The organism is Pseudomonas retamae, from assembly GCF_043496865.1.
Classification (GTDB): domain Bacteria; phylum Pseudomonadota; class Gammaproteobacteria; order Pseudomonadales; family Pseudomonadaceae; genus Aquipseudomonas; species Aquipseudomonas retamae.
In genome coordinates this window covers 284,698-334,527 of record NZ_JBIEIL010000008.1, presented here as the reverse complement: position 1 = coordinate 334,527, position 49,830 = coordinate 284,698, and the positions used below count along the sequence as shown (strand labels likewise).

Annotated in this window: 40 protein-coding genes (1 of these 40 only partly in view); 26 read left to right on the top strand and 14 right to left on the bottom strand. The window is 60.8% G+C overall.

The genetic code is table 11. From position 1 onward, the window contains the following. Positions 1 to 72, bottom strand: a 72-nt coding sequence (locus ACGSLL_RS18020; protein ID WP_394503822.1) for a hypothetical protein, incomplete at its 3' end; no start/stop codon positions are given. A gap of 390 nt (positions 73 to 462) precedes the next feature. On the opposite strand from ACGSLL_RS18020, the gene ACGSLL_RS18015 reads away from it, so the two are divergent. The 5 genes from ACGSLL_RS18015 to ACGSLL_RS17995 all read left to right on the top strand — a co-directional run bounded on the left by ACGSLL_RS18015 (position 463) and on the right by ACGSLL_RS17995 (position 5,919). Continuing rightward, positions 463 to 1,902: an aminotransferase-like domain-containing protein gene (locus ACGSLL_RS18015; protein WP_394507381.1), complete on the top strand. Its 1,440-nt coding sequence runs from the start codon at positions 463 to 465 to the stop codon at positions 1,900 to 1,902. A 77-nt stretch (positions 1,903 to 1,979) separates the two neighbouring features. Continuing rightward, positions 1,980 to 2,453: a translation initiation factor 2 gene (locus ACGSLL_RS18010; protein WP_394507380.1), complete on the top strand. Its 474-nt coding sequence runs from the start codon at positions 1,980 to 1,982 to the stop codon at positions 2,451 to 2,453. A gap of 164 nt (positions 2,454 to 2,617) precedes the next feature. Beyond that, positions 2,618 to 2,872, top strand: a complete 255-nt coding sequence (locus tag ACGSLL_RS18005) for a YkgJ family cysteine cluster protein (protein ID WP_332767389.1) — start codon at positions 2,618 to 2,620, stop codon at positions 2,870 to 2,872. Between the two features lie 40 nt (positions 2,873 to 2,912). After that, positions 2,913 to 3,518: an START domain-containing protein gene (locus tag ACGSLL_RS18000; protein WP_394507379.1), complete on the top strand. Its 606-nt coding sequence runs from the start codon at positions 2,913 to 2,915 to the stop codon at positions 3,516 to 3,518. 307 nt (positions 3,519 to 3,825) lie between these two features. Further along, positions 3,826 to 5,919: an LTA synthase family protein gene (locus ACGSLL_RS17995; protein ID WP_394507378.1), complete on the top strand. Its 2,094-nt coding sequence runs from the start codon at positions 3,826 to 3,828 to the stop codon at positions 5,917 to 5,919. 69 nt (positions 5,920 to 5,988) lie between these two features. Here ACGSLL_RS17995 and ACGSLL_RS17990 read toward each other — a convergent pair whose 3' ends face one another. Further along, complete coding sequence (locus ACGSLL_RS17990) at positions 5,989 to 6,147, bottom strand: DUF3309 family protein (protein WP_172833327.1); 159 nt, start codon at positions 6,145 to 6,147, stop codon at positions 5,989 to 5,991. Between the two features lie 299 nt (positions 6,148 to 6,446). On the opposite strand from ACGSLL_RS17990, the gene ACGSLL_RS17985 reads away from it, so the two are divergent. The 3 genes from ACGSLL_RS17985 to csrA all read left to right on the top strand — a co-directional run bounded on the left by ACGSLL_RS17985 (position 6,447) and on the right by csrA (position 7,979). After that, positions 6,447 to 7,262 carry an SDR family oxidoreductase gene (locus ACGSLL_RS17985; RefSeq protein ID WP_394507377.1) on the top strand — a complete coding sequence of 272 codons (816 nt, stop codon included), beginning with the start codon at positions 6,447 to 6,449 and terminating at the stop codon, positions 7,260 to 7,262. Positions 7,263 to 7,325: 63 nt separating this feature from the next. Continuing rightward, a complete protein-coding gene (locus tag ACGSLL_RS17980; RefSeq protein ID WP_008088571.1) occupies positions 7,326 to 7,658 on the top strand; it encodes a YnfA family protein in 333 nt (110 codons plus the stop codon). Positions 7,659 to 7,793: 135 nt separating this feature from the next. Further along, positions 7,794 to 7,979, top strand: coding sequence for a carbon storage regulator CsrA (gene csrA / locus ACGSLL_RS17975; RefSeq protein ID WP_090285114.1), 186 nt, complete (start codon positions 7,794 to 7,796; stop codon positions 7,977 to 7,979). 3 nt (positions 7,980 to 7,982) lie between these two features. Here the strand turns inward: csrA and ACGSLL_RS17970 are convergent, their stop codons facing one another. The 4 genes from ACGSLL_RS17970 to ACGSLL_RS17955 form a co-directional block, all read right to left on the bottom strand. After that, positions 7,983 to 8,210 carry a YheU family protein gene (locus ACGSLL_RS17970; protein ID WP_003199186.1) on the bottom strand — a complete coding sequence of 76 codons (228 nt, stop codon included), beginning with the start codon at positions 8,208 to 8,210 and terminating at the stop codon, positions 7,983 to 7,985. 170 nt (positions 8,211 to 8,380) lie between these two features. Next, complete coding sequence (locus ACGSLL_RS17965; protein ID WP_090285110.1) at positions 8,381 to 9,571, bottom strand: osmoprotectant NAGGN system M42 family peptidase; 1,191 nt, start codon at positions 9,569 to 9,571, stop codon at positions 8,381 to 8,383. A 162-nt stretch (positions 9,572 to 9,733) separates the two neighbouring features. Then, the gene (ngg, locus tag ACGSLL_RS17960; RefSeq protein WP_394507376.1) at positions 9,734 to 11,479 is read right to left on the bottom strand and encodes an N-acetylglutaminylglutamine synthetase; all 1,746 of its coding nucleotides are present in this window, start codon (positions 11,477 to 11,479) and stop codon (positions 9,734 to 9,736) included. Between the two features lie 3 nt (positions 11,480 to 11,482). Then, positions 11,483 to 13,255 (bottom strand): N-acetylglutaminylglutamine amidotransferase, encoded by a 1,773-nt coding sequence (locus ACGSLL_RS17955; RefSeq protein WP_394507375.1) that lies wholly within the window; start codon positions 13,253 to 13,255, stop codon positions 11,483 to 11,485. Positions 13,256 to 13,498: 243 nt separating this feature from the next. Here ACGSLL_RS17955 and ACGSLL_RS17950 point away from each other — a divergent pair, with 243 nt between their 5' ends. Continuing rightward, positions 13,499 to 18,328 carry an NEL-type E3 ubiquitin ligase domain-containing protein gene (locus tag ACGSLL_RS17950; RefSeq protein ID WP_394507374.1) on the top strand — a complete coding sequence of 1,610 codons (4,830 nt, stop codon included), beginning with the start codon at positions 13,499 to 13,501 and terminating at the stop codon, positions 18,326 to 18,328. Positions 18,329 to 18,331: 3 nt separating this feature from the next. Here the strand turns inward: ACGSLL_RS17950 and mnmC are convergent, their stop codons facing one another. Beyond that, positions 18,332 to 20,311, bottom strand: a complete 1,980-nt coding sequence (gene mnmC, locus ACGSLL_RS17945; protein ID WP_394507373.1) for a bifunctional tRNA (5-methylaminomethyl-2-thiouridine)(34)-methyltransferase MnmD/FAD-dependent 5-carboxymethylaminomethyl-2-thiouridine(34) oxidoreductase MnmC — start codon at positions 20,309 to 20,311, stop codon at positions 18,332 to 18,334. A 173-nt stretch (positions 20,312 to 20,484) separates the two neighbouring features. On the opposite strand from mnmC, the gene pap reads away from it, so the two are divergent. Beyond that, positions 20,485 to 21,999 (top strand): polyphosphate:AMP phosphotransferase, encoded by a 1,515-nt coding sequence (gene pap / locus ACGSLL_RS17940; RefSeq protein WP_394507372.1) that lies wholly within the window; start codon positions 20,485 to 20,487, stop codon positions 21,997 to 21,999. A gap of 103 nt (positions 22,000 to 22,102) precedes the next feature. Continuing rightward, positions 22,103 to 23,287, top strand: coding sequence for a thiolase family protein (locus ACGSLL_RS17935; RefSeq protein ID WP_394507371.1), 1,185 nt, complete (start codon positions 22,103 to 22,105; stop codon positions 23,285 to 23,287). Positions 23,288 to 23,415: 128 nt separating this feature from the next. Here ACGSLL_RS17935 and ACGSLL_RS17930 read toward each other — a convergent pair whose 3' ends face one another. Further along, complete coding sequence (locus ACGSLL_RS17930; RefSeq protein WP_394507370.1) at positions 23,416 to 23,610, bottom strand: DUF6316 family protein; 195 nt, start codon at positions 23,608 to 23,610, stop codon at positions 23,416 to 23,418. A gap of 209 nt (positions 23,611 to 23,819) precedes the next feature. Here ACGSLL_RS17930 and ACGSLL_RS17925 point away from each other — a divergent pair, with 209 nt between their 5' ends. Beyond that, a complete protein-coding gene (locus tag ACGSLL_RS17925) occupies positions 23,820 to 24,779 on the top strand; it encodes a DMT family transporter (protein WP_394507369.1) in 960 nt (319 codons plus the stop codon). A gap of 107 nt (positions 24,780 to 24,886) precedes the next feature. Here ACGSLL_RS17925 and ACGSLL_RS17920 read toward each other — a convergent pair whose 3' ends face one another. Then, entirely contained in the window at positions 24,887 to 26,281 is a 1,395-nt protein-coding gene (locus ACGSLL_RS17920) for a class II fumarate hydratase (RefSeq protein ID WP_093099498.1), read from the bottom strand. Between the two features lie 192 nt (positions 26,282 to 26,473). On the opposite strand from ACGSLL_RS17920, the gene ACGSLL_RS17915 reads away from it, so the two are divergent. From ACGSLL_RS17915 to ACGSLL_RS17885, 7 genes are all read left to right on the top strand, one after another. Next, positions 26,474 to 26,989 carry a DUF2059 domain-containing protein gene (locus tag ACGSLL_RS17915; protein WP_090285089.1) on the top strand — a complete coding sequence of 172 codons (516 nt, stop codon included), beginning with the start codon at positions 26,474 to 26,476 and terminating at the stop codon, positions 26,987 to 26,989. A gap of 12 nt (positions 26,990 to 27,001) precedes the next feature. Further along, the gene (locus ACGSLL_RS17910; RefSeq protein WP_325719577.1) at positions 27,002 to 27,301 is read left to right on the top strand and encodes a BolA family protein; all 300 of its coding nucleotides are present in this window, start codon (positions 27,002 to 27,004) and stop codon (positions 27,299 to 27,301) included. 101 nt (positions 27,302 to 27,402) lie between these two features. Then, positions 27,403 to 28,344, top strand: a complete 942-nt coding sequence (gene trhO / locus ACGSLL_RS17905) for an oxygen-dependent tRNA uridine(34) hydroxylase TrhO (RefSeq protein ID WP_394507368.1) — start codon at positions 27,403 to 27,405, stop codon at positions 28,342 to 28,344. 35 nt (positions 28,345 to 28,379) lie between these two features. Then, positions 28,380 to 28,982, top strand: coding sequence for a DsbA family protein (locus tag ACGSLL_RS17900; RefSeq protein ID WP_394507386.1), 603 nt, complete (start codon positions 28,380 to 28,382; stop codon positions 28,980 to 28,982). Then, positions 28,975 to 30,801: an ABC transporter ATP-binding protein gene (locus ACGSLL_RS17895; protein WP_394507367.1), complete on the top strand. Its 1,827-nt coding sequence runs from the start codon at positions 28,975 to 28,977 to the stop codon at positions 30,799 to 30,801. Before ACGSLL_RS17900 ends, ACGSLL_RS17895 begins: the two co-directional genes overlap by 8 nt. Before the next feature lie 201 nt (positions 30,802 to 31,002). After that, entirely contained in the window at positions 31,003 to 33,462 is a 2,460-nt protein-coding gene (locus ACGSLL_RS17890; protein ID WP_394507366.1) for an EAL domain-containing protein, read from the top strand. A gap of 79 nt (positions 33,463 to 33,541) precedes the next feature. Then, entirely contained in the window at positions 33,542 to 34,303 is a 762-nt protein-coding gene (locus ACGSLL_RS17885) for a TenA family transcriptional regulator (protein WP_394507365.1), read from the top strand. A gap of 123 nt (positions 34,304 to 34,426) precedes the next feature. Here the strand turns inward: ACGSLL_RS17885 and ACGSLL_RS17880 are convergent, their stop codons facing one another. From ACGSLL_RS17880 to ACGSLL_RS17860, 5 genes are all read right to left on the bottom strand, one after another. Next, positions 34,427 to 35,353 carry a GGDEF domain-containing protein gene (locus ACGSLL_RS17880; RefSeq protein ID WP_394507364.1) on the bottom strand — a complete coding sequence of 309 codons (927 nt, stop codon included), beginning with the start codon at positions 35,351 to 35,353 and terminating at the stop codon, positions 34,427 to 34,429. Between the two features lie 362 nt (positions 35,354 to 35,715). Continuing rightward, positions 35,716 to 36,456, bottom strand: a complete 741-nt coding sequence (locus tag ACGSLL_RS17875; RefSeq protein WP_394507363.1) for a YciK family oxidoreductase — start codon at positions 36,454 to 36,456, stop codon at positions 35,716 to 35,718. A gap of 73 nt (positions 36,457 to 36,529) precedes the next feature. Further along, entirely contained in the window at positions 36,530 to 37,201 is a 672-nt protein-coding gene (gene mupP, locus ACGSLL_RS17870) for an N-acetylmuramic acid 6-phosphate phosphatase MupP (protein WP_394507362.1), read from the bottom strand. 2 nt (positions 37,202 to 37,203) lie between these two features. After that, entirely contained in the window at positions 37,204 to 37,902 is a 699-nt protein-coding gene (ubiG, locus tag ACGSLL_RS17865; protein WP_394507361.1) for a bifunctional 2-polyprenyl-6-hydroxyphenol methylase/3-demethylubiquinol 3-O-methyltransferase UbiG, read from the bottom strand. 58 nt (positions 37,903 to 37,960) lie between these two features. Continuing rightward, entirely contained in the window at positions 37,961 to 39,295 is a 1,335-nt protein-coding gene (locus ACGSLL_RS17860) for a TRZ/ATZ family hydrolase (protein ID WP_394507360.1), read from the bottom strand. A 108-nt stretch (positions 39,296 to 39,403) separates the two neighbouring features. Here ACGSLL_RS17860 and mtnA point away from each other — a divergent pair, with 108 nt between their 5' ends. The 7 genes from mtnA to cmk form a co-directional block, all read left to right on the top strand. Then, on the top strand, positions 39,404 to 40,480 hold the full coding sequence (gene mtnA / locus ACGSLL_RS17855; protein WP_394507359.1) for an S-methyl-5-thioribose-1-phosphate isomerase: 1,077 nt from the start codon (positions 39,404 to 39,406) through the stop codon (positions 40,478 to 40,480). A 372-nt stretch (positions 40,481 to 40,852) separates the two neighbouring features. After that, complete coding sequence (gene gyrA, locus ACGSLL_RS17850) at positions 40,853 to 43,627, top strand: DNA gyrase subunit A (RefSeq protein ID WP_394507358.1); 2,775 nt, start codon at positions 40,853 to 40,855, stop codon at positions 43,625 to 43,627. Positions 43,628 to 43,856: 229 nt separating this feature from the next. Beyond that, a complete protein-coding gene (gene serC, locus ACGSLL_RS17845) occupies positions 43,857 to 44,942 on the top strand; it encodes a 3-phosphoserine/phosphohydroxythreonine transaminase (protein ID WP_394507357.1) in 1,086 nt (361 codons plus the stop codon). Beyond that, on the top strand, positions 44,942 to 46,036 hold the full coding sequence (pheA, locus tag ACGSLL_RS17840) for a prephenate dehydratase (protein ID WP_016770924.1): 1,095 nt from the start codon (positions 44,942 to 44,944) through the stop codon (positions 46,034 to 46,036). The genes serC and pheA overlap by 1 nt, the downstream gene beginning before the upstream one ends. Before the next feature lie 12 nt (positions 46,037 to 46,048). Next, positions 46,049 to 47,161, top strand: a complete 1,113-nt coding sequence (hisC, locus tag ACGSLL_RS17835) for a histidinol-phosphate transaminase (protein WP_394507356.1) — start codon at positions 46,049 to 46,051, stop codon at positions 47,159 to 47,161. A gap of 28 nt (positions 47,162 to 47,189) precedes the next feature. Beyond that, positions 47,190 to 49,397: a bifunctional prephenate dehydrogenase/3-phosphoshikimate 1-carboxyvinyltransferase gene (locus ACGSLL_RS17830; protein ID WP_394507355.1), complete on the top strand. Its 2,208-nt coding sequence runs from the start codon at positions 47,190 to 47,192 to the stop codon at positions 49,395 to 49,397. Then, positions 49,394 to 49,830: the 5' portion of a (d)CMP kinase gene (cmk, locus tag ACGSLL_RS17825; protein WP_203418935.1), read on the top strand. 253 nt of this gene lie beyond the right edge of the window; only the first 437 of its 690 coding nucleotides appear in the window; it begins with the start codon at positions 49,394 to 49,396; its stop codon lies off the right edge, out of view. The genes ACGSLL_RS17830 and cmk overlap by 4 nt, the downstream gene beginning before the upstream one ends.

Genomic DNA, 49,830 nt, shown 5'->3' with positions numbered 1-49,830 from the left:
TCGAACGGCTGTCTCACCAATGTTCAAATCCTGGCAAACCTGCACAACGGTCAGCCCCTGATCCTTGATCATCTTCACGACTTGCAGCTTAAAACTGTCGTCGAATGCTCTGCGTTTTTTGGTCATGGATAACTCCTCGATAGATGTATTTTCCACCTATCGGGGTGTCCGGGGAAATTAGACCACTGCAGGCTTTGAACTTGAGTACGACTCGGTATTTAGGGTTGGCGTATCTCTTTCATCCACCCCGGTCAGTTCCCTCTCCCCCTGGGAGAGGGCTAGGGTGAGGGGCTTTTGATCTTGAGCCACGTTTCTCGACCCTTTCTCAAAAAAACAGCACAGTCCCCGCAGACACCGCACTGTATCGTCGACTAAAGTGACAACTGTCCCAGTACACTTCTAAACTGTTCCGGTATTGTTTCGCACAAGAATAAAATCGCCCGTGAAATCGAGTGCTGCGTCATGACCAATCTCTTGCTCTACCAACGTATTGCTCAACAACTGGCCGAGGATATTCGGCGTGGCGTTTATCAGCCGGGGGAGCGGGTGCCTTCGGTGCGCAAGATGAGTTCGCAGCTCAACGTCAGTCATGCGACGGTGTTGCAGGCTTACGCCAATCTTGAGGATCAGGGTTTGATCCGCGCGCGGCCGCAGTCGGGTTATTACGTGCATCAGACGCCGGCGCTGACGGCGCCGACGCCGGATATTGCGCGGGTTGAGCGGCCGGGGCTGGTGACGCGCAGCAGCATCATTCAGCAGGTATTGGTCGAGTCGCGTCGTGAAGGCGTGTTTCCGCTGGGGGCGGCGGTGCCGAGTGTCGATTATTTGCCGGTGCGTGCGCTGCATCAGCAGTTGGCCAAGGTCACCCGTTTCCATAGTCCGCGTGCCTTCAGTTACATGTTCAGCCCAGGTTTTGAACCGCTGCGCCGGCAGGTGGCGATTCGTATGCGTGATGCCGGGGTGGTGGTTGATCCATCCGAGGTGGTGATTACGCACGGTTGTGTCGATGCCCTGCAAATGTCGTTGCGGGTGTTGACCCGGCCGGGGGATTTGATCGCGGCTGAATCGCCGACGTATTACGGTCTGCTGCAACTGGCCGATCTGCTCGGCCTCAAGGTCATCGAAATTCCCAGCGACCCCGCCACTGGCATGAGCCTGGAAGCGCTGCAACTGGCGGCCAACCAGTGGTCGATCAAGGCGCTGGTGCTGACTACGCGCCTGAGCAATCCGCTGGGCGGCACCATGCCCGAAGAGCGGCAGAAGCAACTGCTGCGCCTGGCCTCGGATTTCGATATCCAGATCGTTGAAGACGATATTTATGGCGAGTTGATGTTCGAGCAGGGCAAGACCAAGGCGCTCAAGGCCTATGACCGCCTCGATCGGGTGATCTACTGTTCGAGTTTTTCCAAGACCCTGTCGCCGGGTGTGCGCATCGGCTGGATGATCGCTGGCAAGTTTCAGCAGGAAATCCAGCGTCTGCAGACCTTCAGCACGCATTCGGCTTGCAGTGTCACGCAGATGGCGATTGCTGCTTATCTGGAAAACGGTGGCTATGACCGGCATTTACGCTACATCCGCCAGGAATACCGGAAAAACCTCAGCGCCTTCCAGCTGGCGGTGCAGCAGCATTTCCCAGAAGGTACGCAAATGACCCGGCCCACGGGCGGTTTCATTCTTTGGGTGAGCTTGCCTGGGCGGGTCAATACGCAGGAATTGCATGTGCGCGCGTTGCAGCAGGGCATCAGTATCGCGCCGGGGCTGATCTTCAGTAATACCGAGCAATTCAACCACTGTATTCGCCTGAACTGCGGCATTCCGTGGAATCGCGAGGCGGAACGGGCGTTGATGACGCTGGGGCTGTTGGCGACGCAACTTTGCCAGGAAACCGCTGGCGGATTCTGAACGAGCGGCAGTTCAGGCTTGTCTTGTCGCGCGCAAAAAGCGAGCATGTGGCCCTCTGCCGTCAGTTCGTTGGGTCCATGAAAGCGATTGTTCCTGCCGCGTGGGTTTTGCTGGGTTTGTTGATGATCGGTCAGGCGCCGAGTGTCATGGCGGCTGCCACCCAGGAAAAACCGGCGGCGACCAGTACGAGCACGAAAACCGCGAAAACCGCAGCACCGGTCAAAAAAGCCCAGGCGAAAAAAGCCGCCACGGTGAAGAAGCGCCGCCCGGTAGCCTCGAAATCGAAACCTGCCAGCGAAGTTGCGAAAACCCGATTGCCGAAGGCGAAGCTCGACCTCAGCCTGCCCAAGGACATGGTCGAAGAGTTGAAGCCCAAGGGCACCGTGGAGTTGCCCAAGCGCGAGGCGATTCTGCCGCAGATGTTTGGCGAAAAGGACAGCGGCTTCCAACTCAACGGTCGCTTGCTCAGCAACGAAATGCAGTTGCAATTGCGCAATGACGAACGCCGCGAAGTTGAAGGCGCGGCGTTGGACTTCGAATTCAAACAGTAAATGACCCCTGCCTGTAACACACAGAACAGACGCTTGGTCGGAGACTGGTCAGTCACTTTCACTTATCGCTTAAAACCCGCTGCAGACAATTTGAAACAGCCGTTTTAGCGGTTACTCTGTTTCCCGTCTCTTTACACATCGCCCGTTGCGAGGATCTGTTCGTCATGAAATGCCGTGAAGGCTGTGGCGCTTGCTGCATTGCCCCTTCCATCAGTTCGCCGATTCCCGGCATGCCCGATGGTAAACCTGCCGGCGAACGTTGCGTGCAGCTGTCGGTCGATAACCTGTGCAACATTTTCGGCCGCCCGGAGCGTCCGCCAGTCTGTTCAGGCTTCGCTGCGGATGTCGAAGTCTGTGGCAGCAGCGCCGAAGAAGCGATCAGGCTGATCGGTTGGTGGGAGCAGATGACGGCGGCGTGATGTGTCAAGGCAACGGAACTTCAACAATAAGGAAAAGACTATGGGTTCGCTGCATCGTATCGCTGTGTTGTGTGGTTTGACCGCTGTGCTGGCCACCTCGGTTGCTCAGGCTGAGGACTGGAAAGTCGCCAAGAACGAGGACGGCATCAAGGTCTCGCTGAGCGAAATACCCGGCTCGGACTACAAGTCCTATCAGGGCGTCGCGCTGATGAAGACCACCATCGCCAAACTGCGCGCGCTGCAGGAAGACGTTGCGGGTGCCTGCGCCTGGATTCACGAATGCAAGACCCAGAAACTGCTCAAGCACGAAGGCGACCAGAGCTGGACCTACACTCAGTTCAACACACCGTGGCCGGTGACTCCGCGTGATTCGGTGTTGCGCATCACCACCGTCGAAGGCGCCGACGGCAGCCTGACCCGCAATCTCGAAGGCGTGCCGACTTATCTGCCGGAAGAAAAAGGTTTCGTGCGGGTGCAGCAGGTCAAGGGTTTCTGGAAGTTCGTACCCAAAGGCGATCAGGTTGAAGTGACCTATCAAGTGCACACCGAACCAGGCGGCAGCGTGCCGGCCATGGTTGCCAACAAGTTCGTGGTGGATGCGCCATTCAATACGCTCAAAGCCTTGAAACAACGCGCGGAGAAATAATTCGCGCACTTTGAAATAAACGCCCCGATTGATTCGGGGCGTTTCGTTTCCGGCTTTATTGTGTTTCCAGATATGCGTTGGACGAAATTTTCACAAAGTGTTCCCGACAATTCGCCCGCGCTGACGGCCCGCACTCATCGCTCTAAATGAAAGCATCTGGCGGTGCGGCAGTAATCAATAGCAATGGTGCGGGTGATCGTGCAACATTTGCGCACCGCGCACGCCCCGGGGTCTGGAATGACCAATAGAGGGCACGGCGCCGCTTTATTCTTTGCAACTTCAACTTTCCAATGGGTCCTAAAACGACATGGCAAACCCGGACGCCCTGAATCAGCAGCGATCTTCCAGTCGCCTGCTGCAACCGACCGTCAAATCGCATCTGGCCTACACGCTGCTTTGTGCGCTGGTCATGATGGTGATGTTTTCCGTGCTGCGCCTCGCGCTGCTGGTCTACAACCGCGAGATGATCCTCGACACCCCGGTCTCGACCTTCCTTGAAGCGTTCGTCAATGGTCTGCGTTTCGACCTGCGCCTGGTGGTCTACCTGTGCATTCCGCTGGTGCTGGCGCTGTTCAGTGCCCGGGCCATGGCCGCGCGCGGTTTCTTCCGCCTGTGGCTGACCATCGCCTCGAGCATCGCGCTGTTCCTCGGCCTGATGGAGATGGACTTCTACCGCGAGTTCCACCAGCGCCTCAACGGTCTGGTGTTCCAGTATGTGAAGGAAGACCCGAAAACCGTGATGAGCATGCTCTGGTACGGTTTTCCGGTGGTTCGCTACCTGCTGGCGTGGGTCATCGGCACGGTCATTCTGACCCTCGCGTTCAAAGGCGCCGACCGCGCCACGCGTCCGCGCGGTCCGTTCAGCGGCGGCAGTGTCAGCTCGCGTCAGGTCGCGCCGTGGTACACCCGTCTGGCGGTGTTCGTGGTCTGCCTGCTGATCTGTGTGGTGGCTGCTCGTGGCACCCTGCGTCAGGGCCCGCCAATGCGTTGGGGCGACGTGTACACCACCGATTCCAACTTCGCCAACCAGCTCGGCCTCAACGGCACGCTGTCGCTGATCGCTGCCGCCAAGGCGCGCATGGGCGAGGATCGCGACAACATCTGGAAAGCCACGTTGCCGCAGGAACAGGCGCAAAAAGTGGTGCGTGACATGCTGCTGATGCCGGACGACAAACTGGTCGACGCCGACATCGCTGCGGTGCGCCGTGACTACATGCCGCCGGCCGACAAGACCCTGCCGATCAAGAACGTCGTCGTGATCCTGATGGAAAGCATGGCCGGCCACTCGGTCGGTGCGCTGGGCGCGCCGGGCAATATCACGCCGTATCTGGACAAACTGTCGAAGGAAGGCCTGCTGTTCGACCGCTTCTTCTCCAACGGCACGCACACCCACCAGGGCATGTTCGCGACCATGGCCTGTTTCCCCAACCTGCCGGGTTTCGAGTACCTGATGCAGACCCCGGAAGGTAGCCACAAGTTGTCCGGCCTGCCGCAGTTGCTCAGTGCGCGTGACTACGACGATGTGTATGTCTACAACGGCGATTTCGCCTGGGACAACCAGTCGGGCTTCTTCAGCAACCAGGGCATGACCAACTTCGTCGGCCGTAACGACTTCGTCAACCCGGTGTTCTCCGACCCGACGTGGGGCGTGTCCGACCAGGACATGTTCGACCGTGGTCTGCAGGAGCTGAAGGCGCGGGAAAACGGCAAGCCGTTCTATGCGCTGCTGCAAACCCTGTCCAACCACACGCCATACGCCTTGCCGACGCCATTGCCGGTCGAGCGCGTGACTGACCGTGGCAGCCTCAACGAACACCTGACCGCCATGCGCTACTCCGACTGGGCGCTGGGCCAGTTCTTCGAGAAGGCGCGCAAGGAGAAGTACTTCAACGAAACCCTGTTCGTCATCGTCGGCGACCACGGCTTCGGCAACGAGCGCCAGATCACCGAAATGGACCTGGGCCGCTTCAACGTACCGATGCTGATGATCGCACCGGGCATCCAGCAGAAGTTCGGCACCCGTGACCATACCGTCGGTACGCAGATCGACATCGTGCCGACCATCATGGGCCGCCTCGGTGGCGAAGTGCGGCACCAGTGCTGGGGCCGTGACCTGCTCAACCTGCCGCAGGGCGATACCGGTTTCGGTGTGATCAAGCCGTCGGGCAGCGAGCAGACCACGGCGATTGTCACTGCAGACCAGATCCTGGTGTTGCCGCGCGACAAGGACATGGGGCCGAAAATCTGGCAATACGAGCTCGGTGCCAATCCGCACGCCGAAGTGGTGCCGAATGCACCGCGTACCGCCGAACTGAAACTCAAGCTGGAAGCGTTCCTGCAAACCGCGACCAAGAGCCTGCTGGATAACACCGCCGGGGTGATTCACGGCAAGCCGGACTGATTGCTGTTGAAAAACGCGTAATAAAAAAGAGGCCCTCAACAGGGCCTCTTTTTTTACAGCTTCAAATCGTCATATCTTGCCGAGTAGCAACAACACCAACAGCACGACCAGTACGACACCGATGATGCCCGACGGACCATAACCCCAACTTCTGGAGTGCGGGAAGACCGGCAGACCACCGATCAGCAACAGGATCAGGATGATGATAAGAATTGTGCCCATGTCGATTTCCTTGTTGGTAATGTCGAGAAGTCTTAATGTTCAAGGGCGACTGGATACCAAGTAATTCCAGCCGGCTTACAAGTTCCGACTTGTGCCAAGTGGAAAAAATTCCATGTTTTTTTAATGTATTTGGATTGCAGGCTTATTTCTTTTTTTCGCCCGGCTAGTTCAGAACTTACTCGACGTCGTTGAATCCAACGCGCCCCGGTTTGCCCTCACCATTCAGCAATCTGATGGAGCGTGGGTGATGGCCGATCGTTCGCTACACTCGGCGCATCTTTCCCGGAACAACAAGGCTGTCTGCTATGCAAAATCGCATGATGATCACTGGCGCGGGCTCGGGGCTGGGTCGCGAAATCGCGCTGCGCTGGGCGCGTGAGGGCTGGCAGCTGGCGCTGTCCGACGTCAGCGAGCCCGGCCTGCAGGAAACCCTGAAGCTAGTCCGCGAGGCCGGCGGTGACGGTTTCATCCAGCGCTGCGATGTGCGCGATTACAGCCAGCTCACGGCATTCGCCCAAGCGTGTGAAGAGAAGCTCGGCGGCATCGACATTATCGTCAACAACGCCGGCGTGGCGTCGGGCGGTTTCTTCAGCGAGTTGTCGCTGGAAGACTGGGACTGGCAGATCGCGATCAACCTCATGGGCGTGGTCAAGGGCTGCAAGGCGTTCCTGCCGCTGCTGGAGCAAAGCAAAGGCAAGATCATCAACATCGCCTCCATGGCGGCGCTGATGCAGGGGCCGGCCATGAGCAACTACAACGTGGCCAAGGCCGGTGTGGTGGCGCTTTCGGAAAGTCTGTTGATAGAGCTGGCGCAACAGGAAGTCGGTGTACACGTGGTTTGCCCGTCGTTCTTCCAGACCAACCTGCTCGATTCGTTCCGCGGGCCGACCCCGGCGATGAAGGCCCAAGTGGGCAAGTTGCTGGAAAGTTCGCCGATCAGCGCCGCGGATATCGCCGACTACATTTATCAGCAAGTGGCCGCCGGTGAATTCATGATCCTGCCCCACGAACAAGGGCGCATGGCCTGGGCGATCAAGCAAAAGAACCCGCAGTTGCTCTATAACGAAATGACCAGCATGGCCGAGAAAATGCGCGCCAAGGCCAAACAGAACAACGGCTGAACTTGCCCGCAGCAGACGGCGTCGTTAGGGTGGCCGCAATGGTCACCCTGTCGAGACGCATCGATGCTCAATTACTTATGGTTCTTCCTCGCGGCGCTGTTTGAGATCGCCGGCTGCTTCGCCTTCTTCATGTGGCTGCGCCAGGGCAAAAGTGCCCTGTGGGTGATTCCGGCGCTGTTGAGTCTGACGTTGTTCGCACTCCTGCTGACGCGCGTCGAAGCCAACTATGCCGGGCGCGCGTATGCCGCTTACGGCGGAATCTACATCGTCGCTTCGATTGGCTGGCTGATGGTGGTCGAGCGCGTGCGGCCACTGGGCTCTGACTGGATCGGCGTGGCGTTGTGCGTGATCGGCGCCAGTGTGATCCTGTTCGGGCCGCGGTTTTCAGCGGCTTAAGCTTGTTTTGCAGGAAACGTCTTACGGCTCTGAGCGCGCAAGGCTGTAAGGCAAAACTGATTTGCCTGCTGCGCATTGTGCAGCCGCCGCAAGCCGCGCATCTTCAGGGTTCGCTAACCCTGAAGGACCTATCTCATGCTTGTACTCAGCCGTGTCGTTGGTGAGTTGATTTCAATCGGTGACGACATTTCCCTGCGCGTTCTGTCGGTCAATGGCTCCAGCGTGCGCTTCGGCGTCGAAGCCCCGCAAAACGTGCATGTGCACCGATCAGAAGTCTACGACCGGATCAAGCGCAAGGAAGGCGTGCAAAAAGTTCGCTGAGCCTCAGTCGAACAAATGCTTGGGCACATCGTGCTTGAGCATCAACTGGCACTGTTCGCTTTCCGGGTCGAAGACAATCAACGCCTGGCCCTTGGTCAGCGCCTGGCGTACGCGCAGAACACGGGTTTCCAGCGGCGTGTCATCGCCATTGTCGGTACCGTCGCGGGTGACAAAATCCTCGATCAGGCGGGTGAGGGTGTCGACTTCAAGTTGGTCGTGGGGAATCAGCATGGGCACCTCGGCTAAATCAATGGCGCGATGCTACGGCGAATGGTGTTGGCCTGCCAGTTTTGTGTTGGCTGGGCAGGCCTCTTCGCGAGCAGGCTCGCTCCCACATGTAAAATGCGATCCCCTGTGGGAGCGAGCCTGCTCGCGAAGGCGGTTATCTGCTCACCGCAGGCTCAACTGTCGGAACGCTGCCCCACCAGACTGTCCACCGGCGGCACCCGCGTTTCGCTCTCCATCTGCGTGTCGTGTTCGATCTGATGACTGAAGCGGTCCAGCGAGGCATTGGCCGGGGCCGCGTCGCTGGCGAACACCGGCGGGCTCAGAATGTAGGCGCCGAGCAATCGGCTCAACGCCGCCAGACTGTCGATGTGCGTGCGCTCATAGCCGTGAGTCGCATCGCAGCCAAAGGCGAGCAGGGCAGTGCGGATGTCGTGCCCCGCCGTTACTGCCGAATGGGCGTCACTGAAGTAATAGCGGAACATGTCGCGGCGCACCGGCAACTCGTGTTCACCGGCCAGGCGCAACAAGTGCCGCGACAGGTGATAGTCATACGGCCCGCCGGAGTCCTGCATCGCCACACTGACCGCGTGTTCACTGGAATGCTGGCCGGGTGCGACCGGGGCGATGTCGATGCCGACGAACTCGCTGACGTCCCATGGCAATGCCGCCGCCGCGCCACTGCCGGTTTCTTCGGTGATGGTGAACAGCGGATGGCAATCGATCATCAATTCCTGGCCGCTGTCGATGATGGCCTTGAGGGCGGCAAGCAGTGCCGCGACGCCGGCCTTGTCATCCAGGTGACGCGCGCTGATATGGCCGCTCTCGGTGAATTCCGGCAGCGGATCGAACGCGACTACGTCACCGACGTTGATGCCCAGCGACTCGCAATCAGCCTTGGTCGTGCAGTACGCATCAAGACGCAGCTCGACATGGTCCCAACTGATCGGCATCTCGTCGACCTGGGTGTTGAACGCATGCCCGGACGCCATCAGCGGCAAGACACTGCCGCGAATCACGCCGCTGTCAGTGAACAGGCTGACGCGGCTGCCTTCAGCAAAGCGGCTCGACCAGCAGCCGACCGGGGCGAGGGTCAGGCGGCCGTTGTCCTTGACCGCGCGGACTGCGGCGCCAATGGTATCGAGGTGCGCCGAGACTGCGCGGTCGGGGCTGTTCTTCTTGCCCTTGAGCGTGGCGCGAATGGTTCCGCGCCGGGTCATTTCGAACGGGATGCCGAGCTCTTCCAGACGCTCGGCGACGTAGCGCACGATGGTGTCAGTAAAGCCGGTGGGGCTGGGAATGGCGAGCATTTCCAGCAGGACTTTTTGCAGGTAGTTCAGATCCGGTTCGGGGATTTGCAGGGTCATGGAAACTCCTGATGGGTTGAGCACACCGATGGTTTCGATGAGGGGGGATTTGCGGTGTCTGATGCGGCCCCTTCGCGAGCAGGCTCGCTCCCACATTGGAATGCGTTCCCCTGTGGGAGCTAGCCTGCTAGCGATAGCGGTGGTGCATTCAGCGCATCACTGTCAGACCGCCGACTGACTATGCGGAAACAACAGATCGACAAAGCGTTCCGCCGTCGGTTGCGGCTCGTGGTTGGCCAGGCCGGCGCGTTCGTTGGCTTCGATAAAAACGTACTCCGGCTGATCCGCCGCCGGCACCATCAGGTCGAGGCCGACCATCGGGATATCCAGCGCCCGCGCCGCCCGCACTGCTGCGTCGACCAGCGTCGGATGCAAAATCGCCGTGACGTCCTCCAGCGTGCCGCCGGTGTGCAGATTGGCGGTGCGACGCACGAACAGATGTTCGCCGGCCGGGAGAATGCTGTCGTAGTCGTAACCGGCCGCGTGCAAGGTGCGTTCGGTTTCGTGATCGACAGGGATTTTGCTTTCGCCGCCGGTTGCCGCTTGCCGACGTCGGCTCTGCGCCTCGATCAGCGCACCGATCGAATGCTGACCGTCACCGACCACTTCGGCAGGCTTGCGGATGGCCGCTGCAACCACTTCGAAACCGATCACCACAATGCGCAGATCGAGGCCTTCATGGAAGCTCTCGAGCAGCACGCGACTGTCGAATTGCCGCGCGGCTTCGATGGCCTGCTGCACGTCCTCGATCGTCTGCAGATCGACCGCCACGCCTTGGCCCTGTTCGCCGTCGAGCGGCTTGACCACCACCCGCTGGTGTTCGTCGAGAAAGGCCAGATTGTCGTCGGCATTGCCCGCCAGTTGCTGCGCGGGCAGATTCAGCCCGGCGGCTTTCAGCACTTTGTGGGTCAGGCTTTTGTCCTGACACAGGGTCATGCTGATCGCGCTGGTCAGGTCGCTCAACGATTCACGGCAGCGCACCCGGCGCGCGCCATGGCTGAGGGTGAACAGGCCCGCATCTGCATCATCGACCTGTACGTCGATGCCGCGTCGATGGGCTTCCTCGACAATGATTCGCGCGTACGGGTTGAACTGCGCCTCTGGCCCCGGACCGAGAAACAGCGGCTGGTTGATGCCGTTCTTGCGCTTGATGGCGAAGGTCGGCAGGTTGCGGAAACCGAGTTTGGCGTAGAGGTTTTTCGCCTGACGGTTGTCGTGCAACACCGACAGGTCGAGGTAGCTCAGACCGCGACTCATGAAGTGCTCGATCAAGTGCCGCACCAGCACTTCACCGACACCCGGACGCGAGCATTGCGGGTCCACCGCCAGGCACCACAGGCTGCTGCCGTTTTCCGGATCGTTGAAGGCGTTGTGATGATTGAGGCCCATGACGCTGCCGATCACCGCGCCGCTGTCTTCATCCTCCGCCAGCCAGTACACCGGGCCGCCCTGATGATGCGGGGTCAACAGTTCGGGATCGATCGGCAACATGCCGCGCGCCTGATACAAACGGTTGATGCCTTGCCAGTCCGCCTCGCTCTGCGCGCGCCGAATACGGAAGCCGCGAAACACGCGCGTGGATTGGCGGTAATCGCTGAACCACAGGCGCAGCGTGTCGGACGGATCAAGAAACAGCTGCGTCGGCTCGAGTCCGAGAATCTGCTGCGGCGCGGCGACGTACAAGGCAATGTCGCGCTCGCCCGGTTGTTCGTTGAGCAGTTCCTGCGCCAGCGACGCCGGGTCGGGGAAAGTATGGCCGATCAGCAACCGGCCCCAGCCGCAATGCACGGCAATCGGCGCGCAGGGCAGGGTGCTGCCGTCTTCGGCCAGTCGCGCTTGCAGACGTTCGTACGACGGCGCCTGACCACGTAGCAGGCGTTGGTTGATGGACGTGGCGTGGGGTTTCATCAATCAGATTCCTTGTTCACTGAGCCACAGGTTCAGCGCCGCCAGTTGCCACAGTTTCGAACCGCGCAATGGGGTCAACTGGCCTTGAGGGTCAGTCAGAAGCTTGTCGAGCATGCTCGGGTTGAACAGGCCGCGATCCTGACTCGGATCGAGCAGCAGTTCGCGCACCCAGTTGAGCGTGTCACCCTGCAGATGCTTGAGACCGGGCACCGGGAAATAGCCTTTCTTGCGGTCGATCACTTCACTTGGAATGACCCGCCGCGCGGCTTCCTTGAGCACCTGTTTGCCGCCGTCCGGCAGCTTGAACTGGCCCGGCACACGGGCCGACAGTTCGACCAGTCGATAGTCGAGAAACGGTGTACGCGCTTCCAGGCCCCAGGCCATGGTCATGTTGTCGACCCGCTTGACCGGGTCATCGACCAGCATCACCGTGCTGTCCAGGCGCAAGGCCTTGTCCACCGCCGCATCAGCGCCGGGCTGAGCGAAATGTTCTTTAACGAAGTCACCGGCGGCGTCATGGGCCGTCAGCCATTTCGGCTGCACGGTAGCGGCGTAATCGTCGTAGCTGCGGTCGAAAAACGCCGCGCGATAAGCTGCGTACGGATCGGCTGCACCGTCGACTTGCGGATACCAGTGATAACCAGCAAACAATTCGTCGGCACCCTGGCCGCTCTGCACCACCTTGCAATGCTTGGCCACTTCCCGCGACAGCAGGTAAAAGGCGATGCAGTCGTGGCTGACCATCGGCTCGCTCATCGCGCGGAACGCGGCGGGCAGTTGTTCGATGATTTCTTTTTCGTCGATGCGCAGTTGGTGGTGCTGAGTGCCGTAGTGTTTGGCGATCAGGTCGGAATACTGGAATTCGTCACCACGTTCGCCGCCAGCGTCCTGAAAACCGATGGAAAAGGTCGACAGGTTCTCGACGCCGACTTCACGCAACAGCCCGACCAGCATGCTCGAATCGACACCGCCGGAGAGCAGCACACCGACATCGACTGCGGCGCGTTGACGAATCGCAACGGCTTCGCGGGTGCTGTCGAGGACGCGGTCGACCCAGTCTTCCAGCTTGAGATTTTTCTCGTCTTCGTGCGGGCCGTAGGGCAGGGTCCACCAGGTTTTCTGCTCGGTGCTGCCGTCGGCTTCGACGCGCATCCAGCTCGCTGGCGGCAGCTTTTCGATACCGGCCAGCAGCGTGCGCGGCGCAGGCACCACGGCGTGGAAGTTCAGATAGTGATTGAGGGCCACCGGATCGAGAATCGGGTTGATGTCGCCGCCCTTGAGCAGCGCCGGCAGCGCCGATGCGAAACGCAGGCGCTGACCGGTGCGCGACAGATACAGCGGCTTGACGCCGAGACGGTCACGGGCGATGAACAGGCGCTGCGCGTCGCGCTCCCAGATGGCGAAGGCGAACATGCCGTTGAGCTTGGGCAGCAGCGCCTCGCCCCAGGCGTGATAACCCTTGAGCAGCACTTCAGTGTCACCGCCGGAATAAAACGCATAACCCAGCGCTTCGAGCTCGGCGCGCAGTTCCGGGAAGTTGTAAATGGCACCATTGAAGGCCAGCGACAGGCCCAGTTGACTGTCGATCATCGGCTGCGCCGAACCATCCGACAGGTCCATGATTTTCAGGCGCCGATGGCCCAGGGCAATCGGCCCTTGGGCATGGAAGCCCCACGCGTCAGGGCCGCGCGGAGCCAGGTGATGGGTGATGCGCTCGATGGCTGCAAGGTCTGCAGGTCGTTGATCAAAACGTAACTCGCCAGCTAATCCACACATAAAATCCTTACCGGTTTTTCCGTTGGGGAGGGGTCAAACGGGACCTCGCCAAAAGGGCGGGTACTCAGAAACTGACCCGCCACGGTAGGTGGAGTTTTAGAACGATAAGTTATAAGTCCGGGTTTGGGTCTTGCGTCAGCTGGAAAATTGCGGGTATCCGGACGGCGATAGGTAGATACCACCGGCCATCCCCGCCATTCGATAAGTTCATCGGCACCAACCCGCAATAAAGGACTATTACCGATGCCCGCCACAGTGAACACAACCGCGCCGAGTGACGACGCCATTCTGCGCACGCTACTTGCCGCCACCGCCGATCTCGACACTGCGCAAACGTTGCAGAAAACCTTGCCGGCCTATCTGCTCAAAGCCAGCCCCGCCGCATTGGCGACACTCGATCAGACGGCGCGCGACCTGCACGCAACGCAACTGCTGGTCGACAAGGAGCTGCTCGCACTCAAGCCCTTGCACAGCTTCTGTATTGATCAACTGCACACTGCCTTGGGCAATAAATGGCCGTCGGTGACGTTTGATGTCGAGAAAGACTTTCTCAGCCTGCCCGGCGTCGACTGCGGATGCCCGGCAACCTCCACCGATGAACACGGCATTCAGACCTTCCCCCACGCCACGCCGTCGTTGCTGCAAGCGGCGATGCAGAACTTCAGTGAAGATGAGGCTGCGGACACCTTTCCGCAGGGCAGCTTCATCCGCATCAGCAGTGCCGCCCAAGGCGTAAGCGGACTGACTCCGGTCGCTTTCGCCAGATTGTGCCGCGAGCTGGACCTGGGCAAACGCTATCAGGAGCATTTTGCGCAAGTGTTCGGCCTGCGCGACAGCGATGGCAAAGTCATCGCCACCAGTACCATGACCTGCGATATCGCCAAACTGAAAAAGCGCCTGTTTCAACTGGACCTGCAATTGGCCGGCCTGCGAAAACACATCCCTGATACCACGCAGCAAGTCCTGCAAAAGCTGCTCGACAACGATGGCGTCATACCGCCCAAGACCGTGCTTTACAACAAGCAGGCGATGATCCTGCAAGGCATCAAGCTCCTCGACAGCTGCATCTGGGGCGTGGTGGTGTTTTCCAGCCGTTCGGTGGCGTTGTACCCCAATGAACGGTGCGTGGTGTATATGCCCGGCGAGCCGCAGCGCCCGCTCTACGAATACTCAAGCTTCAAAGCTTTCAAGCAGTACCTGACGCAACAATTGCAGGTGAAGGGCTACAAGGATTACTTCGCCAACAGCCTTGATGAAGACGACAAGGCCGACTTCTTCAAAACCTTCGCCGACAGCAAGGACCTGGCGACCGTTGAACAATGGCCGATCAGCGTCGGCCTGTTCGAATTCATGGTGCAAAGCCATGTCGGCAAGCTGCAGACCGACGCGCGCAAGCTGGCAGTGCCGACCGACGATATCGATGAGGAGGTGAGACAAAAACGCTTGCTCGATTTTCTCCAGCTGGGCGTGACGGTGGTTTCGGTCGCCGGACTGTTCGTGCCCGTGCTCGGACAACTGATGATGGGCGTTGCAGTCGGGCAGATGCTCGGTGAAATCTACGAAGGCGTCGAGGACTGGCGCCGTGGCGATCATCAGCAAGCCCTGTCGCATCTGCTCAGCGTGGTGGAAAACATCGCAGCGATGGCGGCTTTTGCCGGAGCGCAAAAAGCCATCGGCGCACTGGGCAAAAAACTGCTGCAGGCGCACCCGGAGTTTTTCGCGCAATTCAGCGCCATTATCAACGGCGCGGGCCAGCCACGGCTGTGGAAGCATGACCTGGCACCTTACGAACATTCCCTGCCGACGGGATTCACCATCGCTGCGGATTCCAAAGACTTTTATCAGATCGGCGAAAAGACCATGGGCCGCGTCGATCACCGAATCTTCGCCGGCGACTACGCTGCCGACAGCAAGGTCTGGCGCCTGCAACATGCCCGACGTGCGCAAGCGTACGTTCCACAAATCACCCGACACATTGAAGGCGGCTGGCGCCTTCCCGCCGAAGAGCCTGAGGAATGGGGCAGTACCGCCTACGCGCTCAAACGCATCGACCCGCAGCTGAGCGAATTTGCCGATACCGATCTGGATATGCTGCGTCGCCTCTGTGATGTCCCGCCCGAGGAACTGCATGAGGCTTTTCTCGACAACGTCAGCCTGTCGGTGCGCTTGCGTGAAACCGTGGAACGCGCGCGCCTGGCGCGACAGTTGCGCAGCTTGAGCAATGAACTGCAGCGCGGTGAAGTCCATTCTGGCCAGCCCGTCGAAGAGCAGTTGCAGACCTTGCCGACAATGAAAGGCTGGCCGACCGACCGCTACATCGAGGTGATCGATGCCGAAGGCGACGTGAGTGCAACCTACCCCGAGACCAAATTGCTCGACGAATCCCTCGCCGTGGTGGTCGATGAAGATAAATTGGCCCGAGGCGAGTTACTGCAAAGCATTATCGACGGGCTGTATCAAAGTGAGGTCGACGCCTTGCTTGGCACCAAAGTCGAGAAAAACCTTCAGCACTCGGCACTGGCAAAAAAACTCGGTTCAGCGCTGAAGACCGATCATCGCGCGACGTTCGAGCGCATGTATCAACGCTACGACCAGAGCGACGCTGACGACGTGCTGAAACTGCGCAAGGTCTTTGCCGATATCCCTGCGCGCTATGCGAAAAAACTCATCGAGCAGGCGCCGAGTGTGCAGCGCCAGAGCTTGCGCGCAAACGGACGCGTGGCCTTGCAGCTTGGGCAGCACGTGAGGACGGCCAGCGCGCGGATACGCCTCGATCGCGCACTCGCCGGATTTCACTGGCCGCGCCTGGCCAACGACGATACCGACAAACTGGCCATACAATTGCTGCCGCGCCTCAGCGGTTGGGATTCGCAGGTGCGCCTGGAAATTCGCGACAAAACCCTGACCGGGCCGATTCTGCAAGCAATAGGTGGAGAGTCGGCGTTAGCTGGCAAAAAATGTTCGCTGGTAAAATCCGCCACGGGCTATGAAGCGTTTGACGGCAACGGTAAATCCCAAGGCAAAGTCGCCGCCGGCCCCAATGCGCTGTTCGATGCCATCCTCAAGGCCGTCCCGACCAGACAGCCCAAGGCCGTCGCCCGCAGTGTCGACACGCTGCCAACCGACGCCGCAGGCTTGCGCAGCCAGTTGCTCGAAAAGGCGCTGGGCGAGCGCGAGGCCACGGCGCGCACGCTGATCGATGACGAATCCGCACTGCTGGAGGCCGAGCCAGCCTGCGTGCAAGGCGACCAGCCAGCCGTCCAGAAACATCCGTCGGCATTGCTGCGCAAAGTCCGCAAACTCTATCCGCGCATGACCGAGGCGCAGGCCAGTGAGTTCATCGACGGCCTGGGCGGCGATGCGCTGAGCCGGGCAATGCGAGTCAAAGCCTTGCGCCGGGATCTCGACAGTCTGCGTGACGCGCTGTTTACCTGGAGCGAGGATATCGACGCGATGAACACCGTGGGCGGCGATCTGGCCGAGCTTCGACACAGTCGCCGCACCTTCGCCGAGCTGATTGAAAACGGCTTTCGGCGTTTTTATCAGGCGAACAACGAAAATGGCAAAGCGGTGGGCGTACTGAACCTTGATGGCATGCGCGTCGGCAAGTTGCCGACGTTGCCACCGGGGATCAGCTTTGACCACATCCAGCAACTGTCGATGCGCAATATGGCACTGGATGACGATGTTGCGTACTTCCTCAAGTCATTCAAACAACTCCAATTGCTTGAACTCGATGACAACGCCATGACGCGTCTGCCTGAAGTGCTGTCGCATATGCCCGGTCTCAACAGCCTGAGTCTGGCGCGCAACAAGATCAGGTTGACTGAGCAGACGCTGAAAAAGCTGAACGGGCTGCACACGCTAGAGCATTTGAATCTCAACGAAAACGCCCTCGGGGCGACGCCTGATGTCGCTCGGATGTTCAACCTGCGTCGGCTGTTGCTGGAGCAAACCGGCATCAGCGAAATACCCGAGGGGCTGTCTCACCTTTTTTATCTGGAATGGGTGGACCTGAAGAACAACCAGATCAAGAACCTGCCGGGCTGGTTGTTTACAACGCCCAGGCGCTTCAGCCAGGCGCTCAATCTGGAGGGCAATAAACTGAGTGAACCGAGCGCGACGTACCTTAAGACGTATCGCGACAATTTCGGCGTCGGCATGGGGGTGATCCCAGACGACATTGTCCGGCTCAACGAGCAACAGTCCCGTGACTTGTGGCTTCCCGAACAGACCGATGCGATGTTTGGCCGACGTGAGCGGATCTGGAACGCCTTCAAGGACGACACAAACGCTGAAGGGCTGTTTCATCTGCTGGCGGAACTGGGCAACACCGCTGATTCGGAGAAGGTCAACGCGGACCTGCGACGGCGAGTCTGGGCGGTACTGGAGGCCGCAGAAAATGACGCTGTGCTGTGCGATCGACTGCTGAATATCGCCGCCAGTCCGATCAATTGCACCGACAGCGCGGCGATGAATTTCAGCCATCTGGAAGTGGCGGTGGAGGTCGCCCGGGTGACCCGCCTCGCCGGCGGCGAGATCACCCGGGCCAAGCCGCTACTCGAACTGGGGCGTGGTCTGTTCCGCCTGGCACAACTGGACGAGATCGCCGCGGAACATGCCGGAAAATTTCCCAGCCTCGATCCGCTCGAAGTCAGCCTCGCCTATCGTATCGGTCTGGCCGAAACGCTGGATTTGCCTGGCCAGGCGCAGCACATGCGCTACGGCACATTGGCCGGAGTCACTAAGGCCGATCTGGAAGTGGCGAAAAACAGGGTCAACACCGCAGAACTTTCGCCCAAATGGTTGAAGTTCATGAGCGAGCAGCCATTCTGGAAGGACTACCTGCGACGCGGCTATCCCCGCCAGTTCGCGCCTGTTGACAATAAGTGGGCGCCCAAAATGACCGCGCTGGACGAAAAGTCGTCCAGCTTGTCCGACGCCGATTACCTGAGCCAGGCAGAGATCATCAAGGCCGAACGGGAAAAAGCCCTGGAAGAGGTGTTTACCCGCCTGACCGACGATGCACTACGCATCGCCGATCTGGGCCTGTGTGCCAGACCCGACGACTGAATATCACTTGCCGCGAATCAGTTTGCGCAGGGCGAACCGGTTCGGGTGACAGGCTTCAGCGACACTGCGCGGCAGCGGCAGCGGCTCGTTGTCGAGCCACGCCGCGAGCAGTTCGCCGGACAGCGGCGCGGTAATCAGCCCGCGCGAGCCGTGGCCGCTGTTGACGTACAGGCCGTCGTGCCACGGGCAGGCGCTGTCCGGCACTTGCCGGGCGTCCTTGCTCAGCGCCGCGTAGGTTTGATTGAACGCTGGCAGGTCGGCGAGCGGGCCGACAATCGGCAGGTAATCGGGGCTGGTGCAGCGGAACGCGGCGCGCCCTTCAAGGCTTTCGACCGGCTGTTGGTCGATGTGCAAACGGGCGACGAGATCGCTGGAGATCTCCTCGAGCATGGCCAGATTGCCCAGGTGTTCGGCAGTGGTCGGGGTCAGGTCTTCGCTGTGAAAGTCGAAACTGGCGCCGAGGGTGTGCTCGCCCAGACGCGCCGGTGCGACATACCCTTCGGCGCAAACCACCGTCGCCAGCGCGGCACTTTGCGCGGTTTGCGTCAGACGCGTGATTTGCCCGCGAATGCGCTTGAGCGGCAACTCGGCGCTCTGCGCAAAGCGCTTGATTTCGGCGGCGCCGGCCAGTACCACCACCGCGGCACTGGCGAGCAGACGCTCGCCGTCCCACGCTTGCCACTGATCATCGACCTTGCGCAGTTGCAGCACGTCGTGATGGCTGAGCAGTTCGATGTTCGGCTGCGCGGCTTGCGCCTGACACAGCGCGGGCGGATGCACCCAGCCGCCTTCGGGGTAGAACAGGCCGCCATGGGCCACACCGACCCCGGCGCGGGCCTGCGCCGCCGGTTGCTCCAGCCACTGCAACAGATCTTCCGGGAAGGCCTCGGCCAGTTGCGCATGCCGTTCGGCTTCCTTGGCATTGAAGGCCAGTTGCAGCACGCCGCAATTGTCCCAGTCGGTGCCGCGTTGCAGGTTTTCCAGCAGGCGGCGGGTATAGCCGAAACCACTGACGATCAGTTGCGACAACGCCGTGCCGTGGGCGGACAGCTTCAGGTAGAGCACGCCTTGCGGGTTGCCCGAGGCTTCCTGCGCGACGGTCTCATGGCGTTCGAGCAGGCTCACCTGCCAGCCCCTGGCAGCAAGGCTGGCCGCCGTCGCGCAACCGGCCAGCCCGGCGCCGATCACCAACGCGCTGCGTTTGCCAGCCAGCGGGGCAGGGCGGGCGAACCAGGGTTTGTGCGCCTGGGGTGGCGTCAGGTCTGCCGGCCAGCCGAGGAATTCGCCACGCAGGATCTCCCACTTGTGGCCGATGCCCGGCGTGCGCTTCATCTTGAACCCGGCGGCATTGAGCAAACGCCGCACCCAACCGGTGCTGGTGAACGTGCTGATGGTCGAGCCCGGCGCCGCTAGTCGGGCCAGTTCGACGAACAGTTCGGCGGTCCACATGTCGGGGTTTTTCGCCGGAGCGAAGCCATCGAGAAACCACGCATCGATCTGTGCGTCGAGCTGTGGCAGTTGCTCCAGTGCATCGCCGATCAACAACGTCAGGGTCACCCGACCATCGGCCAGGGTGATGCGCTGAAAACCTTCGTGGATCGCCACGTAGTGCCGCAGTAATTGATCGGCCAGCGGCTTGAGTTGCGGCCACAAAGCCAGGGCGCGTTGCAGATCGGCAGGGCTCAGCGGGTATTTCTCCACGCTGACAAAATGCAGCCGCGTTCCGGCCGCAGCGTGTTGCTCGAACAGCTGCCAGGCGCAGAGAAAATTCAGCCCGGTGCCGAACCCGGTTTCGCCGATCACCAGTCGTCCGTTCGCCGGCAGGGCGGCAAAACGCTCGGCCAGGCGGTTTTGTTCAAGGAACACGTAGCGGGTTTCGTCGAGCCCCGACTGGTCGGAGAAATACACGTCATCGAACAGTCGCGAACGCGGGCGTCCGTGGTCATCCCAGTCGAGCTGGGCGTGGGGCAGTACAGGTTTCATGGCAGGCTCGGCAACGGCAAGGCCGCCATTCTAGCCGATCGGGCAGGCGCTGCTTGATCCATGGCAAGGCACGGGGTCGGGCGCTGGCCGACAATCCACGCCCCGTGGGAATTTCTGCGCCGCGGTTGTGCCCAATCCGCTAGTCTTGCTGAATCCTGGAAGGAGCAGTCCCCATGTTTGAATCCGCTGAAATCGGTCACGCCATCGACGATGACACCTTTGATGCAGCTGTCCCGGCCTTGCGCGAAGCCTTGCTTGAAGCCCAGTTCGAATTGCAGCAGCAGAAGCGCTTCCCGGTGATCATCCTGATCAACGGCATTGAAGGTGCGGGCAAGGGCGAGACGGTCAAATTGCTCAACGAGTGGATGGACCCGCGCCTGATCGAGGTGCGCACCTTCGATCAGCAGACCGATGAAGAACTGGCGCGGCCGCCGGCGTGGCGCTACTGGCGGATGCTCCCGGCCAAGGGCCGCATGGGAATTTTTTTCGGCAACTGGTACAGCCAGATGTTGCAGGGGCGGGTGCACGGCTTGTTCAAGGATCCGCGTCTGGATCAGGCGATCGCCGGCGCCGAACGCCTGGAAAAAATGCTCTGCGATGAAGGCGCACTGATCTTCAAATTCTGGTTCCACCTGTCGAAGAAACAGATGAAGGCGCGACTCAAGGCACTGGCCGACGACCCGCTGCACAGCTGGCGCATCAGCCCGCTGGACTGGCAGCAATCGCAAACCTACGACAAGTTCGTCAAGTACGGTGAGCGCGTGTTGCGCCGTACCAGCCGCGATTACGCACCGTGGCACGTGATCGAAGGCGCCGATGCCAACTACCGCAGCCTGGCGGTGGGCAAGATTCTGCTCGAAGGCTTGCAGAGCGCGCTCAAGCGCTCAGAGGTCAATCCGCAGGAGGTCAGCGCCGCGCCGTTGGGCACGCCGGTCGATCAGTTGAACCTGCTCGACAGCCTCGATCTCAGCCATCGGCTGGACAAGAAAGACTACGAAGAACAGCTGATCACCGAACAGGCGCGGCTGTCCGGGCTGATGCGCGACAAACGCATGCGTCGGCATGCGCTGATCGCGGTGTTCGAAGGCAACGACGCCGCCGGCAAGGGCGGGGCGATCCGCCGGGTCGCGGCAGCGCTTGATCCACGCCAGTACAACATCGTGCCGATTGCCGCTCCGACCGAAGAGGAGCGCGCGCAACCGTACCTGTGGCGCTTCTGGCGGCACATCCCGGCACGTGGCAAGTTCACCGTGTTCGACCGTTCCTGGTACGGCCGCGTGCTGGTCGAGCGCATCGAAGGTTTCTGCAAGCCGGCCGACTGGTTGCGCGCCTATGGCGAGATCAACGATTTCGAGGAGCAACTGGCCGACTCCGGTGTGATCGTCGTCAAGTTCTGGCTGGCCATCGACAAGGACACGCAAATGGCGCGGTTTCAGGAGCGCGAGGAGATTCCGTTCAAGCGCTTCAAGATCACCGAAGACGACTGGCGCAACCGCGACAAGTGGGATGCCTATCGCTCGGCGGTTGGCGACATGGTCGATCGCACCAGCACCGAAATCGCTCCGTGGACTTTGGTCGAAGCCAATGACAAACGCTGGGCGCGGGTCAAAGTGCTGCGCACGATCAACCGAGCTCTGGAAGAGGCGTTCGAAAAATCCGACAAGCAGGCGAAGAAACGCAAGGACTGAAGCGATGGCCGCGCATACGCCAGGTGAATGATCATCGCGGTCGGCAAGAAGGTGGACTTATGCTCAGGTCCACTCTCAACCGACAACAACAATGAGGTATGCCATGCGTGAAGTGGTGATCGTCGACAGCGTGCGGACCGGCCTGGCCAAATCCTTTCGCGGCAAGTTCAACCAGACCCGCCCCGATGACATGGCGGCGCATTGCGTCAACGCCCTGTTGACGCGCAACGACATCGATCCGGCCAGCGTCGAGGATTGCATCGTCGGTGCCGGCTCCAACGAAGGTGCGCAGGGCTATAACATCGGTCGCAACGTCGCGGTGCTGTCGCGCCTCGGCACCGGTACGGCGGGCATGACCCTCAACCGCTTCTGCTCGTCGGGCTTGCAGGCGATTGCGATCGCTGCCAACCAGATCGCCTCCGGTTGCAGCGACATCATCGTTGCCGGCGGCGTCGAGTCGATCAGCCTGACCCTGAAAAGCGTCAACACCGATCACCTGATCAACCCGTTGCTCAAGCAGCAGACCCCCGGCATTTATTACACGATGGGCCAGACCGCCGAGGTGGTGGCGCGGCGTTATGGCGTGAGCCGTGAGGCGCAGGATCGCTACGCACTGCAAAGCCAGATCCGCACCGCGCAGGCTCAGGCCGCCGGACTGTTCGATGATGAGATCGTGCCGATGGCGGTCAAGTATCGCGTCGAAGACAAGAACAGCGGCGAGGTGCAGATTCTCGACGGCGTGGTCGATCACGACGATTGCAATCGCCCCGACACTACTTATGAAAGCCTCGCCGGGCTGAAACCGGTGTTCGCTGACGACGGTTCGGTGACTGCTGGCAACTCGTCGCAACTGTCCGACGGCGCGTCGATGACGTTGGTGATGAGTCTGGCAAAGGCTTTGGAGCTGGGTCTCAAACCGAAAGCGTTTTTCCGTGGCTTTACCGTCGCAGGCTGCGAGCCGGATGAAATGGGCATCGGCCCGGTGTTCTCGGTGCCGAAACTGCTCAAGGCCAAGGGCTTGCAGGTGGCGGATATCGATCTGTGGGAATTGAACGAGGCGTTTGCTTCGCAGTGCCTGTACAGCCGCGACCGGCTGGAGATCGACAACGAAAAATACAACGTCAACGGCGGCTCGATTTCCATCGGCCACCCGTTCGGCATGACCGGCTCACGCCAGGTCGGGCATCTGGTGCGCGAGTTGCAGCGGCGTAATCTGCGTTACGGCATCGTGACCATGTGCGTCGGTGGCGGGATGGGGGCGAGTGGGTTGTTTGAGGCGGTGCGCTGACAGATCAGTTGCCTGCTCAGGCCTCTTCGCGAGCAGGCTCACTCCCACAGGTCGGTGGTCACACATGGATTGCGTGGCCACCGAAATTCTCTGTGGGAGCGAGCCTGCTCGCGAATGCAGCGCTGCGGTCATCGCTTGGAATGAGGGTTCTGCATCCGCATAATGTAGGCCTTGATTTCCTGCTCAGCGATCTCATGACTGTCGAATGGCCCCTCAAGGGTATTTTCCCGAGTGCTGAAAAACAGTTGGCCATTGATCCGGCACACCCGGTCGCTGCGAAAACGGGTGGCGGGGGCGCTGTCGGCGGCGCGCATGGCTAACATCATCGGTCTCCCTGGCGATTGGACTTGAAGGTCTGTTGAGCTTATGCCTGAAGCACTTGGCCTGCGCGGCGAGTCGATCAACGGCAACGCGTCAACATCCTGCTGCGACCTGCACAGTTGCATTCGCGGCCTGGATGCAACTGTGCCTGTGTCACAACACGATGCGCGCCTAGAATGGCGATTCTTGTCAGCAGGCTTTTGGGGTTCGCATGCACATATCGTCCGGTCGCTGGGTCTATGGATTGTTCCTCGCGCTGCTGACCGCGCTGCTCTGGGGCATTCTGCCGATCAAACTCAAACAGGTGTTGCTGGTGATGGACCCGGTCACCGTGACCTGGTTTCGCCTGCTGGTGTCCGGCGGCTGTCTGTTCATTTATCTGGGGTCGGTCAAGCGCCTGCCGAGCCGCCAGGTGCTCGGGCCCAAGGGCGGCTGGCTGGTATTGATGGCGGTGCTCGGGCTGGTCGGCAACTACGTGCTGTACCTGATGGGCCTGAACCTGCTCAGCCCCGGCACCGCGCAACTGGTGGTGCAGATGGGCCCGATCATGTTGCTGATCGCCAGTCTGTTTGTGTTCAAGGAACGCTTCAGCATTGGCCAGGGCATTGGTTTGCTGGTGTTGTTGATTGGTTTCGGGCTGTTTTTCAATCAGCGTCTGGCAGAGCTGTTGACCTCGCTGTCGGATTACACCGCGGGGGTCTTGCTGGTGCTGCTGGCGTCGACGGTGTGGACCTTTTACGCGCTGGGCCAGAAGCAATTGCTCACGGTGTGGAATTCGCTGCAGGTAATGATGGTGATCTATCTGTTCTGCGCCTTGTTGCTGACGCCGTGGGTGCATCCGCTCGAAGCGCTGAACCTGAGCCCGCTGCAAGGCTGGTTGCTGCTGGCCTGCTGTCTGAACACGCTGATCGCCTACGGCGCGTTCGCTGAAGCGCTGGCGCATTGGGAAGCCTCGCGGGTCAGTGCGACCCTGGCGATCACGCCGCTGGTGACGTTCGCGGCGGTGGCGATGGCGGCGCGGATCTGGCCGGAATATGTGCATGCCGAGCAGATCAATGCGCTGGGGTATGGCGGGGCGGTACTGGTGGTGCTGGGCTCGGCGCTGGTGGCGTTGGGGCCGTCGTTGATTGCCGGATTGAAGGCGCGGCGGGCGAAGGTTGTACCCGGCTGAGGAGCGGCAGTGCGCCATTCGCGAGCAGGCTCGCTCCCACATTGGAATGCAACTTTCCTGTGGGAGCGAGCCTGCTCGCGAAGGCGGATGATCAAGCGCTGGAAATCTCAGCCCTTGGCCCCAGCCTCGATCATGTTCTCCGGCCGCACCCACGCATCAAACTCTTCATCGGTCAGATACCCCAACTGCAACGCCGCCTCGCGCAAGGTCAGCCCTTCGCTGTAGGCCTTCTTGGCGATTTCCGCCGATTTGTCATAACCGATGTGCGGGTTCAGCGCGGTCACCAGCATCAGCCCACGCTCCAGGTGCCGCGCCATGGCCTCGGCATCCGGTTCCAGCCCGGCGATGCAATGCTGCTGGAAGTTGCTGCAGCCGTCGGCGAGCAGGCGGATCGATTGCAGCAGGTTGTGGATGATCACCGGTTTGTACACGTTCAACTGCAGATGACCTTGGCTGGCGGCAATGCCGATCGTCACGTCGTTGCCCAATACCTGGCAGGCGAGCATCGACAGCGCTTCGCACTGGGTCGGGTTGACTTTGCCGGGCATGATCGAGCTGCCCGGCTCGTTGGCCGGCAGCTTCACTTCGGCAAAGCCTGCGCGCGGACCGGAGCCGAGCAGACGCAAGTCGTTGGCAATCTTCATCAGCGCCACGGCGAGGGTTTTCAGCGCCCCGGAAAGGCTGGTCAGCGGTTCGTGGCCGGCGAGGGCGGCGAACTTGTTCGGTGCGGTGACAAAGGGCAGGCCGGACAGCGCCGCCAGTTCTGCTGCAATCGCCTCACCAAAACCATGCGGCGAGTTCAGCCCGGTGCCGACCGCGGTGCCGCCTTGGGCCAGTTCACACACCGCCGGCAACGCGGCGCGAATTGCCCGTTCGGCGTAATCCAGTTGCGCTATGAAACCCGACAACTCCTGGCCGAAGGTGATCGGTGTCGCGTCCATCATGTGCGTGCGCCCGGTCTTTACCAGTTTCATATGGCGCGCGGCGAGTTCGGCGAGGCCACCGGACAGCTCGCTGATGGCTGGCAGCAATTGCTCTTGCACGGCTTGTGCAGTGGCGATGCTCATCGCGGTGGGGAAGCAGTCGTTGGAGCTTTGCGAGCGGTTGACGTGATCGTTCGGGTGCACCGGGGTCTTGCCGCCGCGCGGATTGCCGGCCAGTTCGTTGGCGCGACCGGCGATCACTTCGTTGACGTTCATGTTGCTCTGGGTGCCGCTGCCGGTCTGCCAGACCACCAGCGGGAACTGGTCGTCGTGCTGGCCGTCGAGCACTTCGTCGGCAGCCTGTTCGATCAGTCGGGCGATGTCGGCAGGCAGGTCGCCGTTGCGGTCATTGACCCGCGCGGCGGCTTTCTTGATCAGGGCCAGGGCGTGCAATACCGGTAACGGCATGCGCTCCTGACCGATGGCGAAGTTGATCAGCGAGCGTTGCGTCTGAGCACCCCAGTAAGCGTCGTCCGGGACTTCGATCTGGCCCAGGCTGTCGGTTTCGATACGGCTCATCGTGCACACTCCTGTTGGTCTGTTTGCGCAGTTTAGGCCGGCATCGGCCGTGGTGGTTCCATCGACTCGATTGTTGACCGGCCGACCCGCTCAATCAAGCGCGGCAAGGCTTGGGGGTTGAGCCGCGGCAATCGTTAGGCGCAGAATGGTCGCCCTTGGGGTTTGACCTCGCTTTGCTTAAAAGGAAACTCGATGACTCGTCTTCGTGCCATCTGTACCGCGGTTGCACTGGTTTGCGCCAGCGGCCAGGTGCTTGCCGATACCGCCAGCCACAACGCCAGTGCCGAAGCCTTCCTGACCCTGGCTCACGCTGACAAACTGGGCACTCCGGTGTACATGCAAGTGCAGCAAATGTTTGCCCAGCGTTTTGAGCAGACCAAAGCCCCTGAGGCCAAGAAAGCCGTCCTCGAAACCTACCAGGCCAAGGCCAACGCCGCGCTGGACCAGGCCATTGGCTGGAACAAGCTCAAGCCGGACATGGTCAAGCTCTACACCAGCAACTTCAGCGAATCCGAGCTCAAGGACCTGGTCGCGTTCTACCAGTCGCCACTGGGCAAGAAGGTCCTGGAAAAAATGCCGCAGCTGACCCAGCAATCGGCACAGATGACCCAGGGCAAGCTGGAAAGCGCTGTGCCAGTGGTCAACAAGCTGCTCGACGACATGACCAAAGAGCTGACCCCGGCCGCTGCACCGGCCAAGAAGAAGTAAGCGGAGTTCGTGATGACCATGCAACAACGCATCGAATCGACGCTGGGCCTGCTACAGCCTGAGCATCTGCAAGTGCTGGACGAAAGCCACATGCACAGTCGCGGGTTACAGACGCACTACAAGGCGGTGGTGGTCAGCGCGCAGTTCGAAGGCCTCAATCGGGTCAAGCGCCACCAGAAAGTCTACGGCACGCTCGGCGAGTTGATGGGCGAGTTCCATGCGTTGGCGCTGCACACCTACACCCCGCAGGAATGGGCAGAGATCGATGGCGCTCCGGCGTCGCCGACCTGTGCTGGCGGCAGCAAGCATTAAACTTCGGTTTTTTGCTAGAATCCGCAACGCGCCGCTTAGCCGGCGCGTTTTTTTTGAATCCGGTTCACCCTTTGCGAGGGTAGCCACCTGGAGAAATACCCATGACACAACCGATTGTCGTGGCGGCACTGTACAAGTTCGTCACCCTCGAAGATTACGTTGACCTGCGCGAGCCACTGCTGCAGGCGATGGTCGATAACGGCATCAAAGGCACCCTGCTGATTGCCGAAGAAGGCATCAACGGTACTGTTTCCGGCACCCGCGAAGGCATCGACGGCCTGCTCGCCTGGCTGAAAAACGATCCGCGCATGATCGACATCGATCACAAGGAATCGTACTGCGACGAACAACCGTTCTACCGCACCAAGGTCAAGCTGAAGAAAGAGATCGTCACCCTCGGCGTCGAAGGCGTCGACCCGAACAAGAAGGTCGGCACCTACGTCGAACCGCAGGACTGGAACGCGCTGATCAGCGACCCGGAAGTCCTGCTGATCGACACGCGCAACGATTACGAAGTGGCGATCGGCACTTTCGAAGGCGCCATCGATCCGAAAACCACCAGTTTTCGCGAATTCCCCGAGTACATCAAAGAACACTTCGATCCGGCCGTGCACAAGAAGGTCGCGATGTTCTGCACCGGCGGCATCCGCTGCGAAAAAGCCTCGAGCTACATGCTCGGCGAAGGGTTCGAAGAGGTTTATCACCTCAAGGGCGGCATTCTGAAGTACCTCGAAGAGGTGCCGCAGGAAGAAACCAGGTGGCAGGGCGACTGCTTCGTGTTCGACAACCGCGTCACTGTGCGCCACGACCTCAGCGAAGGCGACTACGATCAATGTCATGCCTGCCGCACTCCGGTCAGCGTTGAAGATCGTGCGTCCGAGCATTACGTGCCCGGCATCAGTTGCCCGCATTGCTGGGACAAGCTCAGCGAGAAAACCCGGCGCAGCGCCATCGACCGACATAAGCAGATCGAACTGGCCAAGGCGCGTAACCAGCCGCACCCGATCGGCTACAACTACAAGCAAGCATCCACCGAGGCTTAACCATGTCTGCGCGCCTGCTCTATGTGATGGATCCGATGTGTTCGTGGTGCTGGGGTTTCGCTCCGGTGGCCAAGGCCTTGGTCGAGCAGGCGCAGGCAGCCGGGGTCGAGCTGCATCTGGTGGTCGGCGGCTTGCGCACCGGCAGCGGCGCGGCGCTGGAACCGACCACGCGGCGCTACATCCTTGAGCATTGGCAGGCAGTCACCGAGGCCACCGGCCAGCCATTCAAGCTCGAAGGGGCGTTGCCGGACGGTTTTGTCTACGACACTGAACCGGCCTGCCGCGCCATCGTTACGGCGCGCAGCTTGGCGCCGGATTGCGCCTGGACACTGGTCGGCCTGATCCAGCAGGCGTTTTACGCTGAAGGTCGCGACGTCACCCAGGCCAGCGTGCTGGTGGAACTCGCCGAGCGGGCGGGTGTGCCGCGCATCGAGTTCGCCGCGTTGTTCGACCATGCCGATCAATACAAAGCCACTCAGGCCGATTTTACCTGGGTGCAGGATCTGGGGATTGCCGGGTTCCCGACCCTGCTCGCCGAGCGCAACGGCCAACTGGCATTGCTGACCAACGGCTATCAACCGCTCAGCGAGCTGGCGCCGTTGCTCGGCCGCTGGCTGGAGCGCGCCGCCTGTGCCTGACCTGGGCGATGACACCGCAGACGGCAAGCGTGCCGACCGGCTGAGCTGGGCAGAAGTCCGGCGCCTGGCACTTACGCACAAAAAATCCCTGTGGATCGCCAACGGCGTGGCCGTGCTGGCGACCTTGTGCAGCGTGCCGATTCCGCTGTTGCTGCCGTTGCTGGTCGACGAAGTATTGCTCGGTCATGGCGATGCGGCGCTGAAAGTCATGAACCATTTTCTGCCGAGCATGTGGCAGCAAGCGGCGGGCTATATCGGCCTGATGCTGGTGGTGACGTTGACCTTGCGTTGCAGTGCGCTGTGCTTTGGCGTGTTGCAGTCGCGGCTGTTTGCGCGCCTGGCCAAGGACATCGTCTACCGCATCCGTGTGCGCCTGATCGAACGGCTGAAACGCATCTCCCTCGGCGAATACGAAAGTCTGGGCAGCGGTACGGTGACCACGCATCTGGTCACCGATCTGGACACCCTCGATAAATTTGTCGGCGAAACCCTCAGCCGCTTTCTGGTGGCGATGCTCACGCTGGTCGGCACCGCCAGCATTCTGATGTGGATGCACTGGAAACTGGCGCTGCTGATTCTGCTGTTCAACCCGCTGGTGATCTACGCCACGGTGCAGTTGGGCAAACGCGTCAAACACCTGAAGAAACTCGAGAACGACAGCACCGCGCGCTTCACCCAGGCGCTAAGCGAAACCCTCGACGCGATTCAGGAAGTGCGCGCCGGCAACCGTCAGGGCTTTTTCCTCGGGCGCCTCGGCCTGCGCGCGCAGGAAGTGCGCAATTACGCGGTCAATTCGCAGTGGAAGACCGACGCCTCCAACCGCGCCAGTGGTTTGCTGTTCCAGTTCGGCATCGATATTTTCCGCGCGGCGGCAATGCTCACCGTGCTGTTTTCCGATCTGTCGATCGGGCAGATGCTCGCGGTGTTCAGTTATCTGTGGTTCATGATCGGTCCGGTCGAACAACTGCTCAATCTGCAATACGCCTATTACGCGGCGGGCGGTGCGCTGGCGCGGATCAACGAACTGCTGGCGCGTGCCGACGAGCCGCAATACCCGGGCGGTATCGATCCGTTCAAGGGCCGCGACACCGTCGGCATCCAGGTGCAAGGCCTGAGTTTCGGCTATGGCGATGAGCTGGTGCTGGATCAGATGAACCTGTCGATTGCGCCGGGCGAAAAAGTGGCCATCGTCGGCGCCAGCGGTGGCGGCAAAAGTACCCTGGTGCAACTGCTCCTTGGTCTGTACACGCCGCTGGCCGGGACCATCCGTTTCGGCGGCTCGACCCAGCAGGAGATCGGCCTGGAAACCGTGCGGGAAAACGTTGCGGTGGTTTTGCAGCATCCGGCGCTGTTCAACGACACAGTACGCGCCAACCTCACCATGGGCCGCACGCGCAGCGATGAAGCCTGTTGGCAGGCGCTGCAAATCGCCCAGCTCGAAGCCACTGTGCGCGCCTTGCCCAACGGCCTCGACAGCATCGTCGGGCGCTCCGGTGTGCGTCTGTCCGGCGGTCAGCGCCAGCGTCTGGCGATTGCACGAATGATCCTCGCCGAGCCGAAAGTGGTGATCCTCGACGAAGCCACTTCGGCCCTCGACGCCGCTACCGAATACAACCTGCATCAGGCCATGGCGCGCTTCCTCAATGGCCGCACCACACTGATCATCGCCCACCGCTTGTCGGCGGTGAAGCAAGCTGATCGCGTGTTGGTGTTCGACGGCGGTCAGATCGCTGAAGACGGTGATCATCAGCAACTGATCGCCGACGGCGGCCTGTATGCCAAGCTCTACGGTCATCTGCAGCAGATCCAGCGGTCTTGAAATTCAGCGCGGTTTCTGTGCTTAGTGCTTGAATTGCATCGAGTAAAACCACGCCAGACGCTGCTTCGGACCGGCCACTTGCGCGATCGACGTAGAGGACGGCAGAGCTGCCCCTTTGACAAGGCGAAAATTAGCCTAGGCTGAGCTGTCAGGAGCGGGATTTTCCGGTGTTCATCTGGCAGTGCTTGCGCAAGGGATCTCATGAAGCAAAAGCGGACTCTCGGAACGCCACGGTTGTTGGGCATCGTCTGGCCATTTATTGCCGTTGTGTTGTTTCAAGCGTTGTTGGGTGGCGTGAGTCTGTATGTGCTCTCGGCCGTACGCGGCTACGTTGCCGGCGAAAGTCTCTGGTCCAAGGGCCAGAAAGACGCCATCTATTACCTCAATCTGTATGCCGACAGCCGCGACGAGGCGATCTTCCTCAAGTATCGCGAGGCGATTGGCGTGCCGCAGGGCGGGCATCAGCTGCGTCTGGCGCTGGACCGCCGACCGCCCGATCTGGCTGCGGCGCGCGAAGGCATTCTCAAGGGTGGCAACCACCCCGATGACGTTTCCAGCCTGATCTGGCTGTACCTCAATTTTCGCCATTTCAGTTATCTGGAAACCGCCATCGATCGCTGGACAATTGGTGATGCGTATCTGGATCAACTCGATGACGTCGCCCAGGAAATGCATCGCGGCATTTCGCAGAACTCGGCGAGCGATACCGATATCCAGCACTGGAAGACGCGGATCTTCAATATCAACGATGCTGTGACCCCGGCTGCCAGGGCTTTCAGCGATGCCTTGGGCGAAGGCTCGCGGGTGATCATGCGTCTGTTGCTGTTCACTAACCTGGCCACGGCGCTGGGGCTGATCGTGCTGGCCCTATGGCGTACGCACAAACTGCTCAAGCAACGCCACGCCTTCGCCGAAGCGCTGCAACTGGAGAAGGACCGCGCACACGTCACCCTGCATTCGATCGGCGATGGGGTCATCACCACCGACGTCAGTGGCGCCATCGATTACATGAACCCGGCCGCCGAAGCCATGACCCACTGGAAGGCCGAGCAGGCGGCGGGCCTGCCACTGTCGGCGCTGTTCAATCTGCTCGATGACAACGCCCAGGCTGAGGGGTTGACGCTGATCGAGCACATCCTCAGCGGCAAGCTCAGTGGTGGCAGCGAGCACTCCAAACTGATTCAGCGCCTGGACGGCAGCACCTTGTCGGTTACCCTGGTCGGCGCGCCGATCCGCAATGCTGGCAAGGTCAGTGGCACGGTGCTGGTGCTGCACGACATGACGCAGGAACGCCAGTACATCGCCAATCTGTCGTGGCAGGCGACTCACGATGCGCTGACCGGTCTGGCCAACCGCCGTGAATTCGAATATCGCCTCGAACAGGCGCTGCACAACCTGACGCGCCAGGCCGGGCGGCATGCGTTGATGTTCCTCGACCTTGATCAATTCAAACTGGTTAACGACACCTGCGGTCACGCCGCCGGCGATGAGCTGTTGCGGCATATTTGCACGCTGCTGCAATCGGGGCTGCGCGAGGGCGATACGCTGGCGCGGCTGGGCGGCGACGAGTTCGGCATTCTGTTGGAAAACTGCGCGCCGGAAGCGGCGGAGAAGATCGCCGAGGCGCTGCGTCAGACCGTGCAGAACCTGCATTTCGTCTGGAAGGGCCGGCCATTTCTGACCACGGTGAGCATCGGCCTGGTGCATGTGGCGCAGACTCCGACCACCCTCGAAGCCTCGCTGCGCGCTGCCGATATGGCCTGCTACATGGCCAAGGAAAAAGGCCGCAATCGCGTGCAGGTCTATCACGCCGACGATTCCGAATTGTCGCTGCGCTTCGGCGAGATGGCCTGGGTGCAACGTTTGCACATGGCACTGGAGGAAAACCGCTTCTGTCTGTATGCCCAGGAAATCGCTCCGCTCAAGCCAATTGCCGGCGAGGCTGGGCACATTGAAATTCTGTTGCGGCTGCACGATGAGTCCGGGCGAATGATCTTGCCTGACAGTTTCATTCCGGCCGCCGAGCGTTATGGTTTGATGACTCAACTAGACCGTTGGGTAGTTCAGAACGTATTTAAAGTTATTGCCCAATGTATTACTCAGGAACATCAAGGTCCGTTAGCAATGTGTGCGATTAATCTGTCAGGCATTACTATAGGAGATGACGCGTTTTTGCACTTTCTGCGCGAACAGTTTGTTAACTACAACATACCGCCTGAAATGATTTGTTTTGAAATTACCGAAACCAGTGCCATTGCGAATTTAGGCAGTGCTATTCGATTTATTAATGAACTCAAAGGCTTAGGTTGCTACTTTTCGCTGGATGACTTTTGTGCCGGAATGTCTTCGTTCGCTTATTTGAAACATTTGCCTGTAGACTTCCTGAAGATCGACGGAAGTTTCGTTAAGGACATGCTGGACGACCCAATTAACCGGGCGATGGTCGAAGTGATCAATCATATTGGACATGTCATGGGCAAGCAGACGATTGCCGAGTTTGTAGAAACAACCCAGATCGAGCAGGCATTGCTTGAAATCGGCGTCGATTACGCTCAGGGTTATGTCATCGAACGCCCGCAGTTGTTTACCTGTGACAGTTTGCTAAGTAGACCCGCCAGACCGCAGCCGCTGTTATTCAAAGCGCCTGGCACGTTCCGTTGAAGTCTTCTGCCGATCCGTACAATCACAACTCAAAAGGAGCCGAACAGTGATCGACACATTCAACCGAACCGGACCCCTCATGGAAGCTGCAAGTTATCCTGGCTGGGCACAACAGCTGATTCAGGATTGCAGCGAGAGCAAGCGCCGGGTTGTCGAACATGAACTTTACCTGCGCATGCGTGATAACAAGCTCAGCGCCAGAACCATGCGTCAGTACCTCATCGGGGGCTGGCCGGTGGTTGAGCAGTTTGCGTTGTACATGGCGCAGAACCTCACCAAGACTAAATTCGCTCGCCATCCTGGCGAGGACATGGCGCGACGCTGGCTGATGCGCAACATCCGCGTCGAACTCAATCATGCCGATTACTGGGTGCATTGGAGCCGAGCCCATGGCGTCAGCCTGGAAGACCTCCAGGCCCAGCAGGTGCCGCCGGAATTGCATGCCCTGAGTCATTGGTGCTGGCACACCAGTTCAGCCGATTCGCTGATCGTCGCCATTGCCGCAACCAACTACGCCATCGAAGGCGCGACCGGGGAGTGGTCGGCGGTGGTCTGCTCTACCGGCGTATACGCTGCCGCGTTCCCGGAAGAGGACCGCAAGCGCGCGATGAAGTGGCTGAAGATGCATGCGCAGTACGACGATGCGCATCCCTGGGAAGCACTGGAAATCATCTGCACGCTGGCCGGCATGAACCCGAGCAAGGCCTTGCAAGCCGAACTGCGCCAGGCGATCTGCAAGAGTTATGACTATATGTACCTGTTTCTTGAGCGGTGCATGCAGCTGGAGACGTCGGAGCGCGTAGCGCACAACCGCGAGCGCAGGGCGGTAGTCGAGAACTGACGCAAAACCCCTGTGGGAGCGAGCCTGCTCGCGAAGGCGATCTGACATTCAACCTTGAGTTGATTGATGGACCGCTTTCGCGAGCAGGCTCGCTCCCACATTGTTTTGCGTTATCTGAAACACTCAGCCGGCCATCGCCAGGCGGTTACGCCCTTCACGCTTGGCCACATACAGCGCGCTGTCAGCGCGGCGCAGCAGGCTGTCGGCCGATTCGCCGGGCAGCAATGTCGAACAACCAAGGCTTACCGTCAGCTCGATCAACTGGCCATCAGCGTAATACTCGGCAGTCTGCGCCGCACAGCGCAGCCGTTCGCCGACCATTGCCGCGGCCTCGCGGCTGGTGTTGGACAGCAGGATCAGAAACTCTTCCCCGCCATAACGAAACACCATATCGACATTGCGCAACTGCGCCTTCAGGGTCGCTGCGATCGCTTTGAGCACGTTATCGCCGGCGCTGTGGCCATGGCTGTCATTGACGCGCTTGAAGTGGTCGATGTCGATCATCAGCAGCGACAGCGGTTGTTGATGACGCCGCGCCATGTCGATCTCGCGTTGCAAGGTCTGCTCCATGGCGATGCGGTTGCCGGCGCCGGTCAGCGGATCGCGCAGTGCGCTTTGCGTCGCCTCGCGATAGAGCAAGGCGTTGCGCATCGGATACAGCAGCGACGACAGCAGCGACTCCAGTTGGCCTTGTTCCAGCTCGTTGAATCGCTGGTTGCGGCGGAACACCACTTCGCCCAAGTGCTCGCCTTCGTGGCTCAGGCTGTAGCTGATCGAGTGATGGCCGCGGCTGCCGAACTCCAGGCGCAGATCGCTGCCCTGATGCGCATAAACCAAGGCGTCCAGCGGCACGAGGCGCTGAACTTCACGGAAAAACAGACCGAGGATGCGTTGCGGTTCGAGGCTGGTCTGCAGTTGCAGGCTCAGTTGCTGGCGCAATTGCGCGAGGCTTGCCGGACGCTCCAGCAGGGGAGGCACCTGACCAAAGCCCAGGCGCTGCAATTTGGCACTGTCAAAATCAATCGCATTGGTCTGGGAAGGTGATTTCATATGGCGTGAGCCCCTAAGCAGTAAGTCTGTCTTACAGGCTGGGTGAGAGCGGCTATGGGCTGCGCGTCATACTGGTCCATCAGTCCCGTAGGACATCTGGCGTAAGTCTAGTCTGCCGAATGACGATAAGTCAGCTATCGAAATCGGTCTCGCCCCATTGCCTTCACACGGCATGCTTTGAGGAAGGTTAGAGCGAAACTCATGCCAATCGGTTCGCTTTAATTTAAACCGATTCAAATCAACAGGTTGAATAAAAGCCTAACGGGTCGCTGCCGGGAAATTGGCTCTATTGTGACGGTTGCAGGCGGCGAAGGTCTGCCGCGACAGCAATCTGCCGCGGCAACAAAAGCGACGTATGGCGGTTATTGCGCGTTGAACGCCTGACCGTTGATGCCGGCACTGTCCGGGCCCATCAGGTACAGGTACACCGGCATGATCTCTTCCGGCGTCGGGTTGTTCAGCGGATTTTCCCCTGGATAGGCCTGCGCGCGCATACTCGTGCGCGTGCCGCCCGGGTTGATGCTGTTGGAGCGGACGGGCGCGACACCGTCGACCTCATCGGCCAGCGTCTGCATCAGGCCTTCGGTGGCAAACTTCGACACACCATAAGCGCCCCAGTAGGCGCGCCCCTTGCGGCCGACGCTGCTGGAGGTGAACACCACCGAGGCGTCCTGCGACAGTTTGAGCAGCGGCAGCAGGGTGCTGGTCAGCATGAACATGGCGTTGACGTTGACCTGCATCACCCGCATGAAATTTTCGCCGGACAATTGTTCGATCGGCGTGCGCGGGCCGATGATCGAGGCGTTGTGCAGCAGACCGTCAAGGTGGCCGAATTCGGTTTCGATCATTGCCGCCAGCTCATCGTATTGATGGGGCAGGGCGGTTTCGAGGTTGAACGGGATCACCGCCGGTTGCGGGTGGCCCGCCGCTTCGATCGCGTCGTAGACCTCGGTCAGATTGGCTTCGGTCTTGCCCAGCAGCAGCACCGTGGCGCCGTGGGCGGCGTAGGTTTTCGCCGCCGCTGCGCCGATGCCGCGACCGGCCCCGGTGACCAGAATGATCCGATCCTTGAGCAATTCGGGGCGAGCGGTGTAATCGAACATAAACAACCTCTTCAAGAGTCAGAGCGTCCCGCGCTCCGCACGGGAATCCAGCCTGTGCCGTTTCGCGGCAGTTTCAGCAGCTGCACAACGCGTTATCGAGCACCTTGCGCAACTCCAGCGGATGATCGACTACCACGTCTGCACCCCAATGGCGCGGGTGATCGTCCGGGTGGATGTAGCCGTAGGTCACCGCGCAGGTCTTGGTCCCGGCGGCGCGGCCGGATTCGATGTCGCGCAGATCATCGCCGATAAACAGGACCGTCGACGGATCCAGATCAAGCATGCTGCATGCGAGGGTCAGCGGCTCCGGATCGGGCTTGCTGTTTTTCACGTGATCCGGGCAGATCAGCAGCGCCGAGCGCTCGGCCAGCCCCAGTCGCTGCATGATCGGCTCGGCGAAGCGCACCGGCTTGTTAGTGACCACGCCCCAGATCAGGTTGGCTTTTTCGATGTCAGCCAGCAGCTCGGCCATGCCGTCGAACAGCTTGCTGTGTACCGCGCAGCCGACCAGATAGCGCTCGAGAAACTCCTGGCGCAGTTCTTCGAAGCCCGGTGATTCGGGATCCATTGAAAAGGTCACCGCGACCATGGCTTTGGCGCCACCGGAAATCTCGTCGCGGATGTGCTTGTCGTTGATCGGCGGCAAGCCGCGATCGGCGCGCATGGCCTGGCAGATGGCGATGAAGTCCGGCGCCGTGTCGAGCAGGGTGCCGTCCATGTCAAAGAGAACCGCTCTGATAGCCATGCTTATTCCTCGCGCAGGGTCTGGATCATGTAGTTGACGTCAACATCGTTGGACAGCTTGTAGTGCTTGGTCAGCGGGTTGTACGTCAGGCCAATGATGTCCTTGACGGTCAGGCCGGCCATGCGGCTCCACGCGCCGAGTTCGGAGGGGCGGATGAATTTCTTGAAGTCGTGGGTGCCGCGCGGCAGCAGCTTCATGATGTATTCGGCGCCGATGATGGCGAACAGGTACGCCTTCGGATTGCGGTTGATGGTCGAGAAGAACACCTGGCCGCCGGGCTTGACCATGCGGAAGCAGGCGCGGATCACCGAGGATGGATCCGGCACGTGCTCGAGCATTTCCAGGCAGGTGACCACGTCGAACTGCTCGGGCATTTCTTCAGCCAGGGCTTCGGCGGTGATCCGCCGGTATTCGACGCTGACGCCGGATTCGAGCTGATGCAGTTGTGCGACCGCCAGCGGCGCTTCGCCCATGTCGATGCCCATCACGGTCGCGCCGCGCTGGGCCATGGCTTCACTGAGGATGCCGCCGCCGCAACCGACGTCGAGGACTTTCTTGCCAGCCAGATTGACCCGCTCGTCGATCCAGTTGACGCGCAGCGGGTTGATGTCGTGCAGCGGTTTGAATTCGCTTTCACGGTCCCACCAGCGATGGGCCAGGGCCTCGAATTTGGCGATTTCGGCGTGGTCGACGTTGCTCATGTTCAGTTCCTCGAAAAACTGCAAAAAGGCTGTAGCCGCGGAGTCTGCTCCACGGTGTTTACGATTCGGTGTGGCCGCTGATGCGCTGGCCCCAGTGGCGCGCAGTCGCGCCCAGTTGCTGCTCATCCATGCGCGTCAGGCGCCGGTCGTCGAGCAGTTGTTTGCCGGCGACCCACAGGTGTTTCACGCAGTCGCGACCGGTGGCGTAAATAAGCTGCGAAACCGGGTCATACACCGGCTGCTGCGCCAGACCGGACAGATCGAAAGCCACGATGTCTGCGGCTTTGCCGATCTCCAGCGAACCGACTTGCGCGTCGATCCCCAGTGCGCGCGCGCCGTTGAGCGTGGCCATGCGCAGCGCACGATGGGCGTCCAGCGCAGTGGCCGAGCCGGCAACGGCTTTGGCCAGCAGGGCGGCGGTGCGGGTTTCGCCGAGCAGGTCGAGATCGTTATTGCTGGCGGCGCCATCGGTGCCCACCGCGACATTCACCCCAGCCTGCCACAAACGCTCCACCGGACAAAAACCGCTGGCCAGTTTCAGGTTCGATTCCGGGCAGTGGATCACGCTGGTGTTGCTTTCTACCAGCAGCGCCAGGTCGTCATCGCTGATCTGGGTCATGTGCACAGCCTGGAAGCGCGGCCCGAGCAGGCCGAGGCGGCCCAGACGCGCCAGTGGCCGCTCGCCGGATTGCTCGACGGCCTGCTGCACCTCAAAGGCAGTTTCGTGGACGTGCATGTGGATCGCCGCGTCCAGCTCCTCGGCAATCACGCGGATTTTCTCGAGGTTCTCGTCGCCGACGGTGTACGGTGCGTGAGGGCCGAAAGTAATCTTGATGCGATCGTGATGTTTCAGATCGCCGAACAGCTCTACACCCTGACGGATGGCTTCATCGGCACTGCTGGCGCCGGGAATCGGAAAGTCGAGGATCGGAATGGCAATCTGCGCGCGAATGCCGCTGTTGTGCACACGCTCGCTGGCGACCTTGGGGTAGAAATACATGTCGGAAAAACAGCTGATGCCGCCCTTGATCTGCTCGGCAATGGCCAGATCGGTGCCGTCACGGACGAAATCTTCATCGACCCATTTGGCCTCTGCCGGCCAGATGTGATTTTCCAGCCAGGTCATCAGCGGCAGATCGTCCGCCAGGCCGCGGAACAGCGTCATCGCGGCGTGACCGTGAGCATTGATCAGGCCGGGGGCGAGCAGCACATCCGGTAATTCGCGGATTTCAGTGGCGTTACACTTCAACGCTTCGGCGCGCGGGCCGATAAACACGATGCAACCGTCGCGGATGCCCAGGCCGTGCTCCTTGAGCACAACGCCAGCAGGTTCGACGGGGACCAGCCAGGTCGGCAGCAATAAAAGGTCGAGCGCAATGGCAGGTTTGGGCATCGGGAGTCGGTTCCAGTGCTTTTGTAAAGGATGGCGAAGTATACCCGAGCGTCTTCGCGGGGGGATCGCTATAATCGGCGGCTTTTGTTCATGAGTGCGGGGTGTGGGATGCGCGATCGACTGTTGGCTGCGGAGAAAGTGAAGGCCATCGATTGGCGAGACGGCGCGCTGCACCTGCTGGATCAGCGTATTTTGCCGTTCGAGGAAACCTGGATCGCCTACACCAGCGCCGCCGGCGTGGCCGAGGCGATCCGCTCGATGGTCGTGCGTGGCGCACCGGCCATCGGCATCAGTGCGGCTTATGGCATTGTGCTCGCCGCCCGCGCGCGGATCGCCGAGGGTGGCGACTGGTACGCGGCGCTGGAGGAGGACTTTGCGCTGTTGGCCGATTCCCGTCCGACCGCGGTCAATCTGTTCTGGGCGCTGGGGCGCATGCACGATCGCCTCGATCGCCTCAAAGGCAACGCCGACCCGCTAGTGGCGCTGGAGGCGGAAGCCGTCGCCATTCACGAGAGCGATCGCGAAGCCAATCTGACCATGGCCCAGTTGGGTGTCGACCTGATCCGCAAGCATCAGGGCAATGCCCAGGCGATCCTCACCCACTGCAACACCGGCGCCCTGGCGACCGGCGGTTTCGGCACGGCGCTGGGGGTGATTCGCGCAGCTTATATTGAAGGCATGGTCGAACGCGTTTACGCCGACGAAACCCGTCCGTGGCTGCAGGGTTCGCGCCTGACCGCATGGGAACTGGCTAACGAAGGCATTCCGGTCACTCTCAACGCCGACTCCGCCGCCGCGCACATCATGAAAACCAAGGGCGTGACCTGGGTCATCGTCGGCGCCGACCGCATCACCGCCAATGGCGACGTGGCGAACAAGATCGGCACCTATCAACTGGCGGTCAACGCCATGCACCACGGCGTGCGCTTCATGGTGGTGGCGCCGAGCTCGACCATCGACATGAGCCTGGCCAGCGGTGATGACATCCCGATCGAAGAGCGCGCCGGCGCCGAATTGCTCGAAGTCGGCGGCAAGCGCGTCGGCGCGGACGTTGAGGCGTTCAACCCGGTGTTTGACGTCACCCCGGCGGACCTGATTGATGCGATCGTCACCGAAAAAGGCATCGTTGAACGCCCGGACACCGCGAAAATGGCCCAGTTGATGTGCCGCAAGCGCCTGCATTGAAGGGTTGTGGCGTCTGAGCGGGCCCCATCGCTGGCAAGCCAGCGATGGGGCCTGAATGTCAATAAACAACTGTAAATCTGCCCCGAATTTCACATTCAAAGAAGCTCTGAGCCTCTCTCGTCCCTCTCAAGCCTGTCACCGGTCAACTAACTATGCTCCATGCGCATCTGGGGGATAGGTGCGTGGCGGCTCTTGTGATAACATCCGGCGTTTTCCGAGGCGGCTTCACGGAGCTGTCTTCACTGCGCAAATCCGCGATCCGAATGTTGATTTGTCGTAAGTCGGCGCATGGCACCCGGCCTGCCCCGACGAGCTTCGTTGCTCCCACATGGATATGACGAAGTTTCACCAGAAAAAGGAATCAGGCTTCTCATGGGCGAACTGGCCAAAGAAATCCTCCCGGTCAATATCGAAGACGAGCTGAAACAGTCCTACCTCGACTACGCAATGAGCGTAATCGTCGGCCGAGCACTGCCGGACGCGCGCGATGGCCTCAAGCCCGTGCACCGTCGCGTGCTGTTCGCGATGAGCGAGCTGGGCAACGACTTCAACAAGCCGTACAAGAAATCTGCCCGTGTCGTCGGCGACGTGATCGGTAAGTATCACCCGCACGGTGACACCGCCGTGTACGACACCATCGTTCGTATGGCCCAGCCGTTCTCCCTGCGTTACCTGCTGGTCGACGGCCAGGGCAACTTCGGTTCGGTCGACGGCGACAACGCCGCCGCCATGCGATACACCGAAGTGCGCATGACCAAGCTGGCGCACGAGCTGCTGGCCGACCTGCACAAGGAAACCGTGGACTGGGTGCCGAACTACGACGGCACCGAACTGATCCCGGCGGTCATGCCGACCCGCGTACCGAACCTGCTGGTCAACGGTTCCAGCGGTATCGCCGTAGGCATGGCGACCAACATCCCGCCGCACAACCTCGGTGAAGTCATCGACGGTTGCCTGGCGCTCATCGACAACCCCGAGCTGACCGTCGACGAGCTGATGCAATACATTCCCGGTCCGGACTTCCCGACCGCAGCGATCATCAACGGTCGCGCCGGCATCATCGAAGCCTACCGCACCGGTCGCGGGCGCATTTACATGCGCGCCCGCTCGATCATCGAAGACATCGACAAGGTCGGTGGCCGTCAGCAGATCGTCATCACTGAACTCCCTTACCAGTTGAACAAGGCGCGTCTGATCGAGAAGATCGCCGAACTGGTCAAAGAGAAGAAGCTTGAAGGCATCACCGAACTGCGCGACGAGTCCGACAAGGACGGCATGCGCGTCGTGATCGAACTGCGTCGCGGCGAAGTGCCAGAGGTGATTCTCAACAACCTCTACGCCCAGACCCAGCTGCAATCGGTATTCGGCATCAACATCGTGGCGCTGATCGACGGCCGCCCACGGATCCTTAACCTCAAGGATCTGCTCGAGGCCTTCGTTCGTCACCGTCGCGAAGTCGTCACCCGCCGTACCGTGTTCGAACTGCGCAAGGCCCGTGAGCGTGGTCACATTCTCGAAGGTCAGGCCGTTGCCCTGTCGAACATCGACCCGGTGATCGCGCTGATCAAGGCTTCGCCGACGCCGTCGGAAGCCAAGGAAGCGCTGGTCAGCACGCCGTGGGAATCCTCCGCTGTGGTAGCGATGGTTGAACGCGCCGGTGCCGATTCGTGCCGTCCGGAAAACCTCGATCCGCAATACGGTCTGCGCGAAGGCAAGTACTTCCTGTCGCCGGAACAGGCGCAGGCCATTCTCGAACTGCGCCTGCACCGGTTGACCGGTCTGGAACACGAGAAGCTGCTGGCCGAGTATCAAGAGATCCTCAATCAGATCGGCGAGCTGATCCGCATCCTCAACAGCGCCGTGCGCCTGATGGAAGTGATCCGCGAAGAGCTGGAAGTGATCCGCGCCGAATACGGCGATCAGCGCCGCACCGAAATCCTTGATGCGCGCCTCGACCTGACCCTGGGCGACATGATCCCGGAAGAAGAGCGCGTGGTGACCATTTCCCACGGCGGCTATGCCAAGACCCAGCCATTGGCGGCGTATCAGGCGCAGCGTCGTGGCGGCAAAGGCAAGTCGGCCACCGGTGTCAAGGATGAGGACTACATCGCTCACCTGCTGGTTGCCAACAGCCACACCACGCTGCTGCTGTTCTCCAGCAAGGGCAAGGTGTACTGGCTCAAGACCTACGAGATCCCGGAAGCGTCCCGCGCCGCCCGTGGTCGTCCGCTGGTCAACCTTCTGCCGCTGAGCGAAGGCGAATACATCACCACCATGCTGCCGGTCGATCTCGAAGCCATGAAGCGTCAGGCTGATGAAGAGGAAGCCGAAGGCGTCGAGGCTGATGTAGAAGACATCGAAAACAGCAACGAAACCGACGAAGAGCGCCGTGCGCGCATCAAGGCTGCCGATCGCAAGAAAGCGCCGTTCATCTTCATGTCGACCGCCAACGGTACCGTGAAGAAGACCCCGCTGGTGGCCTTCAGCCGTCAGCGCAGCGTGGGTTTGATCGCGCTGGAGCTGGACGAAGGCGACATCCTGATCTCTGCGGCCATTACCGATGGCGAACAGGAAATCATGCTGTTCTCCGACGGCGGCAAGGTCACGCGCTTCAAGGAGTCCGAAGTTCGCGCCATGGGCCGTACCGCTCGCGGTGTGCGCGGCATGCGTCTGCCAGAAGGGCAGAAGCTGATTTCCATGCTGATCCCGGAAGAAGGCAGCCAGATCCTCACCGCTTCCGAGCGCGGCTACGGCAAGCGCACGGCGATCACCGAGTTCCCTGAGTACAAGCGTGGCGGCCAGGGCGTTATCGCCATGGTCAGCAACGAGCGTAACGGCCGTCTGGTCGGCGCGGTACAAGTGCAGGACGGTGAAGAAATCATGCTGATTTCCGATCAGGGCACCCTGGTGCGTACCCGTGTCGACGAAGTGTCGAGCCTGGGCCGTAACACTCAAGGTGTGACGCTGATCAAGCTGGCCAAGGATGAAACCCTGGTCGGTCTGGAGCGGGTTCAGGAGCCTTCGGAAATCGAAGGCGAAGAGCTCGAAGGTGAAGAGGGCGAGGAATTCGAGGGCACCGTCGGTATTGACGAGGCCGCAGATGACCAGCAACTCGACGCCGCAGCTGACGAAGAGCCGCAAGAATAAGCGGACAAACGAGGGGGCGGATGAAAATTCGCCCCCTTGTTATTTGTCCGGTATGAATTTCTGCAACACTGCGGATGATCGTTCCCACGCTCTGCGTGGGAATGCCGCTGGGGACGCTCCGCGTCCCATGACGCGGAGCGTCATCGGATGCGTTCCCACGCAGAGCGTGGGAACGATCACCTGCATATCAAAAGATTTAAGTGACCACCAGATCAGAGCGAGATTGGATGTGAGCAAGCGAGCCTATAACTTCTGCGCCGGTCCTGCGGCGTTGCCTGAAGCTGTTCTGCAGCGCGCCCAGGGTGAACTCCTTGATTGGCATGGCAAGGGTCTGTCGGTCATGGAAATGAGCCATCGCAGCGATGAGTTCGTGTCCATCGCGACCCAGGCCGAGCAGGATCTGCGCGACCTGCTGAATATCCCGTCGAACTACAAAGTGCTGTTTCTGCAAGGTGGCGCCAGCCAGCAATTCGCGCAGATTCCGCTGAATCTGCTGCCTGAAGGCGGCTCGGCGGACTATATCGACACCGGTATCTGGTCGCAGAAAGCCATCGAAGAAGCTTCGCGCTACGGTCACGTCAATGTGGCTGCGACCGCCAAGCCTTATGACTATTTCGCCATTCCCGGCCAGAACGAGTGGAATCTGTCGAAAGACGCCGCTTACGTCCACTACGCGCCGAACGAAACCATCGGCGGCCTGGAATTCCAGTGGATCCCGGAAACCGGCGACGTGCCGCTGGTGGCCGACATGTCTTCGGACATCCTCTCGCGTCCAGTCGATATCTCGCGTTTCGGCATGATCTACGCCGGCGCGCAGAAGAACATCGGCCCGAGCGGCATCGTCGTCAACATCATCCGCGAAGACCTGCTCGGCAAGGCCCGCGCGCTGTGCCCGACCATGCTCAACTACAAGGTCGCGGCCGATAACGGCTCGATGTACAACACGCCGCCGACCCTGGCCTGGTACCTTTCCGGCCTGGTCTTCCAGTGGCTGAAGGAGCAGGGCGGCGTTGACGCGATCGCCAGACTGAACGACGTCAAGCAGCGCACGCTGTACGACTTCATCGACGCCAGCGGTCTCTACAGCAACCCGATCAACAAGTCGGACCGCTCGTGGATGAACGTGCCGTTCCGTCTGGCCGATGACCGTCTGGACAAGCCGTTCCTCGCCGGTGCCGACGAGCGCGGTCTGCTCAACCTCAAGGGCCACCGCTCGGTGGGCGGCATGCGCGCCTCCATCTATAACGCCGTCGACATCAATGCAGTCAACGCGCTGGTGGCCTACATGGCGGAATTCGAGAAGGAACACGGCTGATGTCCGAGCAAGAACTCAAGGCACTGCGCGTGCGCATCGACGCTCTGGACACCAAGGTCCTGGAGCTGATCAGTGAGCGTGCGCGTTGCGCCCAGGAAGTTGCGCGCGTGAAGATGGCCTCGCTGGCCGAAGGCGAAGTGCCGGTGTTCTATCGTCCCGAGCGCGAAGCTCAGGTGCTCAAGCGGGTGATGGAGCGCAATCAGGGGCCGCTGGGCAACGAAGAGATGGCGCGGCTGTTCCGCGAAATCATGTCCTCGTGCCTGGCGCTCGAGCAGCCGCTAAAAGTGGCGTATCTGGGCCCTGAAGGAACCTTCACCCAAGCGGCGGCAATGAAGCATTTCGGCCACGCGGTGATCAGCAAGCCAATGGCGGCGATCGACGAAGTGTTCCGTGAAGTGGCGGCCGGTGCGGTGAATTTTGGCGTGGTCCCGGTGGAAAATTCCACCGAAGGCGCGGTCAACCACACCCTCGACAGCTTCCTTGAACACGACATGGTGATCTGCGGCGAAGTCGAACTGCGCATTCACCATCATCTGTTGGTCGGCGAGAACACCAAGACCGACAGCATCAGCCGCATCTATTCCCACGCGCAGTCGCTGGCCCAGTGCCGCAAGTGGCTGGACGCGCATTACCCGAATGTCGAGCGCGTGGCGGTGTCGAGCAACGCCGAGGCGGCCAAGCGGGTCAAGGGCGAATGGAATTCGGCGGCGATTGCCGGCGACATGGCGGCAGGCCTGTATGGCCTGACGCGTCTGGCCGAGAAGATCGAAGATCGCCCGGACAACTCCACGCGCTTCCTGATGATCGGTAACCAGGAAGTGCCGCCGACCGGCGACGACAAGACGTCGATCATCGTGTCCATGAGCAACAAGCCCGGCGCGCTGCACGAGCTGCTGGTGCCGTTCCATGACAACGGGATCGACCTGACCCGTATCGAAACCCGTCCGTCACGCAGCGGCAAATGGACGTATGTGTTCTTCATCGACTTCGTCGGCCATCACCGTGATCCGTTGATCAAGGGTGTGCTGGAGAAGATCAGTCAGGAAGCGGTAGCACTCAAAGTGCTGGGTTCCTACCCGAAAGCAGTTCTCTAAGGGCGGTAGCAAATGAGTGGCAACTTCCTCGCTCTGGCACAGCCGGGCGTGCAACAACTTTCGCCGTACGTTCCGGGCAAGCCTGTGGACGAACTGGCGCGTGAGCTGGATCTGGATCCGGCGAAAATCGTCAAACTGGCGAGCAACGAAAATCCGCTCGGCGCCAGTCCCAAGGCGCTGGCGGCGATCCGCGAAGAGCTGGCCGAGCTGACTCGCTACCCGGACGGCAACGGTTTCGCGCTGAAATCCCTGCTGGCCGAGCAATGCCGCGTCGAGCTGAATCAGGTCACTTTGGGCAACGGCTCCAACGACATTCTTGAGCTGGTCGCGCGCGCCTATCTGGCGCCGGGCCTGAATGCCGTGTTCAGTGAGCACGCGTTTGCGGTGTATCCGATCGCCACTCAGGCGGTCGGCGCTCAAGCCAAAGTAGTGCCGGCCAAGGAATGGGGGCACGACCTGACCGCCATGCTCGCGGCCATCGACGCCAATACCCGTGTGGTGTTCATCGCCAACCCGAACAACCCGACCGGTACCTGGTTCGGTGCCGAGGCGCTGGACGAGTTTCTACAGGACGTGCCGGAACATGTGCTGGTGGTGCTCGACGAGGCTTACATCGAATATGCCGAAGGCAGCGATTTGCCGGACGGCCTCGATTTCCTCGCGGCTTATCCGAATCTGCTGGTGTCGCGCACGTTCTCCAAGGCCTACGGCCTGGCCGCGCTGCGCGTCGGCTACGCGCTGTCCACCCCGGTAGTAGCCGACGTGCTCAACCGTGTGCGCCAGCCGTTCAATGTCAACAGCCTCGCCCTGGCGGCCGCCTGTGCCGCGTTGAAGGACGAGGAATATCTGGCGCAAAGCCGTCAGCTCAACGAGGCGGGCATGCAGCAGTTGCAAGCCGGTTTCCGTGATCTGGGTCTGGGCTGGATCGAATCCAAAGGCAACTTCATCTGCGTCGATCTCGCTCAGGTCGCGGCCCCGGTGTTTCAGGGCTTGCTGCGCGAAGGTGTGATCGTGCGTCCGGTGGCCAACTACGGCATGCCGAATCACCTGCGGGTGACCATCGGTCTGCCGGCAGAAAACAGCCGCTTCCTCGAAGCGCTGCGCAAGGTCCTGGCTCGTGGTTGATGTCACTGCACTGCAATCTGCTGCACCTATGATCGGGCGCCTTGTGGTGGTCGGTCTGGGGTTGGTCGGTGGTTCGTTTGCCAAAGGCTTGCGTGAAAGCGGTGTGTGCCGCGAAGTGGTCGGCGTCGATCTCGACCCGCAATCGCGCAAGCTGGCGGTCGAGTTGGGTGTGGTTGATCGCTGCGAAGACGACTTGGCCGCTGCGTGTCAGGGCGCCGATGTGATTCAGTTGGCGGTGCCGATCCTGGCGATGGAAAAGCTTCTCGCACGGTTGGCGGGCATGGATCTGGGTCAGGCGATTCTGACTGATGTCGGCAGTGCCAAAGGCAATGTGGTGCGCGCGGCGACCGAGGCGTTCGGCGGCATGCCGGGGCGCTTTGTGCCGGGGCATCCGATTGCCGGATCCGAGCAGAGCGGGGTGGAGGCGTCCAATGGCGAGTTGTTCCGTCGTCATAAAGTAATCCTCACACCGCTTGAACAAACCGATCCTGCCGCGCTGGCGGTGGTCGATCGCCTTTGGCGCGAATTGGGCGCCGATGTCGAGCACATGCAGGTCGAGCGTCACGACGAAGTGCTGGCGGCGACCAGTCATCTGCCGCACCTGCTGGCCTTCGGCCTGGTCGATTCGTTGGCCAAGCGCAATGAAAATCTGGAGATCTTCCGTTACGCTGCCGGTGGTTTTCGCGATTTCACAAGAATCGCCGGAAGCGACCCGGTGATGTGGCACGACATCTTTCTCGCCAATCGCGAGGCTGTCCTGCGCACACTCGATACATTTCGCAGCGACCTCGACGCCTTGCGCGACGCGGTCGATGCAGGGGATGGGCACCAATTGTTGGGCGTCTTCACGCGCGCCCGGGTTGCCCGCGAGCATTTCAGTAAAATCCTGGCCCGCAGGGCCTATGTGGACGCTATGAATTCCAACGATCTGATCTTCCTGGCTCAACCTGGTGGCCGCCTGTCCGGTCGGATTCGCGTACCGGGTGACAAATCGATTTCCCATCGCTCGATCATGCTCGGCTCGCTGGCCGAAGGCGTCACCGAAGTCGAAGGTTTCCTCGAGGGCGAAGACGCCCTGGCAACCTTGCAGGCGTTCCGCGACATGGGCGTGGTCATCGAAGGCCCGCACCATGGTCGCGTGACCATCCACGGTGTCGGTCTGCACGGCTTGAAACCTGCGCCGGGCCCGATCTATCTGGGCAACTCCGGCACCTCGATGCGTCTGCTGTCCGGCCTGCTGGCGGCGCAGAACTTCGACAGCACCCTGACGGGTGACGCGTCGCTGTCCAAGCGTCCGATGAATCGCGTGGCCAATCCGCTGCGGGAAATGGGCGCAGTGATTGAGACCGCAGCGGAAGGTCGTCCACCGATGACCATTCGCGGCGGCCACAAGCTCAAAGGCCTGACCTACACGATGCCGATGGCCAGTGCGCAGGTGAAATCCTGCCTGCTGCTTGCCGGCCTGTATGCCGAAGGCAAAACCACCGTGACCGAGCCGGCGCCCACCCGTGACCACACCGAGCGCATGCTGCGCGGTTTCGGTTACCCGGTGAGCGTTGATGGTGCGACGGCGTCGGTTGAGTCCGGTGGCAAGCTGACCGCTACCCATATTGAAGTGCCGGGCGATATTTCTTCCTCGGCGTTCTTCCTGGTGGCGGCGTCGATTGCCGAAGGTTCCGAACTGGTGCTTGAGCATGTCGGCATCAACCCGACCCGTACGGGTGTCATCGACATCCTGCGTTTGATGGGTGCGGACATCACCCTGGAAAATCAGCGTGAAGTCGGCGGCGAGCCTGTGGCTGACCTGCGCGTGCGCGCGGCGAAACTCAAAGGCATCGAGATTCCGGAAGAGCTGGTGCCGTTGGCCATCGACGAATTCCCGGTGCTGTTCGTGGCGGCTGCCTGCGCTGAAGGGCGCACCGTGCTGACCGGCGCTGAAGAGCTGCGGGTCAAGGAATCCGATCGCATTCAGGTGATGGCTGACGGCCTGTTGGCGCTGGGCGTAAAATGCCAGCCAACCCCGGACGGCATCATCATCGACGGTGGCCAGATCGGCGGCGGTGAAGTGCACGGTCACGGCGATCACCGCATCGCCATGGCCTTCAGCGTTGCCTCGTTGCGCGCCACTGCACCGATCCGCATCCATGATTGCGCCAACGTTGCGACGTCGTTCCCCAACTTCCTCGCGCTATGCGGGCAAGTCGGTATTCGTGTGGCACAAGAGGCTCAGTCGTGAAAAACATTGCACCGGTCATCACCATCGATGGGCCAAGCGGCTCCGGCAAAGGCACGGTCGCCGGGATTCTGGCCAAGCGTCTGGGCTGGAACCTGTTGGATTCCGGTGCGCTTTATCGCTTGCTCGCATTCGCTGCGCACAACCATGGCGTCGATCTGACCAATGAAGAGCTGCTCAAGCAACTCGCCGCTCATCTGGATGTGCAGTTCATCGCGGCGACCGAAGGTCAGTTGCAACGGATCATTCTGGAAGGCGACGAAGTCAGCGATGTCATCCGCACCGAAAGTGTGGGTTCCGGCGCCTCGCAGGTAGCTGCGCTGCCCGCCGTGCGCGAGGCGCTGCTGCAGCGCCAGCGCGCATTCCAGGAAGCGCCGGGTCTGGTGGCCGATGGCCGCGACATGGGTACGGTGGTTTTTCCCGATGCACCGCTGAA

What these genes read in the sequence shown, in the direction of transcription:
- gyrA (WP_394507358.1), top strand. Translation starts at nt 40,853, where the DNA reads ATGGGCGAACTGGCCAAAGAAATCCTCCCGGTCAATATCGAAGACGAG.
- trhO (WP_394507368.1), top strand. Translation starts at nt 27,403, where the DNA reads ATGACACAACCGATTGTCGTGGCGGCACTGTACAAGTTCGTCACCCTC.
- ACGSLL_RS17950 (WP_394507374.1), top strand. Translation starts at nt 13,499, where the DNA reads ATGCCCGCCACAGTGAACACAACCGCGCCGAGTGACGACGCCATTCTG.
- ACGSLL_RS17980 (WP_008088571.1), top strand. Translation starts at nt 7,326, where the DNA reads ATGCTCAATTACTTATGGTTCTTCCTCGCGGCGCTGTTTGAGATCGCC.
- ACGSLL_RS17875 (WP_394507363.1), bottom strand. Translation starts at nt 36,456, where the DNA reads ATGTTCGATTACACCGCTCGCCCCGAATTGCTCAAGGATCGGATCATT.
- ACGSLL_RS17830 (WP_394507355.1), top strand. Translation starts at nt 47,190, where the DNA reads ATGATCGGGCGCCTTGTGGTGGTCGGTCTGGGGTTGGTCGGTGGTTCG.
- mnmC (WP_394507373.1), bottom strand. Translation starts at nt 20,311, where the DNA reads ATGAAACCTGTACTGCCCCACGCCCAGCTCGACTGGGATGACCACGGA.
- ACGSLL_RS17935 (WP_394507371.1), top strand. Translation starts at nt 22,103, where the DNA reads ATGCGTGAAGTGGTGATCGTCGACAGCGTGCGGACCGGCCTGGCCAAA.
- hisC (WP_394507356.1), top strand. Translation starts at nt 46,049, where the DNA reads ATGAGTGGCAACTTCCTCGCTCTGGCACAGCCGGGCGTGCAACAACTT.
- ACGSLL_RS18010 (WP_394507380.1), top strand. Translation starts at nt 1,980, where the DNA reads ATGAAAGCGATTGTTCCTGCCGCGTGGGTTTTGCTGGGTTTGTTGATG.
- ACGSLL_RS17970 (WP_003199186.1), bottom strand. Translation starts at nt 8,210, where the DNA reads ATGCTGATTCCCCACGACCAACTTGAAGTCGACACCCTCACCCGCCTG.
- ACGSLL_RS17985 (WP_394507377.1), top strand. Translation starts at nt 6,447, where the DNA reads ATGCAAAATCGCATGATGATCACTGGCGCGGGCTCGGGGCTGGGTCGC.
- ACGSLL_RS17880 (WP_394507364.1), bottom strand. Translation starts at nt 35,353, where the DNA reads ATGAAATCACCTTCCCAGACCAATGCGATTGATTTTGACAGTGCCAAA.
- ACGSLL_RS17860 (WP_394507360.1), bottom strand. Translation starts at nt 39,295, where the DNA reads ATGCCCAAACCTGCCATTGCGCTCGACCTTTTATTGCTGCCGACCTGG.
- ACGSLL_RS17925 (WP_394507369.1), top strand. Translation starts at nt 23,820, where the DNA reads ATGCACATATCGTCCGGTCGCTGGGTCTATGGATTGTTCCTCGCGCTG.
- ACGSLL_RS17965 (WP_090285110.1), bottom strand. Translation starts at nt 9,571, where the DNA reads ATGACCCTGCAAATCCCCGAACCGGATCTGAACTACCTGCAAAAAGTC.
- ACGSLL_RS17955 (WP_394507375.1), bottom strand. Translation starts at nt 13,255, where the DNA reads ATGTGTGGATTAGCTGGCGAGTTACGTTTTGATCAACGACCTGCAGAC.
- ACGSLL_RS17885 (WP_394507365.1), top strand. Translation starts at nt 33,542, where the DNA reads ATGGAAGCTGCAAGTTATCCTGGCTGGGCACAACAGCTGATTCAGGAT.
- ACGSLL_RS18000 (WP_394507379.1), top strand. Translation starts at nt 2,913, where the DNA reads ATGGGTTCGCTGCATCGTATCGCTGTGTTGTGTGGTTTGACCGCTGTG.
- ACGSLL_RS17995 (WP_394507378.1), top strand. Translation starts at nt 3,826, where the DNA reads ATGGCAAACCCGGACGCCCTGAATCAGCAGCGATCTTCCAGTCGCCTG.
- pheA (WP_016770924.1), top strand. Translation starts at nt 44,942, where the DNA reads ATGTCCGAGCAAGAACTCAAGGCACTGCGCGTGCGCATCGACGCTCTG.
- mtnA (WP_394507359.1), top strand. Translation starts at nt 39,404, where the DNA reads ATGCGCGATCGACTGTTGGCTGCGGAGAAAGTGAAGGCCATCGATTGG.
- ubiG (WP_394507361.1), bottom strand. Translation starts at nt 37,902, where the DNA reads ATGAGCAACGTCGACCACGCCGAAATCGCCAAATTCGAGGCCCTGGCC.
- ACGSLL_RS17930 (WP_394507370.1), bottom strand. Translation starts at nt 23,610, where the DNA reads ATGTTAGCCATGCGCGCCGCCGACAGCGCCCCCGCCACCCGTTTTCGC.
- ngg (WP_394507376.1), bottom strand. Translation starts at nt 11,479, where the DNA reads ATGAAACCCCACGCCACGTCCATCAACCAACGCCTGCTACGTGGTCAG.
- ACGSLL_RS17890 (WP_394507366.1), top strand. Translation starts at nt 31,003, where the DNA reads ATGAAGCAAAAGCGGACTCTCGGAACGCCACGGTTGTTGGGCATCGTC.
- pap (WP_394507372.1), top strand. Translation starts at nt 20,485, where the DNA reads ATGTTTGAATCCGCTGAAATCGGTCACGCCATCGACGATGACACCTTT.
- ACGSLL_RS18005 (WP_332767389.1), top strand. Translation starts at nt 2,618, where the DNA reads ATGAAATGCCGTGAAGGCTGTGGCGCTTGCTGCATTGCCCCTTCCATC.
- ACGSLL_RS17900 (WP_394507386.1), top strand. Translation starts at nt 28,380, where the DNA reads ATGTGTTCGTGGTGCTGGGGTTTCGCTCCGGTGGCCAAGGCCTTGGTC.
- ACGSLL_RS17910 (WP_325719577.1), top strand. Translation starts at nt 27,002, where the DNA reads ATGACCATGCAACAACGCATCGAATCGACGCTGGGCCTGCTACAGCCT.
- ACGSLL_RS17920 (WP_093099498.1), bottom strand. Translation starts at nt 26,281, where the DNA reads ATGAGCCGTATCGAAACCGACAGCCTGGGCCAGATCGAAGTCCCGGAC.
- ACGSLL_RS18015 (WP_394507381.1), top strand. Translation starts at nt 463, where the DNA reads ATGACCAATCTCTTGCTCTACCAACGTATTGCTCAACAACTGGCCGAG.
- ACGSLL_RS17915 (WP_090285089.1), top strand. Translation starts at nt 26,474, where the DNA reads ATGACTCGTCTTCGTGCCATCTGTACCGCGGTTGCACTGGTTTGCGCC.
- csrA (WP_090285114.1), top strand. Translation starts at nt 7,794, where the DNA reads ATGCTTGTACTCAGCCGTGTCGTTGGTGAGTTGATTTCAATCGGTGAC.
- mupP (WP_394507362.1), bottom strand. Translation starts at nt 37,201, where the DNA reads ATGGCTATCAGAGCGGTTCTCTTTGACATGGACGGCACCCTGCTCGAC.